The sequence below is a fragment of the Afipia clevelandensis ATCC 49720 genome, from assembly GCF_000336555.1.
GTDB lineage: Bacteria > Pseudomonadota > Alphaproteobacteria > Rhizobiales > Xanthobacteraceae > Afipia > Afipia clevelandensis.
On the sequence record NZ_KB375281.1, the window covers coordinates 3,373,589 to 3,429,430 of the forward strand.

Here is a 55,842-nt window from a genome sequence, read left to right on the forward strand (position 1 = left end):
AAATGCATCCGGCATAGCCGCCGAACAGGCCTGAGAGAATGTTCGCGGTGCCCGCAACGGTCAGCTCACGCTCGAGATTGGCTTCACGTCCGGTCGCGACTTCAAGGCCTGTGGTATTGAACAGCGTGCTGATGGCGGTGACGAAGATCACCGCGATCAGATTGCCGATCAGCCCCGGCGCGGCTTCCCACGGAAAATTCTCGATGTCGCTGAGGTGCCAAGGGGTTGTCAGGCTGGCGCGCGGCGGCGAGCGGAATGTCCAGCCCAGCCCCTGAATCTGCTCAAGCGAAAGGCCCGCGAGCGTGAAGGCGATATGCGCAACCACAATTCCGCCGACCAGAATCGCCGGGAGCGCGAGCGGATTCCGCGAGCGATGCCAGATCAGGTAGATCGCGAGCGCCAGTGCGCCGCCGGCGAGGAGCTGGTAGATGGTCATCGGATCGGCGAGCGACATCAAGGTGTCGAGGCGCACCGGACGATCGGCGATGACGCGCACGCCACCCAAAGCGATCAGAAAGGCGGTCGCGCCGAGAAAGCCGCCGATCACCGGATAGGGAACGTAGCGGATCGCGCGGCCGATCCGGGTGAGACCCATGCTGCACAGGATGACGCCGGTGATGATCGTCGCCATCGACAGCGTCAGCAGCACCGGGCCGAGAAGCTGGGCCGAGGGATTGGCGGCAACGATGTGGTCGATCAGCGAGGCCGCGAGAATGCCGGTCACTGCGGCGGTGGAGGTTTCAGGCGCTCCGACCGCGAACGGGAATGTGCTTCCCAGCGCGATCACCGTGGCGATGATGGCCGTCGCGGTGAACGTCGCCGCGATTCCGTAGGGCAGATATTGCGCCAGCGGGCCGCTGAAGATCAGCACCGAATAGGACAGTCCGAAGGAAATGGTGAGAACCGCAGGCGCGGCGCTGGCGAAAATGTCGGTCAGCCACTGACGCAGTTTCAGGCCTGCATCGGAAACGGGATTGGCGGGAGAGAAGGCCACGCGGGGACATTCCATCAAATGTGCCCGTTCCTCCTAGACGACGGCATCGCGCAGGTAAAAGAGATTTTTATGACAATCACCGGCCGCGCGATCTTCTGCGCGGAATGAGAACGGTTGCGCGGTTCCTCGCCGCTAACCGCTGCCCAGGGAAAAGGCCGCGCGATCGGTCGCGCGGCCTGGCAAGCCGGTGTGGAATCACAAAGGCCGGATCAGCGGCCTTTGAACTTTGCCGGACGCTTTTCGAGGAATGCGCCGACACCTTCCTTGAAATCCTCGCTGCGTCCGGCGATCCGCTGGGAGCTTTGTTCCAGATCGAGCTGTTCCTCGAACGAGTTGTTTTCGCTTTCCCAGTAGAGCTTGCGGATCAGCGACAGCGCCACGGTCGGCCCGTTGGCGAGATCGTGCGCGAGCTTCTTGGTTTCCTCGGCCAACGCTGCATCGTCCACCACGCGATTGACCAGTCCCCATTCCAGCGCCTTCTCGGCGGGGAGCCGTTCACCCAGCAGCGACAGTTCGACGGCGCGGGCCTTGCCGATCAGGCGCGGCAGAATCCATGTCGATCCGCAATCCGGCGCCAGCCCGATGCGACGGAAGGCCTGCAGGAAGTAGGACGAGCGTGCGCAGACGATGATGTCGCCCATCAGCGCGAAGCTCATGCCCGCGCCGGCCGCAGGTCCGTTCACCGAGGTGACGATCGGGCAGTGCAGGTCGCGCAGGCGGCGCAGGAACGGATGAAATGCCGTTTCCAGCGTGGTGCCCGCGCTCTGGCGCTTGCCACTCTGGTTGTTGCGGCCCTGAAGGTTGGCGCCGGTGCAGAACGCCTTGCCCGCGCCGGTGATGACCAGACAGCGAACCTCCGCCCGCTTTTCCTCAAGAGTCTCCATCGCCTCGGACAGGCCCGCGAGCATGTCGACGGAGACCGCGTTCATGACCTCCTGATGATCGAGCACAAGGGTTGCGACCGGGCCGTCGAATTCCAGCCGGCAATGATTGAACTGCATGTCTTCCTCGCTTGATGGATTTGATTGATCGCTCTGTCGGCGACATGCCGCGTGCGTTTTCGCCGCAAACTATTCCGGAAACCGCGTGGGCTGTAAACGCCGCACTCCAGCGGCGAGGCGATGTCGGACCTGCCATGCGTTGCGAACATTTATTTCGCATGGCGAAAGAGCTTCCAAGGCGTTAGGCCGATGTTTGATTTCGTGCGGGCGATTGGCCAATGTCATGGCCAGACAAGACATAACGGGAGTTGAAACGGCATGAGCATTTTCGATCTGAGCGGCCGCGTGGCGGTGGTGACCGGCGGCAATGGCGGTATCGGTCTTGGCATCGCGCAGGCGCTGGTGGATGCCGGCGCCACGGTCTCGATCTGGGGCCGCAACGCGGACAAGAACGCAAAGGCGCTGGCCGCGCTCACCGCGAAGGGCGGCAAGGCTGAAGCGCGGGTCTGCGATGTCACCGATCCGGCTTCGGTGAAGGCCGCGATGAAGGCCACGCTCGATACGTTCGGCCGTGTCGATGGCTGCTTCGCCAATGCCGGCATCGGCGGCCGCCAGTCCTTCATCGACCGCTCGGAAGAAGACTGGCGCAAGATGTTCGCCACCAATCTCGATGGTGTGTTTCATGTCTTCCAGGCCGCCGCGCGGCACATGACCGAACGCGCCGCCGGCGGCGATGCCTTCGGGCGGCTGGTGGCGACCTCGAGCATGGCGTCATTGTTCGGCACCGCACGCAACGAGCACTATGCCGGGACCAAGGCGGCGATCAATGCGCTCGTGCGCGCTCTTGCGGTCGAACTGGCACGTTATGGCGTCACGGCGAATGCGATCCTGCCCGGGTGGATCAAGAGCGACATGACGCAGGGGCTGATGGCCAACGACAAGTTCGTGGACAACGTGATGCCGCGCATTCCGATGCGGCGTTTCGGCGAACCGTCGGACTTCGGCGGCATCGCGGTCTATCTGATGAGCAAAGCGTCGGCCTATCACACCGCCGACATGATCGTGATCGATGGCGGCTATACCGTGTTTTGATCGCGATAAGACCTCATGGTGAGGAGGTGCTTCTTTAGCGCCATCTCGAACCATGAGGCAATGTGGCTGTCATCCTTCGAGACGCGCGCAAGATGCGCGCTCCTCAGGATGAGGAATGCTTATGCTACGGTTCGAGCCGGTTGTTGCGGATTCCGTTCACGATTGGTCGGGGTGGCCGTATTTCTTGCGGAACGCTTCTGCATCGCCGAAATCGGCGAAGCCGATATAGTGCTGGTGGGCCGAGACCGCCTTGCGGGCATGCTTGATCGGGCACCAGTACTGTTCGGTGCGGCCTGCGATCTCGCTGGCATAAGCCATCAACCCGTTGCCATATGAGCAATAGGCGCAGTTGATGGCTTCCAGAATGTTCAGATAGGCGAGGTGATAACGGTCGAAGATGAAATAGTCGCTGCGTTTCACTTTCTCGATCCCGTAGACCGGGAAGCAAATCCACTGATAGATCGTGATGGTGATGTCGAGGATCACGAACGGGACAATCATCGCATAGATCACCGGCGCGGTGATGATGGTCAGCAGGTTCGCATTGAAGATGTATTTGGCTAGCCCCACGCGCAGTTCCCGGTGTGCGCGCAGAATCTCGTCCTCAAAGACGGCGCGGGTGCCTTGCAGTGTGTAGCGCAGCCGGGCCCGGCGGATCGCGAATTCAGCCTCAAGCTCGCCGTTGAGCAGTTTGATCTGCGCAATCAGTCGGTCGATACTCTCGCTCATGAAAAATCTTGCCTGAAAGTGGGAGATAAATCTGCCGGATGAATGTCCGCATCGGCGCCGTCACTCCGGCAGGGGAATGAATTCGTGCTCGTTCGGCACATGGGCGAAACGCCCGGCCTTCCAGTCAGCCTTGGCTTCCTCGATCCGCTCCTTGCTGGAGGAGACAAAATTCCACCAGACATGGCGCGGGCCTTCCAGCGCCGTGCCGCCGAGGAACATCATCCGTGTCGGACGAATGGCCTTGACGGTGATGCGGTCGCCGGGGCGGAAGATCAGCAGCTTCGGGCCTTCGTATTTTTCGTTCGCGATTTCGATCTCGCCATCGACGACATAGATCGCGCGCTCCTCGTGGTCGACGTCGAGCGGCACGCGCATGCCCTCGTCCAGCGCTACCTCGGTATAGAACCATTCCGACACCATCTCGACCGGCGATTTCGCGCCGAACGACGAACCCGCGATGATGCGTGCCCTGAAGCCGGTGTCCTCAACCGTCGGCAGCGTCTCGGCGCCGAAATGCTGAAACGACGGCGCGATCTCTTCCTTGCCGGCAGGCAGTGCAATCCAGCTTTGCAGACCGAGCATCTTCTGGCCATTGGCGCGCTGAACGTCCGGCGTGCGTTCGGAATGGGCGATGCCGCGGCCGGCGGTCATGAGGTTCATCGCGCCGGGCTGGATTTCCTGAATGTTGCCCTCGCTGTCGCGGTGCATGATGCTGCCGTCGAACAGATAGGTGACAGTGGCAAGCCCGATATGCGGATGCGGGCGCACATCCATACCCTTGCCGGCGACGAATTGCACCGGGCCGAAGTGATCGAAGAAGATAAAGGGGCCGACCATCTGCCGCTTGCCATGGGGCAGCGCGCGGCGCACGGCGAAGCCGTCTCCAAGATCGCGGGTGCGGGGCACGATGACAAGGTCGAGCGCGTCGCAGGTCTGCGGATCGCCGAGAATCGGATCGTTCGAGGGCATCCAGCTCATGGCGCGTCTCCCTTCGTTGTTGGGATGTATTACGCGCTCGCCGACGTCTCCGCGAGCGCGCGGACAGGCAGCATCTTACGAACCGCGGATGATGTTGCAACCTGACCCTTTTCGGCAAAGGCCTCGTGATTGGTTTCGATCTTGTCCAGCGCGTAAAGATAATTGACCATCAGTCCATACGACTGCTGCATACCCTTCTCGGAACGGTCACCGAGGAAATTCAACCGTTCGAGCTGGGCGCCGTTGCCGAGATGGAAACGCGCGACAGGATCGAGCGGATGCCCGCGTGAGCCCTTGGCTTCGATGAAATAGTAAGCCGCGAGCGGCAGCATCACGCTCTTGACGCGCTCGGCGGTCTCGGGATCGTCGGCCCAACCCGGCATGTCCAGCGCGTTGAGAGTATCGCGTGCCGATGCGTCAATCAGTGTCGATGCGTCCGACGCCCGTTCGCGCGCAAGCCATGCGGCGAAGCCGGGAACGGGCGAGAGCGTCACGAAGGTCTGCACGTTGGGCAATTCGCGCTTGATCTCTTCCACGACTTGCTTGATCAGGAAATTGCCGAAGGAAATGCCGCCAAGGCCCTTTTGGGTGTTGGAGATCGAATAGAACACCGCGGTGGTCGCTTCGCTCGCCGGGATCGGCGCGCGGCTGAGGTCGAGCACCGGCGCGATCGCCGCCGGGCTGTCCCGCATCAGCGCCACCTCGACGAAGATCAGCGGCTCATCGACCAGTTGCGGATGGAAGAAGCCGTAGCAGCGCCTGTCGCTTGGAGCGAGGCGGCTGCGCAGGTCATCCCAGTTGGTGATGGCATGAACCTGCTCGTAGCGGATGATCTTTTCCAGGATGTTGGCGGGCGTGGTCCAGTCGATCCGTTGCAGCACAAGAAACCCTCTGTTGAACCAGGACGCAAACAGATGCACGAAGTCGTTATCGACATGCTTGAGCGGCGGATGATCCTTGATATGCGCCAGCAGCGCTTCGCGCATCCGCACCAGTGCTGCGGTGCCGCCCGGTGCGAGATTGAGGCGGCGGATCAGTTCCTGCCGGCGCGGCTCGGCGGCCTTCAGGAGTTTTGCGATGGCGTCTGGCGAAGTGCCCTTGTCGCGCACGGCAGCCAGCGCCGCGTTCAACTCGTCCATGTCGGGGCCGAACAGGTCGGCCAGCGCATTGAGAAAGGCGAGTTGATCGGCTTCACTCGCGGCGGAGTAACCCGCAAGCAGCGTATTGGCGAGCGCGACACCGGTGGCTTCGCCACGCCGCGACAGCAGCGTCTCGCCAAGCCCGATCAGCTCGGCCTGCGACATGGCCCGCGCGCCGTTCGACAGGCCGAGCAGGCTGCGCCCCCGCTCGGTCAGCGTGGTGAGAAGATTGCTCAGAGAGGCACGGTCGAGTCCGAGTGTCGCCATCACGTCAGCTTGCTCCTGCGCAGTCCATCACTTCACCGATGATAGACAGCGAATGCGACCGATTCCAGACAGTCCGGTCCCGACTTTCGTTCAGGCAGACCTTCTTTCCGAAGGCCTGATCCGCGGACAGCTTGGCCTCGCTGCGACTCAGAGTCGCGCGAGCGAGGTCACCCGGTCGATGCGGTCGAACTTGTCCAGCGACAGGATGGCGTCGGCGAAGCGGTCGGCGCGGTCCTTGAGCACGGGGCGGGCGAGCTGCAGGAACTTCTGCTGCATCGCGACCGTGTCCGGGAATGACGACGGCTCGCCGGACGGATCGGGGATCAGACGCTCCAGCGTGCCTTCGCCGCTGACAATGGAGACGCGTGCGCCGAACGGATGGCTCTTGCCTTCAAGACGCGCGTCCTGCACCACCTCGATTCGGTCGGCGAGCGCCTCGATGGCCGGATCGCCAAGCCGCTTGTAGTCGTCCCATCCGAACGAACCCTGATCCAGCGCCAGCGCGCCGGTGAAGAACATCGAGAACTGTCCGCCGACGATGCTGCGTGCATGCCGCTTGGTTTCGGCATCGCCGGTCAGGGTGATGCCGTTGCGATGCAGGCCGATCTCGACGCTTTTGATATTTTCCGGCGTGAGATTGTGCTCGCGGCGCATGGCAATCAGCGCATCAATCGCCGCATGGGTGTAGCGGCAACTCGGATATGGCTTCACCCCGATCTTCATGGTCTCGTAGACGCGGCCGAGATCCGCGACGGCCTTGTCGGGATGCGGATTGTCGCTATAGCCGACCAGAAGACCGTGCTTGCCCTCGACGGATTCGGTTGCGCCGATGAATCCCTCGCGCGCCAGCGAGGCGGCGACAACGCCGTTCATGGCAGCCGCGCCGACCTGATAGCGCTTGTTCCACGCGCCGTTCACCAGAAACTGCAGCGAGCCCGCAGCCTGACTGCCGGACACGCCAAAGGCCGCGACGATCTGTTCGGCGGAGAGTCCGTAGAGCTTCGCGGCCGCGGCCGCGGCGCCATAGGTGCCGGCAGTGGCGGTAGGATGGAAGCCCTTGGCATAGTGCGATGTCGGGTCGAGCGCGTTGCCGAGACGGCAGCACACTTCATAACCGGCGACGATGGCGGTCAGCACGTCGCGGCCGCTCGATCCCATGATCTCGCCGACCGCGAAAGCGGCGGGAACGACGGGTGCGCTCGGATGCAGCGAGGAATCCGCATGGGTGTCGTCGAAATCGAGCGAGTGGCCGAGCGCGCCATTCAGCAGAGCCGCGATGGCAGGCGTGTAGGTTTTGGCGTCGCCGCACACGGTGGCTTCGCCCTGGCCGTCGAGGCCGAGGGTCGCCAGCATGCCCAGCAGGGATGGCGTCGATTCCGCTTCGCTGCGCGCGCGCACGGCGCTGCCGAGAAAGTCAAGAGTCAGCGCCTTGGCGCGCTCAAGCACGTCCCCGGGAATGTCCTCATACTTCAGATTTGCGACATAAGCGGCCAGCGTTGCGGTTTCATTCGCCATGGATATTCGTCCGTCCCGGATCGTCTTGTTGCTTTGCGCGCGCAGCTTATGGGGCGTGGCAGCAAAGCGCCAGATGCGATCGGGGCGGGCAGCCATTCCGAATGGCCGGGGCCGGGTCCGGTCAGGTTCTTGATTTGCGGATATAGGGCCAGAGCGCAAAGATGGCGACGATGAGGGTGGCGATGACAGTCGCGACCAGCGTTTGCGCAATGTCGAAGTTCTGGCTGTCACGCGCGACAAACAGCGCAGTGATTGGAGCCGCCAGGATCAGCAGCAGCCGCACGAATAAGGACATGACCGGACTCCCTGTGCTGCCTCTTGCAAGCATCGGACGTCCGATATCGCATTCGGCACGGCGCGCCCTTGATCCGGATCAAGCCGTGACAACGTGTCCCGGCGCGACGCGACCGGGCTTGGATATCGGTCAGATGTTCCGCAGCATGGCGGGGACGATCAGCCGGTGAAACGGCATGATGATCGTCAGATAAATCCGCCCCAGCAGGTTGTTGGTCTTCACCAGCGTGGTTGCGGACACCTCCTGGCCGGGCACGTCGCCACTGACATCGACGACAATGCGGAAGTCGAGATGCCTGTCGTCGAAACCCGCCACCAGCCGCTGCGGCGTTTCACTGATCACGGGAAACGGGCCGATGGACTCTCTGGTGAGGGCTTTCCGGTGTGTGGGACGCTTGAGGCCGAACGGCGTCACCATGATGTTGCGCAGCTTCATCAGCGCGCTGATCCAGCCGCGCTGGCGCAGGAACATCCTCTCCGCCGCCTGACGCGCATTGATCGCATCATCCACAGTAATGCGGAAACAATCGCCGAACTGCGCGCCGGGCAGCAGCGCCTTCATGCTGCTGTCAGGTTCAAAGTCATGGATAGCGATCGCATGGGAGGTCATGGGGCAACCTTGAGCCGGTGGGTCAGGCCGCGAAACCGCAGCACCAGCAGGATGGCATAAAGGCCGGTGCCGATCGACAGGCCGATCCAGACCCCGACTCCGCCGAAATTCAACTGGAACGCGAACGCGCAGGCTGACGTGAAGCCGATGGCCCAGTAGCTGACGGCGGCCAGCAGCAGCGGGATGCGCGTATCGCTCAGGCCGCGCAGCGCGCCGGCGGCCACGGTCTGGATGCCGTCTGCGACAAAGAAGGTCGCGCCGACCAGCATCAGCGTTGCGGCGAGTTCGACGGCGGCGAGTCCCTGCGGACCGTCGCCGAAGAAAAACCGCGCCAGATCGAACCGCACCACGATGACCGCGAGTGTCATTACGCTCATGAAGGCGATGCCAAGAATGATGGCGACGAAACCGGCGCGCCGGATCGCGGAGCGTTCGCCGCGCCCGAAGGCCTGCCCGACCCGCACGGTGGCGGCCATGCCGATGCCGAACGGCACCATGAACAGGATCGCCGCGATCTGCAGCGCGATCTGATGCGCCGCGAGCGCTGTGGTGCTGATCAGGCCCATCAGAAGGCCAGCGGCGGAGAACAGTCCGTATTCCAGCAGGAACGACATCGCGATCGGCGCGCCGATCACCACAAGCTGCTTCATCAGCGGCCAGTCGATCCGCCAGAAATGGCCCAGCACATGAAATTTCCTGAACGGCCGCTGGCACCAGGTGAACCACAACGCAGCGGCGCACATGGCGAAATTCACCGTGGTTGTGGCAACGCCGGCGCCGAGCAGTTCGAGCTTCGGCAGGCCCCAATGGCCGTGAATCAGCGCGTAGCCGAGCAGGCCGTTGGCCGGGATCGCGGCAAGCGTGATCCAGAGGCCGGGTTCGGGACGATTGACCGCGCCCATGAAATTACGGATGGCCATGAAGCACAGCGCGGGCGCCATGCCGGGTGCGAGGCCGAGCAGGTAGCGCTGCGCGAGACGCGCGTTCTCCGGCGATTGGCCGAGTATCAGCAGGATCTGTTCCCCGAACAGCGGCAACAGCATCATCGGAATGCACAGCAGCAACGCGGCCCACAGACCGACGCGCAATGCACGGCGGACGATGCGCGGCTGGCGCGCGCCCAGCGCCTGCGCAGCGAGTGGCGCGACCGCCGACACCAGCCCCATGCCGATCACGAAGGCGACGAAGAACACCGTATGCGCCAGCGACGCCGCGGCGACGGCCCGGTCGCCGAGCCGCCCGATCAGCGCAAGATCGGTGGTCATCATGGCGATTTGCCCCAGTTGCGTCAGCGCGATGGGTAAGGCGAGCCTGATGGTTTCGATGAATTCGGCCGCCACCGGGCCGCGGCCGGCGCTCGTCATGCCGGTTTGGACCGGTTCTGCCTTGTCGAGGGTTGTCATGATGCAGCCATAGCATAGCCGCCGGCCAAATGATGGCCGGTGCTGCATGGCGTGTGGATTCATCGCGCGCCGACGCTGGCGTCCCGATGGGCCTTAGCGGGAGAGGGTCATGTCTCGGGTTTAGGTGCCGCTGGCTGGCTTTTACCGCCAATCTCCCGGAACAGGTTTTCCAGACGATCAAGGTCGCGCAGGTGCAGGTCGCGCTGGGCAAACGGAATCTCGATGCCTTCAGCCCTGAACCGTTTCAGGATGTCGAGCCGGACATCGTTGGCGACACCGGCGTCCACACCGATATTCCCGACATGAAAGAACACGGTGAACTCCAGTGCATCGGCGCCGAAATTGCCGAGGATCGCGAACGGCTCGGGGGTTTTCAGCGCCCGCGGATGGTTCGCGACGATATCCAGCAGGATCGCAATCACCTTGTCGGGATCGGCGTCGTAGGACGTGCCCACCATGACGGAAAGACGCGCCGTGAAGCTGCCGTGCATCCAGTTCACGACCTGGCCGCTGATCAATTCCGCGTTGGGAACGATGACGGAGAGATTGTCGTAGGTGACGATCTCGGTGGAGCGGACGTTGATGCGTTTGACGACGCCCATGCGCGTTCCCACCTCGATGCGGTCGCCGACCTTGATCGGCCGCTCCACCAGGAGGATCAGACCCGACACGAAGTTGTTGATGATGGACTGCAGGCCAAAGCCGATACCGACGGAGAGCGCGCCGGCGACGATCGCGACGTTCTGCAGGTTCAGTCCGACATATGACAGCGCAACGATAACCGCCAGAATGATTCCGAGATAGCCGATGCCGGTGCGGATCGAGGCGCGTACGCCGAGATCGAGATTTGTCTCGGGCAGAAACCGCGCTTCCAGCCATCGCTGCAGCATGCGCGTCGCGAGCATTCCGATGACCAGCACGACGAACGCGCCGAGAATGGCCGACGGCGAGATCGTGAACTTGCCGACCGAGAAGCTGAAGAAGGCGGAGGACATTGATCCGAGAATGTCGTCGGAATGAATGCCCCAGGTCGCAAGCAGCAGAAAAGCCGAAATGCCGACCAGCGCGAGCTGGACGAAGCCGAACAGCAGCGCCGCGATCTGGCGCACCGTCGCGCTGGAGAGGCCGGTCGTGTGCCGCAGGATGCGGCCAATCCGGCCATGGAACGCGAAGGCGGATGCGATGGCCGCGTCGGAGAAGCGGCTGAGGAGCGTGGCGGACATCAGAACGACGACGACCACCAGCATTTCACCCGATGCAAAGCGGCCAAATGCGACGTAGCCGCCGAGCGGCGCGATCAGCGCGGCGGCCGCCACGATCCAGCCGACGGGAATGAGAAGGCGCCACGCCGAACGCTCTGCCTGGGCGGCGCTCTCGGTTTCATCGTCGCTGTTTCCGGCGCCGGCCACGATGCGCAGCGCAATCATGAACAGGAAGGCAATCGCGACAGCAATCACGCCCTGACTGGCGGACGACAGTTCGTCGGGTGCGCCGATCGCGATATTCGTGGCATCAAGCACCAGTCCGGCCGTCACCACGATTCCGATTGAAGCGGCGATTGTCACGAGACCGTCGACCGCGCCATCCTCAAGTCCGATCAGCCGCCAGGACGGCCGCTCCGGCGCCAGCACGGCCTGTGTGAGGTGGGTAAAAAATAAGGCGAAGGTGATTCCGATAAACAGCGCCCGGACGATTGCGCTGATGTCGGACGGCAGAAGGCCGAGCGCCATCAGCGCCTGATACAGCACCAGCAGCGCAATGCCCGGTATCGCGCCTCCGGTTACGGTGATCGCGATGGCAGAGCCGGTCTTGTTCAGGGGGCCGGGATACGCAACCGCGGGATCGCGCGTCGTCCAGCGCGCCAGCCAGCGCCGCCCGGGGGTGAGGAAAAATCCAAGCACCACGATCAAAGCAAGCAGAAATCCTGACGCTGCGCGAAGCGGTTGCGACGCGAGCAGATTGCCCCAGTCACCCACCAGACTGAACAGGCGTTTGGCCGAGGCGGGGACGCTGGCGGCAACGGTCACCCAGAACGACGGATTGATCAGGCTTTCGGACCGTTCGAGCACGGTGTCGGCGAACATCGTCCGGCGATGCTCCGAGATGCGGTCGAGGATTTGCTGGGCCCGGACATTCATCAGCTTGGCTTGCTGGATGACGCTTTGCCGGGCGGCGATCTCGGCCTGCAGTTTGGCGCGTTCGAGCTTGATAGCGTCGGATTGCGGTGTCGGATCCTTCGGGTCCGGCGCGAGCTCCGCCGCGCGCGCGGTCGCGCCCTCGAGCCTCGGCGTGAAGGCCGCGATGAGGTCGCGCGCGGCGCCCTGCGCGGCGGTCGCCTGATCCCGCAGATAGCTCAGTGTCGTATCGGCGATCGAGCGGTTGCGCAGGGCGGTTTCCGCGCGATCGAGCGTTTCCTTCCATGCGTCGAGTTTCGACTGCGCGCCGGGGAACTGCGGCGCGGGCACCTTCGGCAGCGCATCGCCGGGGGCGGCCGCTGGCGGCGTGGCGGCTGGCGGAGTGGCTGCCGGTGTCGCGGCGGGTTTTTGCTCAGGCGCGGACGGGCTTGCCACATCCTCCGCATGTGCGACCGTGACGGCATTCAGCGGCGGGTAGGGGAGTACGGCAAGCGCGACAAGAACCGCTAAGGCGCGAAAAGTCATCATCAAGAAAATGGCCCGTCAACGTGATCGGTGGATGACGTCCAGTATACCCGGAATCAGGCAATCGTCTGTTCGGAGCCGCGAAAATGCAGGGCGCGTGCGGACGGTCAATCGCGCGGGATAACAGCGCGCCTACACGTCCACATTGGCGTCGAGCGAATTGTCCTGGATGAATTCGCGGCGCGGTTCGACAACGTCACCCATCAGCTTGGTGAAGATGTCGTCGGCGGCATCGACTTCCTTGACCTTCACCTGCAGCAGCGAACGGGCGTTGACGTCGAGGGTCGTCTCCCAAAGCTGTTGCGGATTCATTTCGCCGAGGCCTTTGTAGCGCTGATAGGTCACGCCCTTGCGGCCGGCTTCGGTCACCGCCTCGAACAGGCTGACGGGACCGTGGATCGGTGTCTCGGTGTCCTTGCGGCGAAGCACGCTGCTGCGCGGATAGGCCTCCTGCAGCCGTCCGGCATATTCGTCGAGCTTGCGCGCTTCGGCCGACCCGAGCAGCGCGTCATCGATGATCGCGACATCCTTCACGCCGCGCACGGTGCGCTCGAAGAAATAGCCTTCGCCTTCCCGGAAGGCGCCGGTCCAGCCCCGCTCGACTTCATCGGCCAGCGCGTCGAGGCGCTTGGCGATGTAGTCGGCGGCCTGATTGGCGGTGTCGACATTGCCGACCACATGCGGACTGAGCACGCCTGCGATGGCAGCCTGCTCAACCACGGAGCGGTTGTAACGACTGTGCAGGCTGTTCAGAATGCCGCGGATCACGCGGGCATCTTCCACCAGCGCCTGCAGGTCGCGGCCCTTGCGATCCTCGCCGGACGACAGCTTCAGGACGCAGTCATCGAGACCTGTGTCGATCAGGTAATCTTCCATCGCGCGCTCGTCCTTGAGGTACTGCTCGGACTTGCCTCGCGTCACCTTGAACAGCGGCGGTTGCGCGATATAGAGAAAGCCGCCTTCGATCAGGGCCGGCATTTGCCGGAAGAAGAACGTCAGCAGCAGCGTGCGAATATGCGCGCCGTCGACGTCGGCGTCGGTCATGATGATGATCTTGTGATAGCGCAGCTTGGAGATGTCGAAGTCGTCACGGCCGATGCCGGTGCCGAGCGCGGTGATCAGCGTGCCCACCTGTTCGGACGACAGCATCTTGTCGAACCGCGCGCGCTCCACGTTGAGGATTTTTCCGCGCAGCGGCAGGACGGCCTGGAACTCCCGGTTGCGGCCCTGCTTGGCGGAGCCGCCTGCGGAATCGCCCTCGACGATGAACAGTTCGGACTTCGCGGGGTCGCGTTCCTGACAGTCCGCGAGCTTGCCGGGGAGGGAGGCGATATCCAGCGCGCCCTTGCGGCGGGTGAGTTCACGCGCCTTGCGCGCAGCCTCGCGCGCGGCGGCTGCTTCCACCACCTTGCCGACAATTGTCTTGGCCTCGGAGGGATGTTCCTCGAACCACGCCGCGAGCGCCTCGTTGAGCACGTTCTCGACCACGGGCCGCACTTCCGAGGACACCAGCTTGTCCTTGGTCTGCGACGAGAACTTCGGGTCCGGCACCTTCACCGAGAGAACAGCGGTCAGGCCTTCGCGGCAATCGTCGCCGGTCAGCGCGATCTTTTCCTTTTTCGCCATGGCATCGGCATAGCCGGTGACCTGTCGCGTCAGCGCGCCGCGGAAGCCCGCCAGATGGGTACCGCCGTCACGCTGCGGGATGTTGTTGGTGAAGCAGAGCACGTTCTCGTGGTAGCTGTCGTTCCACCACATCGCGACTTCGACACTGATGCCGTTCTGCTCCGCGCGCATCACGATCGGGGTCGGCACCACCGGCTTCTTGTTGCGGTCGAGGTATTTGACGAATTCCTCGACGCCGCCCTCATAGAACAGTTCTTCACGCTTCTCGACGGCATGGCGCATGTCGGACAGCGTGATGTTGACGCCGGAATTAAGGAACGCGAGCTCGCGCAGGCGATGCTCCAGCGTGGCAAAATCGTATTCGATGTTCTTGAAGGTGTCAGAGGAGGCGAGAAACGTGACTTCCGTGCCGCGCTTGCCCTCGGGCGCGTCGCCGACGACTTTGAGCGGCGCAACGGAATCGCCGTGCGCGAACGCGATGTAGTGTTCCTTGCCGGCGCGCCAGATGCGCAGTTCGAGCTTGCTCGACAGCGCGTTGACCACCGAGACGCCGACGCCGTGCAGGCCGCCCGAGACCTTGTAGGAATTCTGGTCGAACTTTCCGCCGGCATGAAGCTGGGTCATGATGACCTCGGCGGCGGAGATGCCTTCGCCCTTGTGGATGTCGGTCGGAATGCCGCGGCCGTCATCGCGCACGGTGACCGAGTTGTCGGGATTGAGGATCACTTCGACGCGCGTGGCATGGCCCGCAAGCGCCTCGTCGATGGCGTTGTCGACGACTTCGTACACCATGTGATGCAGGCCGGAGCCGTCATCGGTGTCGCCGATATACATGCCCGGACGCTTGCGAACGGCGTCGAGACCTTTCAGCACGCGGATCGATTCAGCGCCGTATTCTGCACCCGGATTCGCGACAGGTTCGGCGCTGGTTTGCCGGGCTGGTTCGGTCATGAGAAGCCTTCAGAGATGGATCGGCGGAACGATCGGACAGGGCTGCGAAAAACGCGCCTTCATAAACCGATTTGTGCCACGAAATCAGTTGGGCGCATAGGGCAAAGTAGTGCCCTGCAAGCTATTGAATAGATGGGATTATTCGGCTGTTTTTCAAGGCCCTGAAAAGGCGTTTTCGGGGCTGTGGAAAAGCCTGATTCGCGGCTCGCTTGCGGACCTGTTGAGGGACCGATTTCGCCCCTCGTTCGCGGCTTACGCCCGCCGGGAAATCTGGCCGCCCTCGACATTGAAGACATCGGCCTGCGGCCCGACGCTCGCAAAGGCGGCCGGGTCCGCGCCGGTCATCCAGACCTGCGCGCCGAGCCTCGCGAGTTCATCGAACAGCGCCGCGCGGCGGCCGGGATCGAGATGCGCCACCACTTCATCGAGCAACAGCAGCGGCGTGATGCTGGTCATCTCGGCGACCAGATTGGCATGGGCCAGCACGAGGCCGATCAGCAGAGCCTTCTGCTCGCCGGTGGAGGCATCGCGCGCGGGCATGTTCTTTGGCGCGTAGACCACTTGAAGGTCGGTCAGATGCGGGCCGTTCAGCGTGCGTCCGGCGGTGGCATCTTTCGCGCGGCTTTCGCGCAGCATGTCGCGGTAACGATCCTCGACCGCGGTGGCGGTCTCGGTGAGCAGCGCGTTTTCCATCCAGCCGTCGAGGGAAATGAATGCCGACGGAAAAGCCGACGCACTGCCGCGCGCAGCCAGCATCGCTGAAAGCCGCTGCAAGGTCTGGCCGCGCTGCGCAGCCACGGCGACGGCGAGTTCCGCTGTTTCGCGCTCGATGGCGTCGCACCAGTGGGCGTCGAAGTTGCGGTCTTCCAAAAGGCGATTGCGTGAACGCAGGGAACGGTCCAGCGCCGAGACGCGGCTGGAATGTTCGGAGTCGATCGCGAGCACGAGACGGTCGAAGAAGCGCCGTCGCTCGGAGGCAGCCCCCATGAACAGGCTGTCCATCGCCGGGGTCAGCCACACCAGGCGCAGGTGATCGCCAAACGCTGTTGCGGAGGTCGCCGGCTCGCGGTCGATGCGCACGCGGCGGGAGGATGTTGCGCCGTCAGCGCGCGGTGCGTCGATGCCGGTGCCGAGCGTCGCGAGGCCATACGCGCCTTCCACTTCAGCGGACACCGCCCACGACCCGTCGCCCTGAATGTCGGCGACATCATCCAGCGTTGCCCGGCGCAGACCGCGGCCGGGCGAGAGAAACGAGATGGCCTCGAGGCAGTTGGTTTTCCCGGCGCCGTTGGGGCCGACCAGCACCACGATATTCCCGTGCGTCTCCACGCTCGCCGCGCGATAGCTGCGGAAGTGCGTCAGGCTGAGACGGAGAATGCGGGAGACGGTCATGTAACTGCGAAGGGTCTTTTTCCCTCTCCCCTTGTGGGAGAGGGTGGCGAGGGTCGAAGACCCGAGCCGGGTGAGGGGTTATTCACCGCGATCCGCCAAGTTGGCAAGAATATCTTCAAGCACGGAGGACGGCTTTTGCAGGACGTCATTGTTCCAATAGCGCAGGATTCTGAAGCCCTCAGCAGCTAATGCGGCGTCTCTCGCTGGATCGTTTGCAGATGATGCATGCTGCCTGCCATCGATTTCGATAGCGAGGCGCTTTTCGAAGCAGACAAAATCAAGAATGTAATTTTGGAAGGGAGCCTGTCGGCGAAATTTGAAGTGAGCCAATTGTCGATGACGCAGCAGTCGCCACATCACGGCTTCCGCGTCTGTCGGTTCGCGCCGCATGCGTTTCGCAAAGCTGCGGATGGCTTTTGCGATTGGACGATGATGCGGTTCTTGTGTCATCGAACCCCTCACCCGCCCTCGCTTCGCTCGGGCACCCTCTCCCGCAAGGGGAGAGGGGAAATCCGGCAATCGTGCTCAACCTGAACTACACCCGCATCGGCATCAGGACGTAAAGCGCGCCCTTGTGGTCCTTGTCCTGCACCAGGGTCGGGGAGCCGGGATCGGCGAGGCGCAGCACCGCGACTTCGCCCTCGATCTGCGCGGCGATGTCGAGCAGGTAGCGCGAGTTGAAGCCGATATCGAGCGGATCGGCGGCATACTCGACTTCGAGTTCTTCCGTCGCGCTGCCGGAATCCGGATTGGTCACCGACAGCACCAGCTTGCCGGCGGACAGCGCCAGTTTCACCGCGCGGCCGCGCTCGGAGGAAATCGTGGAGACGCGGTCGACGGCGGCCTCGAAATCCTTCTTGTCGACGATCAGTTCCTTGTCGTTGTTCTGAGGGATCACACGCCCGTAATCGGGGAAGGTGCCGTCGATCAGCTTCGAGGTCAGCACCACGTCGCCGAGGGTGAAGCGGATCTTGCCCTGCGACAGCTCGATCTTGAGTTCCGCTTCGGCGTCCTCGATCAGGCGCTGCACTTCGCCGACGGTCTTGCGCGGCACGATCACGCCCGGCATGCCCTCGGCACTCTTCGGCAGCGGCAGATCGACCTGCGCCAGGCGGTGACCGTCGGTCGCGACCGCGCGCAGCGTCGCCGCCTTCGCGGCGCCTGCGGCATGCAGATAGATGCCGTTGAGATAGTAGCGGGTCTCTTCCGTCGAGATCGCGAACTGGGTGCGGTCGATCAGCCGCTTCATGTCGGCGGCCGTGAGCGTGAAGGCGTGGGTCATGTCGCCGGCGGCGAGATCCGGAAAATCGCTCTCCGGCAGGGTCTGCAGGGTGAAGCGCGAGCGTCCGGCGCGAATGGCCAGCACCGAGCGGTCGCCGTCGCCCTCGAGCACGATTTGCGAGCCATCGGGCAGCTTGCGCACGATGTCATAAAACATGTGCGCCGGAACCGTGGTCGAGCCGCCGGTGGCCGTCTCCGCCGCGAGCGTTTCGGTCACTTCCAGGTCGAGGTCGGTCGCCTTCAGGCTGAGGCGCGACTTGTCGGCGCGGATCAGCACGTTGCCCAGGATCGGGATCGTGTTGCGCCGTTCGACCACGCGATGAACGTGGCTCAGTGATTTGAGGAGTTGCGCACGCTCGACGGTAACCTTCATGACAAATCCGCCCGATCCCGTTCTTTGCTTAAATCAAGTCGATAACTTGATTGGAGATGCCGGGCGGCCGGACAGCGCACCGCGGCGATTGGACCCGCGGACCGGACAAACGAGGATTTCGCCGTACCCCACGGGGCCGGTAAGGTGACGCGAATGCGCTGGAAATTCAAGGCCAAGGCCGCGATCCGGCGGCCTTGTCCCTCGCTATCTCCAGCGATTCCGGGAAAATGCCCTTTAAAGTCTCACTCCTGAAGCTGGCGCTTCAACAGTTCGACCTCGTCGGACAGGGTCATGTCCTTGGAGACCAGCGACTCGATCTTGCGGACGGCATGCAGGACGGTGGTGTGGTCGCGGCCGCCGAACCGGCGCCCGATTTCGGGCAGCGAGCGCAGGGTCAGCGTCTTGGCCAGATACATCGCGACCTGACGCGGACGGACCACATTGGCGGTGCGGCGCGAGGACAGCAGGTCCGAGCGGCTGACGTTGTACTGCCGCGCGACGACACGCTGGATGTCCTCGATCTTGACCCGCTTCGGCTCCATCGGACGGACCAGATCGCGCACTTCGCGCTCGGCCATTTCCAGCGTCACCGCGGTGGCATTGAGCTTGGAATGGGCCAGCAGGCGGTTGATCGCGCCTTCGAGATCGCGGCCGTTATGGGTGATGGTCTTGGCGAGATATTCGAGCACCGGCATCGGCACGTCGAACGTGGCGTGATGGGCCTTGGCGGCAGAGACGCGGGATTTCAGAATTTCCAGCCGCAGCTCTTCGCCGAGCGAGCCCATCTCGACCACAAGACCGCCGGCGAGACGCGAGCGCACGCGGTCGTCGAGGCTTTCCAGATCGGACGGCGGCCGGTCGGCGGCGATCACGACCTGACGGCCCGCGTCGATCAGCGCGTTCAGCGTGTGGCAGAACTCGGACTGGGTCGATTTGCCCTGCAGGAATTGCAGGTCGTCGATCACCAGCACGTCGATGCCGCGCAGTGCCTCCTTAAAGGCCAGCGCCGTCTGCGATTTCAGCGCGGCGACGAAGCCGTACATGAATTTCTCGGCGGTCAGATACAGCACCTTGCGCTCGGGATTCGAGTTCCCGGCCCACGTCACCGCCTGCAGCAGGTGGGTTTTGCCAAGGCCGACCCCGGCATGGATGTAGAGCGGATTGAACATCACGCTGTCGCCGCGTCGGCCTTCGGCCACCTGACGGGCGGCGGCATGGGCGAGGGTATTCGAGCGGCCCATGACAAAGGTCGCAAATGTCAGGCGCGGATCGAGCGGCGAGCCGCCGAGCGCGTCGTGGCTGGCGGACACCGGCGCGGTCGCAGTGTTGCGCAGTTCAGGCGCTGGACGGTTCGCGTGAATGTCGGCGCGAAGGTCGTTCTGGGGCGCCTTGATATCCTTCACCGGCGCGACGCTGCGCAGCGCGGTCCGCACCGAGATGTCGATGCGCTTGATGCCCGGATCTTCAGACTGCCAGCAAGTGAGCACCCGGTCGGAATAGTGCGCTTGAATCCAGCTCTTCAGGAACTTGGTCGGCACCGTCATGTAGACGCAATCGTCATGGATGCGCTCGAGGTCCATGCGCGCAAACCAGCTTGTGTAGAAATCTTCGCCGACCGTGGTCCGCAGCCGTCCCTTGAAGCGCGCCCATTGATCGCGCTCGACGTCTGCGAGTTCAAGATTTGCCGAGGTGGTTTCTGCCGAGATTGTCATTTGAGGTCTGATCTTCTGGTTGCGTGTGGCCGGCGCTCCAGGCGCCGTGAAAATGGATGAAGCTGCCCGCGGACATGCGCTGCTCCCGGCCTCGTCAGACGCTCCGCCAATCGGCGTTCGATCGCCGTGGGGAAGACTGGTCTGGTTCGGTGAGAGTGCGCGTGTCGCGCTAGCGCGTACTGTGATGAATGGGTGGACTACAGGGGACAGCGGCCGCATTCACTGAAACAACATCGCGGATATCCGCTGCAAGGTTGCTCTGCCGGCTCTGGCTGCTGGACATAGAAATTCCCCCTCCTGCCGCGAGTCATTTCGCGGCAAGTTGTTGTCGCCTTGATCTGTTCTGTTCTTTAGTTTCGTCCGATCCGCTGACTGACCGGAACGCCAACCCGTCGTATCGCCTGCCCGTCCAACCCTGTCCCATGGCTTTCAAGGCGTGGCGGATGTTTCCTCTGCGCGCTTTCTCGCTTGTTGTCCGGGACCGGATTAGACCGGACCCGGTGGAGAAATTTTCGCGCAAGGGACCGGCCTCATAAATGAATATGAGTTCGGATCGAACCATCGCTTGGAAAGCATCACTAGCTTGCCGACTGCTACCGACTTGCAAGCCCGCCCAAGGTTCTCAAACCGCGCTGATCAGAAGAGCCGTGGGCGACGTGACGGAATAAGAAATACACGAGGCATCGGCGCTCGCAACGAAATTGATTTCGCTTGGCGTGCTTAACGCGCGCCTCGTGTGCGAAGCGAAACGCGCGCGGCTTGATGACGAAACAGCAAGGTTTTGAATCTGTGCGGAGATTCGAAAAGTCGGACAACTGTCACAAATCGGACGATCGTCGAAACTTCCTTCATAAATAATTTAAGATTCGTCAGGCGCGACCGGCGTTTTTCAAGTGCTGTTGTGCGCTATGCCGATAAGGCCTTCGCCAAACGTGTTTTTTTGTGATCGGCAGAACAGGGTAACCCCGTCGCGGTTTTCGCGATCACGCGCGGACGCACTTGCAATTCTGGAAACATCGGATTCACGGCGGCGCATTGTTCTGGCGCGACGCCGCCGCTGCGTTTCAGGGAGACGCGCGTCGATGAAAGTCAGAAGCGTCAGCGAACAAACGTGCGCTGGAAACAAAAAGCCCGGCGTGAGCCGGGCTTTGATCGATCTGTCTTTTTCGGATCGCGTGTCGCGGGAACTTATTTCGCGAGCTTGGCGATCTGATGCGTCAGACGCGACACCTTCCGGCTCGCGGTGTTCTTGTGAACGATGTTGCGCTGCGCTGCCTTCATCAGTTCGGGTTCGGCCTTCTTCAACGCTTCAAGAGCGGCGGTGTGATCGCCCTTCTTGATCGCTTCCTCGACATTGCGGACCGAACCGCGCATCTGGGTGCGGCGCGACTTGTTGACGATCGTGCGGCGGGCGATCTTGCGCGTCGCTTTCTTGGCAGAAGTGGTATTGGCCATGGTCTCTCGGTTTCTCTCGGTCGGTCGTTCTGCGGCCGGACAATTCCGCCATCAGAGCAATCGGTATCGACCGTTCGGCCGATGCTGGTGAAAATCGGGTGTCGCTGAAAATGTTCTTGTCCGAGAGCCTGCCTAGAAACAACACGCTCTCAAAGAACATCGGCGGCAGGATTGCGCCCGCCGCCAGTTGCGGGTTCTTATAGGGATACTGGCTTGCACCGTCAACGATTTCCGGGCCTGTTTTGGGCCCGAAGGGCGGTTTCAGGCCCTCGCCGGGACCGGCGAAGTGATTGAAATATAGGGGTTGAAGGATGATCCGGGGGTTTTTTCGTCTGATCGGGCTGTTTCTTTTGGTGATCGGCTTCCTGTCGCTGGTTTACGACGGGGCCCGGACCATTGCTGACCAGACCCTGCGGATCACCCGGCTGGGGGAGCTCTGGAACGATATCAATCAGGCCAGCCAGCAGTCCTTTCAGGCCATGGTCGAGGGCGTTTCGCCGCTGCTCTGGAACAGCGTGATGAAGCTGCTGCTCAACCAGCCCGCCTGGGCGGTGCTCGGCATTCTCGGCATCGTGCTGATGCTGTTGTTCCGGCCGAGCAAGCCGCTGATCGGCTACTCGCGCAATTGATGGGCGGCTGTTCGCGCAGCGGATGGATTCCGCAGACTGGATGGCGCGGATTTCAAGGGGCGATGCCGGACACTTGATGAGCCAAAGACGCGTAACGTCCTGACACCGGCGGCGTACAGGCAAATATATAGAGAGACGCGAACCCAAAGGAGCAAGTCATGTTCTTCTCCCGCAAGCCCCTCGATCTGCCGTCTGCTGCCGATGCCCTGCCGGGCCGCGCGGCGCCGCTGCCGACGGCCAGAACCCATTTCGTCAACGGCCATGCGCTGAAGGGGCCTTATCCGGAAGGCCTTGAGACCGCGATCTTCGGTCTTGGCTGTTTCTGGGGCGCCGAGCGCAAGTTCTGGGAAATGGACGGGGTGTACGTCACCGCGGTCGGCTATGCCGGCGGTGTGACGCCGAACCCGACCTATGAGGAAACCTGCTCGGGCCGCACCGGCCACACCGAAGCGGTGCTGGTGGTGTTCGATCCGAAGAAGGTGTCTTACGAGGCACTGCTCAAGACATTCTGGGAAAGCCATGATCCGACCCAGGGCATGCGTCAGGGCAACGACATCGGCACGCAGTACCGCTCGGCGATCTACACGACGAACGACGCGCAGATGAAGGCGGCGCTGGCCTCCAAGGACGCCTACAACAAGGCGCTTAACGCCAAGCGATACGGGTCGATCACCACCGAGATCAAGCCGGCCGGCGAGTTCTATTTCGCCGAGGACTATCATCAGCAGTATCTGGCGAAGAACCCCGCCGGTTACTGCGGTCTCGGAGGAACCGGCGTGTCTTGCCCGATTGGAGTCGGCGTGAGCGCCTGATTCAACCGCGCTTACCCTTTGTTAACCATAAGTGCCGCAAACCGGGCCTGTCCTCATTCAGGGGACAGGCTTGGGGCGTTTTATGCGTGCGTCGCGCTGGTCGCTGATCGCTGTCGTTCTTACTGCGCTCGCGCTGGCGGGCTGCATGCAGACATCTGCGTCCGTGACCACCGGCTATGCCCCGGTCGATGAGCCGTACCGGCTCGATGCCGGCGACAAGCTGCGCATCGTGGTCTATGGCCAGGAAGGTCTCACCAATACCTATGCGGTGGGCGCCAACGGCGCGATCACCATGCCGCTGATCGGCTCGGTCCCCGCGCGCGGTCTTACACCTGCGCAACTCGCCGCGGCGGTCACCGCTCGTCTGAAGAAGGGCTATTTGCGCGAGCCTTATGTCGCGGCGGAGGTCGAGAGCTATCGGCCGTTCTTTATCCTTGGCGAAGTCGCGGCTCCGGGACAGTATCCCTATGTGCCGAACATGACAGCCGAGAGCGCCGTGGCGATTGCCGGCGGCTTCACCCCGCGCGCGCAGCGTAACGCCATCAAGCTGACGCGGGTGGGCGAAGCAGGTGCCGCGCAGGCGGTGGTGCCGCCGGGCACGTTCCTCAAGCCCGGCGATACGGTCACCGTCGGCGAGCGCTGGTTCTAGTTACTTCAGATTTTTGCCGAAGAAAGCAAGGCTGCGCTGCCAGGCCAGGTCCGAGCTCGCCTTGTCGTAGCTGGCGCGCTCGTCACAGCCGAAACCATGCTGCGCGCCGGGATAGATGAACACTTCGACCTCCGGCCGCTTCGCCTTGATGGCTTCAACGTCGGTGAGCGGAATGCCCGTGTCCTTCTCGCCGAAGTGAAGCTGTGTCGGCACCGTCGGCTTGTCGCTGGCAAAGCGCACGATGGCTCCGCCGTAGTAACCGACAGCGGCACTCAGGCCTTTCAGCTTGGTGGCTGCTGCATAGGCGATGCTGCCGCCGAGGCAAAAGCCGATGATGCCGACCGGGCCGACATCCTTGACGGCGTCGATCGCGGCCTGCGTGTCGCGGAGCATCGCCGGCCAGTCGGGATTGGCGACGAACTTGCGCGCCACCGCCACTTCATCGGGGGAGTAGCCGGACTGGAAATCCGGCTCGATGCGGTCGAAGATCGCGGGTGCGAGCGCGACATAGCCCTCGTTCGCCAGACGGTCGCAGATGTTGCGGATGTGCGAATTGACCCCGAAAATCTCCTGGATCACCACAATCGCGCCTTTCGGCTTTGAAGCCGGGTCGGCGCGATAGGCTCCAAGCCTGAAGCCGTCCGATGCGGTCAGCGTTAAGGTCTGTCCCATGTGGACGTCCTTCCGTGTCACTTGAGATCGGGAAACAGGCTGGCGGGCTAGCGCCACATCCAGTTGCGGCTCCAGTCGGCCTTCCAGCCGGTGAGGCGTCCGCCGCGGAACTGCAGGTAGAGCGGATCGTCGCGGAACGACCATCGCGCGCCGACATTGCGGATCACGACAAAGATTTCATTGCCCGGATTGCCGCTGACATAACTCAGCGGCTGTCCGAGCGCCTCCGCCGCATCGTCCGCGCTCATGCCGAACACCAGCGGCGTGTGGTTGGACAGCGTGGTGGTGAACGGGGAGGGCGGCAACTGCCCTGCGCGCACAGGCGTATGCGCAACAGCGAGGGCGACAAGCGTTGTGAAGGCAAGTAGTTTCATGGCCAAAGTGTTCTTCGGTTTGCCTCCCAAGGCAAGTCCAAGGCAGGCCGGAAGGCTGAAGAAAATCCCGGGGAAGGATCAACTTTTGACGAGTTTGCGGATAGGTGCGGGATCGGCGTGGTGGGGTGACCGCATCGAGCCGGCGAAACTCAACGCCGACAAGGGCGATCTCGATTATCTCTGTTTCGAGACCATGGCGGAGGCGACCGTGTCCGCCGCGCAGGTGCGCAAGCGCCGCGATCCGTCATTTCCGGGATATGACACCTATCTCGACGACCGCATGAAGGCGGTGCTGCCGGGCTGTCTCAAGCGCGGCACGAAGATCATCAGCAATCAGGGCTGGATCAATCCGGACGGCGCGGCGCAGCGCATTGTCGAATTGCTGCGCGACCATGGCGCACGCGGGAAGAAGGTCGCCGCCGTTTCCGGCAGTCTCATCACAGGCCGTATCGCGAAGCTCGGCGGCACCATTCTGGAAAATGGCGCGCCGGTGAGTTCCATCGCGCCTGAGATCATTTCGGCAGAAGCCTATCTCGGCGCGGAGCCGATTGTCGAAGCCCTGCGTCACGGCGCGGACATCGTCATCACCGGGCGGGTTGCGGACCCGTCGCTGTTTCTCGCGCCGATGATGCATGAATTCGGCTGGCGCGCGGACGATTATGCCAGGCTCGGCGCAGGCAGCGGCCTCGGGCACCTGCTCGAATGCGGCGCGCAGGTCACCGGCGGTTATTTCGCCGATCCCGGCTTCAAGGATGTGCCGAATCCGTGGGATCTGGCCTTCCCGATTGCCGAGGTTGAGAGCGACGGCAGCGCCGTGATTGCGAAGGTCGCCGGCACCGGCGGTGCGATCAACGCCATGACGGTGAAGGAGCAGATGCTTTACGAGGTGCACGATCCGGCAAACTATATCACGCCGGATGTGGTGGTGGATTTCACCACGGCAGCGCTCGAACAGGTGGGGCCGGACCGCATGCGGGTCAGCGCCATCGGCGGCAAGCCGCGCACACCGACCCTGAAAGTCTCGATGGGCTGTATGGAAGGTTTCATCGGCGAAGACATATTTTTCTATGCCGGTCCCGGCGCGCTGCGTCGCGCACAGCTTGCAAAGACAATTCTGGAAGAGCGGTTTCGCATTGTGAATCTCAAGGCCGACGATCTGCGTGTCGACTTCCTAGGCCTCAACGCCATTCACGGCGAAGCCACGCCGGCAGACGCGCCGGAGCCTTATGAAGTCGCGGTGCGGGTCGCCGCGCGTTGCAGGACACGCGACGAGGCTTTGAAGGTCGGCCGCGAAATCGACGGCATGGCCGTGTCCGGTGTCGGGATGACCGGCAAGCGGGTGCCGCATCAGGATCGCGCGCGAGAAATCATCGGCGTGTGGTCCACCCTGGTGCCGCGCGAAGCCGTGCCGCCTGTCATCACCTGGTATGAGAGCTGACGCCATGCAAGATATTTTGCGGGTTAAACTGGAACGGGTGGCGCATGTGCGCTCCGGCGACAAGGGCAACACCTCGAACATCGCGGTGATCGCCTACAGCGACGAGTTCTATCCTTTGCTGAAGGCGCAATTGACCGCGGAAAAGTTCAAAGCGTTCTATCGCGGCGCGATCAAGGGCGAGGTCACGCGCTTTGAGGCCGACAATCTGGCGGCGTTGAATTTCGTCGCGGAAGGTGCGCTCGGCGGCGGTGTTTCGCGCAGTCTTAGCCTCGACAACTACGGCAAGGCGCTGTCGGCGGCGATTCTCGGTTTTGAGATCGCGGTGCCGGAGACGTATGCGAATCTGCTGCGCGGCGGATAAACTTCGACCCGCATCGAAACAACGAAAGCCCCGGCGTGGCATTCTTGCCGCGAACAGAAAGCTGACAGCGGCAAATGACCCTTGCAATCGAGACGCCTCCCGCGCGCACCGCGATCAATCTTGCCTTGCTGGTGCTGCTGGCGACGCTGTGGGGCGCGGCCTACACGCTGGTCAAGATCGGCGTCGAGACCATTCCGCCGCTGACCCTGATTTCGGCGCGTACACTCATCGCCGGCAGCATCCTGCTGGCGATCATGCGCCTGCGCGGCATCGCCATGCCCCGCGATCCGGCGGTGTGGAAGCGTTTCATGATCCAGGCCTGCCTCAACAGCGTGATCCCTTTCACGCTGATCGCCTATGCGGAGCGGCATGTCGGGGCGGGTCTTGCGACCATCCTGGGCTCGAATGCGCCGATCTTCGCCTTCCTGCTGGCGCTGCTGTTCGTGCGCCATGAACGTCCGACCCCGCGCCAGTCATTCGGCGTGGCGGCAGGTCTTGCCGGTATCTGCCTCGTTGTCGGTGTCGATGCCCTGAACGGATTGGGACAGGACGTTGTCGCGCAGCTTGCGCTGGTGCTCTCCGCCGTGCTGTTCGGTGCCGCAGCGCTGTTCGGGCGAAACTTCAACGGGCTGGATTCGATGGTGCCTGCCGCCGGGTCGATGATCTGCGGCGCGATCATCCTGACGCCGCTCAGTCTGATCGTCGATCGGCCATGGACACTGACCCCGTCGGCAGCGTCCGTCGCGGCGCTGATCGCGCTCGCGGTGTTCTCGACCGCGCTGGCCTTTGTGATCTATTTCCGCCTGATCCAGACCTTGGGATCGGTCGGTACCACCGCCCAAGCCTATCTGCGTGTGCCGCTCGGCGTCGGTCTCGGTGTGGTGTTTCTCGGCGAAACGCTTTCGCCGACGGTCTGGATTGGTCTGGTGTGCGTGGTGGCCGGAATTGCCGCAATGACGATCCCGGCGCGAAAGGCAACGCCGCGCGCGTGATTTCCGCGACGCACAATGTTGTCGCTGCGCTGCGCACGGATCTTATTTTATTTTGACCAATTCTAATTTTGTTGCCAGCGGTTGCAAACGCGACCATGCTCCGCAAGCTCGCTGCCGACCGGTGCGTGGCGGGCAGACCACCTCGATGTGAGTCATCGCCGTAAGCGATGTCGTGCACCGGCGGGGAAACGCAAAAAATGCCGACCATAAGCATTAACGGACGGAACGTGTCCGTCGACGCGGCGAATGATACGCCGCTGCTCTGGGTTATCCGCGAACAATTACAGATGACAGGGACGAAGTTCGGCTGCGGCGCGGGCCTGTGCGGCGCATGCACCGTGCATGTCAACGGCGAAGCCGTGCGCTCATGCCAGACCGCACTCAGCGATGTCGCCGGCAAGAAGATCACCACCATCGAAGGCCTGAGCGCCAAGGGCGATCATCCGCTGCAGAAGGCGTGGATCCTCGAGCAGGTGCCGCAATGCGGTTACTGCCAGTCCGGCCAGATCATGCAGGCGGCCTCGCTGCTGGCCAAGAACACAAATCCAACGAAAGAAGAGGTCGTAGCGCATATGGACGGCAATCTCTGCCGCTGCATGACCTATTCGCGCATTCAGAAGGCGATCATGCGCGCCGCCAACGACATGCGCACCGCCTCGAACGCACCGGCCAATCGGAGCGCCACATGAACAAGCACATCAAGGTCGAATCATCGACAGACCTCAGCCGCCGTTCGTTCATTGTCGGCACGTCCGCCGCGGGCCTCGCGCTCGGCTTTGCTTCCGTTCCGGGATCGTCGGCGCTTGCGGCGCCAGCCCCCGCAGCTTTCGATCCGAGCGTATGGTATTCGATCGCGCCGGACGGTCTCGTCACCGTGACCTGCGGCAAGGCCGATATGGGCCAGCATATTGCGTCTACCATGGCGCAGCTTGTGGCCGAAGAACTCGGCGCGAGCTGGAAGGACATGCGGGTTCAGCTCGCCTCCAACGATCCGAAGTATAACGATCCCGTGCTTGGCGCGCAGATCACCGGCGGCTCGTGGAGTACGATGATGAACTTCGACGCCATGAGCCGCGCGGGTGCCGCCGGCCGCATCGCGTTGACCGAAGCCGCCGCCGCCATGATGGGCGTGCCGGCGAATGAACTCGTGGTCCGCGAGTCCCGCATCTCCCATGCGAAGTCGAAGAAGTCACTCAGCTTCGCGGAGATCGTCAAGAGCGGCAAGGCGACCAAAAAGTTCTCGGCGGATGAGCTGAAAGCACTCAAGCTGAAGACGCCGGATCAGTACACGCTGGTCGGCCAGTCGATCCCGCAGATCGACATTCCCTCGAAGACCAACGGCACGGCGAAGTACGGCATCGACACCTTCCTGCCCGGCATGGTTTACGGCAAGATCGTGATGCCGCCGGTGCGCTATGGCGCGACGGTGAAGTCGGTGGATGACAGCGCGGCCAAGAAGGTGCCGGGCTTCATCAAGGCGGTGACGCTGGAGGACAAGACCGGCACCACCACGGGCTGGGTCGTGGCGGTGGCGAATAATTACGCCAATGCCAAGAAGGCGGCGGACGCGCTCAAGATCACCTATGACAACGGGCCGAATGCCAAGGTGTCCAGCGAGTCGCTGCTCGCCGAAGCCAAGCGCCTGCAGGCTGACAGCGCATCAGGGTTGTTTTTCGTCAAGAACGGCGACACGGCGGAAGCGCTGGGCAAGGCGTCTAAGGTGATGGAGGCGGAGTACACCACCAACATCAACATCCATGCGCCGATGGAGCCGATGAACGCCACAGCCGAGCTGAAAGGCGACATCTGGCATGTCTACACCGGTAACCAGTTCGCCACCCGTTCGGGTGCGATTGCCGCCGGTGCGCTCGGCGTCGATCCGAAGTTCCTTGTCATGCATCAGGCATGGCTGGGTGGCGGCTTCGGCCGGCGGCTCGATGGCGACATGCTAATCCCGGCGGTGCTTGCGGCGAAGGCCGTCGGCAAGCCGGTGAAGGTCATCTATTCGCGCGAAGACGACATGACCATGGACTTCTCGCGTCCCTTGACCTTCCAGAAGATCAAGGCCGGTCTCGACGACAGCGGCAAGCTGGTGGCGTTCAATCATGACGTCGTCAGCGCGTGGCCGACCAAACGCTGGGGCATCCCGGCGTTCCTGTCGCCGGATGTGGAGAAGAAGGGCGCGCTCGATGCCTTCACGGTGAACGGCGCGGACTTCTTCTACACCGTGCCCAACCATAACGTCCGCGCCATCATCAATGAGCTGGCGCAGTCGGCAACACCATCGGGCCAGTTGCGCTCGGTGGCGCCGGGCTGGACCTTCTGGGCGGTGGAAAGCATGCTCGATGAACTCGCGGTCGCGGCGGGCAAGGACCCGGCGCAATTCCGCATCGACATGCTCGACGGCGCGGGCGCCAATGCCGGCGGCGCGCAGCGGCTGCGCAACACGCTGCTGGCTGCGATGGGCCTTTCGGGTTACGGCACCAAGAAGCTGCCCAAGGGTGAAGGCATGGGCGTCGCCTGCGTGTCGTCGCAGGAACGCGCCACCGCGAGCTGGACGGCCTGTGTCGCCCATGTCGCGGTGGACGACAACGGTGAGGTCAAGGTGAAGAAACTCACCGTGGCCACCGATGTCGGCACGCAGGTGAACCCGGACGGCATCCGCGCCCAGGTCGAGGGCGCGGCGCTGTGGGGCATGTCGCTGGCATTGTTCGAGAAGGCCACCATGAAGGATGGCGCGATCGAGCAGAGCAATTTCGACAGCTACACGCCGATGCGGATGAGCCAGGTGCCGGAGGTGGCGATCGCCGTCATTGCCAATGGCGAGCCTGCGACCGGTGTCGGTGAACCCGCGGTGACGGTGGTGGCGCCAGCGCTCGCCAACGCCATTCACAACGCGGTCGGCGCGCGGGTCCGTTCGCTCCCGATCACGGCGGACGCTGTGAAGGCGGGCATGAAGAAGGCCTGATCGCCTCAACCGACAAAGAATGAAAGCCGGAGCATCCATGATGCTCCGGCTTTTTTGTTGGCGCGCGATCCTGCAAATAGCCCTCATACGGAAAAGCGACGCAATTGACCGCGATTGCGCCGCGCGCGATCATGACAAATGGTCGGAAAACTCCAGAACAGGACTCCGGAGCGGCGAGGCAGCCTTGAACGGGCCCTGCTGCCGATCTTGATCTTTGCGCCGTCGGTCACCGTGCTGTGCTGGACGGCGGCGTGGATCTTCCGCGAAGAGTTCATTTTCAAGGCCGTGCTGATCGGGCTGGGCTGTTTTGCCATCGTGATCGGAGCCGTGGCGTGCCTGCTCGTGCTGCTGAAGCGCATTGACCGGGAATGATGCCTGCTAAGGCCTTTTCACCGGAACGCGCCGCCGTGTCATAACGTCCACCACGCGATCCGGCGTCAGCGCGCGGCCAATCGGGCCAAGATGGGCGATCACGCCGACGCTGTAACGAGTTCGCGGCCGTTTCACCGTCGCAGCCTTGAACACCGCACGCGCGACCGTTTCGGCGCTCATCACCCCGAACCCGCGGGGATCGAGAAAATCGTGCATATAGGCCGCCAGCCGCTGCTTGAAAAAGGCATAGGGGCTGCCCGGCCCGGTCTCCGGAATCTGCATCAGCAGCGTCGCCTCGAAGCGTGTGGCGATGGGGCCGGGGAGCACATTGACTACATCTATGCCGAACGGTTCGACTTCCGGGCGCAGCGCATCGGTCAGGGCTTCGAGCGCGAACTTGGTGGCGTGATACGCGCCGCCGCCGATCGAGCTGACACGGCCCGCGACCGAACTGACGTTCACAATGCGGCCGCGCCCGGCGCGGCGCATCGCGGGCAGCACGAGTTGCGTCAGCCGGAATCCACCGAACACATTGGTCTCGAACTGCCTGCGCAGCGCATCCAGCGATATCTCTTCCAGCGGGCCGTACTGGCCATAGCCAGCATTGTTCACCAGAATGCCGGCCGCGCCGAACTCCCGTTCGATGGTTTCAATGGCGGCGCGGCGCGCGGCCTCGTCGGTGACATCGAGCGCCAAAGTGCGGCAGCCGATGGCATGCAGATCGTCCAGCGTCGTTATGTCGCGCGCGGTTGCGACCGTCTCGTATCCCGCTTGGCGAAAGAGTTTTGCCGCCGCATGGCCGACGCCGCTGGAGCAACCCGTTATCAATACCGGCCCGGTCTGTATGGCGCTCTTGGTCATTTGCGGCGGGCGGATTTCGTCTTGCGCTTTGCCGGAGCAGACGCCTTCACGCTTCGGCGCAAAGCCTCGCGGAGGTCTTTAGGCACGCCATGCTTTTTCAGAAGGTCCGCGAAGGCTTCATCCGCAAGCTCCTGCAGCGTCGCCATTCTATCGCGGCCAAGCTGCACCAGCGCCTGATAGGTGTCGTCGTCGAATCCGATGACCTTGCGCATGACAAACCTATGTATGACTGGCGGTCCAAGCTGTCATCATACAAGTTGGTCTTCCGATCCCGGTCAATGCTTCGGGAGAGCAATGGTTCAGCCTCCCTGCGCGCCTGGGTCACGGATTCGTTGCTTGACGGATCGTACAGGCCGCACGAACCGTAGGCGCATACTGGTGTAGCGGGGAGATTATCCGCGATGATGAATGCCAAGACTATTCTGACCGTTACAGGGATCGCCGCGATGTCGGCGCTGGGTGCGGCGCCGTCGGTTGCGCGTGATTATCCGTTCTGCCGAAAGGGCGAAGCCGGTCCGGGCGATTGCCGGTATGACACGCTCGAACAATGTCAGGCCGCGGTGTCCGGTACGTCGTCCTACTGCCAGCCGAATTACTGGCTGCCCACCGCGCGCGATGAGTCCACGCCGCGCGCTCGCCGCCGGTCGCGATAAGGTCCGTGAATTCCGCGCGCAACCGGACGTTTCATCGTTCGGACGAGATGTGCCGGGATGAGACATCCGCGTCATACTTGGCAATGCGGATCAGACTGAATTTTCGCTTAACGCATCCGGCGCCGGAATCCGGATCATCCGGCGGGAGCCGGATATAGCAGCCTGCTTCCAGGCCATCGCAGGTCCTTCCCGTGACATCCGATGTCCGGGAAGGATTTTAACTGTGTCATTTTACGCAAATGAAAGCCCTGCATGCGCCTATGGCTGCGCGAAGCGTAGTGACCGGGACCAGAAAGAACGATGACCTCAAGGTCCGCCAGATTTTTCGGAAACGTCCCAAATGGAATCAAGCTCCGATTCTGGCGCGGCATGCCGGATGGAGGCGATCACAGCCTTCGTCGGAAGCTGCTGATCGGCACTGGCATCGCGCTCATCTGTACGGCGATCCTTGCCATGAGCGTGATCAGCCGCTCCTTTGACGACTATCGCCGTGCCCGCGAGAATCTTCACGAGCTTGAAACCTACCGGCTGATTCTGGACACCGCGAATCTGCTCTCGGCCGAACGCGGGCCGTCGAACAGCGTGCTGGGTGACACCGGCGATGCGCGCGACCTCCTGCGCGAACGGCTGACGTCCTTCCGCGCGCGGTCCGACGCGAGTCTCGAGCAACTGGTGGCCATCGGCGTTCCCGCGGATTTGCTTGCGGCGACGAAGGCACAGCTTCAGAAGGGGCGGCAGGAAGTCGATCGCGTTTCGGCCATCCCGCGCGCCAAGCGGAATCTTGACGATGTGCAATCCGTCATCGAGAGCATGTTCGGCGTGGTCGATATTTTCGAGTCCGTGATCGCCTGGAAGGCCGGCATCCTGACCACCCGGAATCCCGAACTCGCGGCATCCGTGATGACAGGGCGGATGTTCGGCGAGCTGCGCGAGTATGGCGGCCGGATCGCATCACAAATCATGGCGCCGATCGCGGTTAGCCAGCCGCTGCCGCTGAAAAATCTCGTCGACAGCAACCGGACGCGCGGCCGTATCCTCCAGCTCTGGAACCTGACGGGCGAGCGGCAAATCGTCAGCCACAACGATCCGCGGCTGCTGACCGATCTGCGTGATGTCGAGGAGCTGTTTTTCGGCGAAGGGCTGGTCCTGTTCGACAATCTGGTTGCTCAGGGTCGCCTGTCGGGCAACTATTCCATGACGGCGGACGAATTCACCGTTCGCTTTGTCAAGACGCTGAAGCCACTCGAGCGGCTGCGCGGCGATTTCATAGATGTCACCATCGAGCGGCTGACCGAACGCCGCATCGTCGCGCTGACCACCCTCACGCTCACGATTGCGATTACCACAGTCATTCTGGCGATTCTTGCGGGCTTGCTGATCGCGGCCCAGCGCTTTGTCTTCGGGCCGCTGCTGCGCGCACACGATGCGGTGATCGAGCTTGCGGAAGATCGCCCCGGGCCGCCCGAGTCCGAGGCGCACCATGCCGCCGAGATGCGCCGCCTGTTCGAGGCGATTGCCGTTCTTCGCCGCAGTCTTGCCGAACGCGCGTCGCTGACCAAGAAGCTGAAGCATCAGGCGGAGACCGACGGTCTGACCGGACTGATGAATCGTCGTGCGCTCGATATGATCGGCGAGAGCCAGGCCAGCAGCAAGGTCATGGCCGACGGCGCCTGCATGATTCTGATGGACCTCGATCACTTCAAGTCCATCAACGACCGGTATGGACATCTGGAAGGCGACCTTGTGCTGCAGGAAAGCGTGCGGCTGGTTCGTCCGATGCTCGGACCGAATGACATCTTCGCCCGCTTCGGCGGCGAAGAGTTCGTGGTTCTGGTGCCGGGCTGCAATCTCGACGAAGCCAACGCGCTGGCCGCAAGGCTTCGCAATGCGCTCGAAGCGCATAAGTTCGTCCTGTCCGACGGCGCGTCGCTCACGGTGACCGCGAGTTTCGGTGTCGCCAGAGGCAATCTCGGTCAGTTGGCATGGCGGCGGCTGGTCAAGGCCGCGGATGCCGCGCTATATCGCGCCAAGTCCGACGGGCGCAACTGCGTGCGCCAGTCACTCGCCCTGCACCCGACACTGGTGCCGGATCTGCCCGGCGATCTGAGCGCGGATGTGCCGCAGCGAAAAACCACCAGCCTGATCGAGCGGCGTTGACTCAGGCCCAGCGACCTCCGCATCGGTGCGGCGTCATCGCTTGATCCAATCCGGAAGACGCAGTTCCGTTGGGCTATTGGCCAGCCAATGCCAGCTGTTTGGCTCCCTCCATTTTGTGCTTCTGAAACTCTGCCAATAGGCCTTCGTCCGACAGATCGAGCGTCGACGAATGTCTCCAATCGTGATCGGAGACTTCGGCGAGCCGCTCGACCACATGGCGGCTGTCCGTCTCAATCGCAAGTTCGCGCCTGGCGTCAAAACTTCCCGGCGTCAGATTGATTGAGCCGACAATCGCGCGCCGTTCGTCCGCGAGCAGAACTTTGCCATGCAGCTTCAAATGCTTCATGCGGTGAATTTTCGCGCCGACATCTTCCAGGATGCGCAAGCCGCCGACGCCTTCGATCATTTTCTCGGCCTTCATTTTGTGCGACGGACGGGCCATGATGTGAACCGTCACGCCGCGATTGATCGCGCGCACGATGCGTTCAATGATGACTGTGTCCTGATAGCGTTCATTCTGGATAAACAGTGTATGGCTTGCCGCATCGATGAACGCCGCGATCCGTTCGCGCCCGTTGTTAGGGCACCATATCAGATTAGACTTTTCATGTGGTTCAAATGGAAGGCGCATGAAATCCAGATTGAAGCACTTCACCATTTCATCGACTTCGGCCTTCTTTGTCGTCATCACGGCATAGTCGCGCGTCTCGGTGAGATCCCGCGTCTCCCAGTTGAGCGACTCGACAAACCCAACCTCGTCGTCGACCACCATCGATTTCTGATGGGTCAGTGCAAAGCTCGGACAGCTATCGCGCACGTCGATGCCGGCAGCGATCAGCTTTTTTCGTGCGGCCTCGTTGTCGGCCTTGCCGTTGCGCCGCGCCGGGTTCAGCATCACCCTCACATGAACGCCGCGATGGCGTGCCGCGATGACTGCGTTCAGCAAGGTCGGATCGGTGAAAAGAAACATGCGGATGTTGAGCGATTTCACCGCCGCATCGATGGGGTCGACAAGGGCCGCGGCGGCATCGTCGGGAAGTACGATCAGGGAATGTGACATCTTCGGTCCTTCTCACGCTACGTCGGCAAGCGGCGCGCGGGGCGCCGGCTTGTTCTGGATACGATGGAGCTCCGCGTAGACGCCGCCGAGCGCGATCAGCTCGTCGTTCGTTCCTTCTTCGGCAACAATGCCATCCTTCAGGACGATGATTTTATCGGCGTTTCTGATGGTGCTGAGACGATGCGCGATCATGATGACCGTGCGGCCCGCCATCAGCCGCCGCAGGCCCTCGATAACCAGATGCTCGGACTCGGTATCGAGCGCCGCGGTCGGTTCATCCAGAATCATGATCGGCGAATTGCGGATCACGGCCCGCGCGATTCCGATTCGCTGACGCTGTCCGCCGGAAAGCGTATCGCCGCGCTCGCCCACGAGGGAATCATAGCCATTCGGCATACGAGAAATGAACTCGTCCGCATTGGCGACCTTTGCCGCCGCGATGATCTCTTCATCCGTGGCGCCGGGCCGGCCGTAAGCGATGTTCTCGCGAATTGTGCCGCGAAACAGCACCGTTTCCTGAAGGACAAAACCGATCTGCTCCCGCAGCGCCGCCAGCTTCATCTCCCGAATATCCTGACCGTCGATCAGAATGCGTCCGAATGTCGTTTCATAGAAACGAGGGATGAGACTGAGGACCGTCGACTTGCCCGACCCTGTTGGGCCGACAATGCCAACCACCTGTCCCGGGCGAATCTCGAATGAGACATCCCGCAACACGGACGTGTCGTTGTCGTAGCCGAATGCGACGCGGTCAAAGCGAATGCCGCCAAGGACGCGACCGGGATCTCGGGCGTCATCCGACACGCCGATGATGTCATCGGCAGACAGAATATCCTGGATGCGCTCCAGCGCGACGGTCGTCTGGGCGACAGCACTGGTCATACTGGCGAGATCTTTGACCGGTTTAAAGAATTTGGCGAGGTAAGCCAGATAAACCGTCAATGCGCCGGCCGTCATGGTGCCGGCCACGATCAGCGACGTTCCCTTCCAGAGCACAATCGCGGTGCATGCCGCGACGACGACGCTGATCAGCGGCGACAGGACCGATTTCACCTGCCGCGCGCGGAGCGCGGCGCCGACGGTCGCGTGACTCGCGGCCTCCAGTCGGGCCAGCTCCAAATCCTGGCGGCCGAAAGCCTTGATCGCACGAACCGAACCCAGGCCTTGCTGAACGACGGACAGCATCTCGCTTTGCCGGGCGCGAACCGCGCGGGTCACTTCCTTCACGGCTTTTTTCAGACGGAAGATAAAAACCAGCAGGAACGGCGTCACGCCAAGAGCGATCAGCGTAAAATCCCAGTCCAGCCAGAACATGATTCCGACCATGAACACGATGGTGATGAAATCGACGAGGATGTCGAGAGTGGAGGACGATGCGAAACTTTGCAGCGTGTCCACGTCAGTCATGATCGTTGAGATCAGGGAGCCGATTTTCGCGTGGTCGTAATAGCGCAAGGACAGCCGGTGCAGATGCTGATAGATGCGAATCCGGAGGTCGTTCGCCACCCACTGGCCGATGTTCGTCGTGTAGTAGTTGTCGATATAGGTCGCAATCGCTCCGACGATGGCGATGACAAGTGTCGCCACTCCGGCGAATAGCGCCACGCCCATCGCATGCCGCCCAAATCCATAGTCATGAGCCCAGGCAAGCCACGCAGGCAGCTGGTGCTGCCCGAGCGCATCGTCCAGGACGAGTTTGAGGGTCCAGGGGGCCGCAAGGCTTGCAGCGATTTCCACCAGCATCGCAAGGAATACGATGAGCAGCCGTCCCCTGTAGGGGCGTAGCAAATCGATGACGAGACGTATCATTTGCCGAATTCCGGGTTGATATTGATGAAAGTCCGAGGGTTGTGCCGACGCTGGCGGCCTAACGCCCATCCGCCCAACCGGATGCCGGGACACGTACCCCCGGCCTATCGGCCGTTCAAATACCGCTTTGATATGAGGCTATCGGCGGCGGATATGGCTCCCCTCCGGAAACCCGGATGGCCGGTAAACGGCAGCTGGCGCGGCTCGGTCTGAAAACGCCTTGTGCGACAGATCGGCCCATTTGAAGTGCCGCCTCCGGACGGCTACGATTGCCGGATTGATGATGACGTGTGCTCATAAGAACCGGCGATCATGCAGTTCCGGCACCTGCGCTATTTCGTTAAAATTGTCGAAGCGGGCAGCTTTTCCCGTGCCGCCGCGACGATTCATGTGGCTCAACCCGCATTAAGTCAGCAAATTGCGGACCTGGAAGACCGCATGGGCGTGCCGCCGCTCCTGCGGACATCCCGCGGCGTTCGTCCCACCCCTGCCGGGGAAGTGCTTTACCGCGAAGCCTCCTCGATCCTCAAAGAACTTGAGCAATTGCCCGGCCTGCTGGCATCGGACGGTGCGGATGCCGAGGGCAAGGTGAGCCTCGGCTTTGCCATTTCGCTGTCGGTGCCGATGTCCGGCCCCTTTCTGGAGGCGTGCCGTGCCAGGATTCCGAAGGTCACGATAAAATTCGCAGACGGGGACAGCGAGTCCCTCGAACAGAGGATCATCTCCAATCAGCTGGACATGGCGATCGTATTCGAGGATGAACTGGTTCCCACGTTTTCGCGCGTGCCGCTGTTCCGTCAGCGGATGTTTTTGATCAGCAGCGATCATTTCACCGACCTGAACGGACCCGTGTCGCTGAAGGACATTGCCTCATTGCCGCTGGTGCTGCCAAGCGCGCCGAATGCACGACGCATGTTGATCGATCGCTCGTTCGCCAATGACGGAATGGCGCCCAATGTGATCGCCGAGACCGATACACTTTCGAGCGAACTGTCTGCCATTCGCGCAGGGCTCGCCCACTCCATCCTAAATGCCGGCATGATGGGCCAGATCGGCCTCGGCCAGCCTCGGTTGATCGAGCCTCCGATCTGGATGACCTGCTCGATCATATCCTCGAGCGACTTCCCACTGACGCATGCGGGCGAAGCCGTCCGCGACACGTTGGTGCGTTTCGCCTATGAGCGAATCGAGGCGACCAAGCCGCCTGGCGCCGAATGGATCGGGCCAGCCGTGGACTAGTTCTTCCGGAAGTGGTCGGGCTTGAGAAGCGTCTTCTGAGCCGGCTGAAACTCCGCCGCACAGGCCGGCGTGAGATTCGCCCTGTTCTGGCCCAGACAAGCCTCGATCTTCGCGACATTCGGAATATCCGCGCCGCAGAATCTGAACGCATCGCCCATGCAGGCCGATCTCTGATCGGATGTGCCTTGCGCGAAGGCTGCCGCAGGCAAAGCAATGAAAGCAAGACAGGCAGTGATTGCGATCGAGCTGAATTTCATTGTCATGACTGGACCTGTGTTCGAATTGAATTTCAGTTTTGCCGCTACGATCGGTTTAAGGACGCATCGGAGGAAAACTCAAATATCATCTGGATATGGCGATATCGTCGCCAGTTATATGCGCCAACAACGTGATGACTCTTGGCGGTATGCCGGTCATTGCTTCTTCTTGGCGCGCGCGATCGCAGCCCGTATCGGCGCGAAGGGCCCGTATTTGTGCTGCTGCTCGCTGAAGCCGTCAGCATAGGGACCGTAGGGCGTATCGACTGGCTTCTGAAGCAGGTCGGGAAAATCCTTTTCGAGCCCCGCCTTTTTCGGGCGCGGCTGCGATATCAGATAGGCCGCGACATCCCAGGCCTGTTCGACCGTCAGTTGAGGATTTAGATAGTCGGCACCATGCGGCATGTTGAAATGCACGAAATTCGCGGCGGTGATAAGCCGCGCCATTCCTGCGCCGTCGTTGAAACTGTCCGGTCCCCACAGCGGCGGCATCATGTACCCAAGATCGGTCGTTGGAAGACTGCGCCGGATTCCGGAACCGTCGGTGTTGTGACAGGCAAGACAGGACTTCACATAAACCGCGCGGCCGCGAACGGGATCGGCTGCGCGCTTGAGTTCGGGCATCGCGCCCGCGCCCAGCCCCGGCACGATCTGGCCTTGAGCGACACCTGACGAGAGAAATCGAATATAGGCGACGATGGCCTGCATTTCCGGGCTGTCGTTCGGCAACTCGCGCCCGTTCATACTGCGCACCATGCAGGAATTGACCCGATCCACGATGGTAATCTCTGCGCCGCGACGCGCACTGTACTGCGGAAATAATTCGAATAGCCCGAAAATCGGTAATCCGAATTTCTTTGTGCCGGCCTGTAAGTGACAATTGCTGCACGCAAGATTATTTCCGGCAAATCGCTTTGTCTGGTCGGGCACTTCCGGACCGATCAGTGCATATGTCGCGGTGACCAGATCGCGGCCCCGGCGTATCTGGCTGCCGAATGCATCGTTCGGTAGCGCCCCGACTTCGGGCACAGTCCAGAGCGCGGGAGCTTGGGTTTGCGCGGCCGCGAGATTCAGAGGCGCCGTTGCAAGAGCAATTGCCGCCAGCAACGCTATCCGCAATCCAAGCCGTTGGAAATCAAGGAAATGAACGCCAGAGAACCGCATCGCCCCTCGCACAATGGTTGATCGCACGATCATTCACGTCAGCCCGATTGCAAAGGTTCTGCAGAAGAGCTTCCTTTGCAAGCACTTTTGGCGAACCCAAAGATCCCAGCCGAATTATCCGGGCCGGCCCTGCCGGGCAATCACGAACCGGCCGGTCTCCGAACCCCATAACTTTCTCCGATACCCGCATATCAACACCGTATTTGTTTTCCTATCCGGCATCGACGCATATGCCGCCACGTTCAGCGGGGGCGCTGCCAGTTCGACAACCCCATGCCGGTGCTGACGATGGTGTCTTCACTGGCACACAAGCCCGCCATTCTGAGTGGCGGGTGTGACGCGGTTCAAACTTTAAGAAAGATCGAAGGAGCGCCAAGCCGAGAGGCAGCGATTGACGCTGCATGGGCTTGGCTTGGCACATCAAAGGCAAAGAGGAGAGAACTTCCATGTTCACATCGAGAATGGGTATCGTCGTCGGTCTCGCATCGGCAATCGTCATTTCGGTTTGCGCGGCTGCACATGCAACTCCCATCGTTGCACCACTCACCAATCAGGAGTCGCTGACCATTCAGGTCTCCGGCGGGTGCGGTCCGAATGCCTGGCGCGGCCCATGGGGTCATTGCCGCAACACCCCGTATTACGGTCCGCTGCCGGGCGGCTACTATCAGCCCGCACCGCATCCCGTATTCGGCTGCCCGGAAGGCTACTGGCGCGGGCCGTACGGTCACTGCCGCAACACGCCGTTCCACGGCCGCCTGCCAAATGGTCAGTGGCAGTAAGATTCCGTTGATTTGAAGAATCGCGCCGCATTTTGTGATCCTTGGCTGACGCAACCTGCGGCGCGATCTCTCTTCGCAATCCCGATTCAAACGCCAAACGCCTGCACGAGTGATTGAGCATGTCGGATCGAACACGGATCTTTACACAGACTACCAGTCTCGCCAGCCACATCCTGCCGGTATCGGGCACGATGATCGGCGTTTGCGTCACACTGGTCGGCCTTGTGAAGGTTGCCGAGGCAAGATCGGGCGGCACCCATGTCGATGAGTATGCCGCGCTGGCCGCGGTCTCCTTTCTGGCATCGGCCCTCACGTCCTACCTTTCGATCCGCTTCGCAGGGAAAACGAAGCTCTGCGCACGGCTCGAACAAGCCGCGGACATGATCTTCATTCTCGCTCTGATGGCTATCACGCTGGTTGCGACGCTGTTTGCTTATGAAGTGATCTGAATCACGGGAGCTAACCATGATCGTTGACATGCTTCGAGAAAATTTCAAAAGCTGCCATGTCGGCGGGATTGTCACGATCGGACTTGCGACACTCCTGACGGCCTCCGTGGCGTTCGCGGACGGAAAGCCGCCGCTGGCTGCGGATACGCCGCCAGCGGCGACGGCCGATTCAAGTATCTCCGCAACCGTGCAATTCTCATTATCCGCGCTTGATCGCGCGATCGAACGCAAGGTGCCCAGGCAGCTTGCGACCATCGACGATTCAGGGCGAAGCTGCTGGAGCCGGCGCATCCTCGGGCGCATGGTCAACATCGATTGCGAGTATTCCGGCTCCGTGCAACGGACTGGACCGATCTCCCTGCACGCGGAAGAAGGCAGACTGATTGCGGCGATCCCGCTGTTCGGCTCCGTCTCTGGCCAGGGTATCGGACGGTTTGCGCGACTGCTGCACGGCACCGGCGAAGGCCAGCTCACAGTTTATGCGACGGCGCGGCCGCAGCTTCGGCGGGACTGGTCGGTTTCACTCGACATGACCGAAGGCTTCCGCTGGCAGGAACCTCCGACGCTCCAGATATTGGGTTTTCGCATCGATTTGACCCGCTACATCGAGCCGAAGATTCAAGCGCAGGTGTCGCGCGTGCGCCGCGATGCCGCTGCGAGCGTGGCGGCGATGAACATTCGCGGCAAAGCCGAAGCGGCCTGGCAGCAGGCGTTCTCGACCGTGAAAATTCTCGATGCGCCCGCGATCTGGCTGAAGACCACACCACGAACCGTTGCTTTTTCAGGTACGCATGCGCGCGGCGACATTCTCGAAGGCGCGATCGAAATGGCGGGAACGAGCGAGACCTTTGTCGGGCAGCAGCCGTCCGCATCTGTGCCGACGCCGCTTCCGGCACTCGGCAGCGATGTGACCAATCCCGGCGGCTTTTCCGTCATTCTTCCGGTGACGATCAGCTATGACCAGATCAGGGAAAAAATCCAGGCCGTCATGACGGCGCGCGCTCAGACCGGCGGTCCCCAAGTGCAGGATATTTCGGTCTATCCTTCTTCCGGCAAGCTGGTGATGGGATTGCATCTCACATCCGCCGATACCGCGAGCGGTGGCGCATGGATCTATCTGACCGCAACGCCGCAGGTCGATGCGAATACTCAGACCGTCCAGTTCGGAGATCTGGCCGTGGTGCCGGACTCGTCCACGGCCGCAAGCTCACCGCTTGCTGCGCTGTTCAACGATCCAGCTCTTTTGCAGGATCTGCGGCAGCAGGCTGGTCTCGCATTCCAAAGCGAGTGGCAAACCCTTTTGGCTTCTGCCAACGCGCGATTGACCCGGCCCCTCACGGGCGGCTTTCGCAGCGAAGGAAATCTGGCGTCTGCCGGACTCTCGCAAGTCTCGCTCCTTCCCGATGGAATCCGGATCGACCTGCGCGCCAGCGGCCACTTGAAAATTCTCTACGGCATGTGATCGCCGTTTCTCGAGCGTCGGAAGGACATCTGACATGACCCTCAGCGCTAATCTCATATTCCGGATTGTCCTCGGCGCGCTGGCAGTGTGTCAGCTTTTGGCTTTTGCTTGTCAGCAGGCGAAGGCTCAGACATCTTTCTATCAGGCATCCAATGATGAAATTGCAGGACCACCTGGCACTGTGATCAGACAGGAGCCGATGTTCGGTGCTCCGGATGGCGCGGCTGCATATCGCGTTCTCTATCGATCCACCAATCCGGAAGGGCGGCCCATCGCAGTCTCCGGTGTGATTGTTGTTCCGACCGGTCCGGCCCCCGAAGGCGGCCGCCCCATCGTTGCCTGGGCTCATCCCACGACAGGCGTCGTTCCGCGGTGCGCGCCCTCGCTGGCCATGTTTATCTTTCAGCAAATCGCCGGCAGCCGCCAGTTGCTCGACCGCGGCTTCGCGATTGCCGCAACCGACTATCCGGGATTGGGCACTCCCGGCCCGCATCCTTACCTCGTCGGCGACAGCGAGGCGCGGGCCGTGATCGATTCGGTTCGTGCCGCTCGCTCATTTCCCGGCGTCGCCAATGGTGACCGCTATGCCGTGTGGGGTCATTCCCAAGGCGGTCAGGCGTCATTATTCACCGGCCTGATCTCCAGGAGTTATGCCCCTGAGTTGCGTCTTGTCGGTGTGGCTGCCGCTGCGCCCGCGACCGATCTTGCCACACTGATGACAGACGATCTCAACACCACCGGCGGGAGGAATCTGACCGCGATGACAGTATGGTCATGGGATCGCGTGTACGGCGCATCCGTCGACAAGATCGTTTCATCCGCTGCGATGCCAACGGTCAATCGCCTTGCCGGCGAGTGTATCGAATCCGTGTTCGATATCCTGCTGCGCAGCGAAACATCAAAGCCGCTGGCTCAGGATTTTCTCACCGTCGCAAATCCGGCAACTCTCGATCCGTGGCGTTCGCTGCTCGCGAAAAACACCCCCGGCACGTTGCAGCCAACAATTCCCGTCTTCCTTGCGCAAGGCTCGACCGACGGCCTGGTTCGTCCGCAGGTCACACAAGCCTATATGCAGCGACTATGCGAGGCAGGAAGCAAGGTGCGCTTCATGATGATGCCAAACGTCAGCCACGGCTTTGCCGGCCGCGATAGCGCGGACGCCGCAACCGCGTGGATGGCGGACAGGTTTGCTGGAAACGCCGTGCCGAATGACTGCGGCTCCGCCGGTCGTTGACCTGCTTAATGGCTGGCGCGAGATCTTTCTTGTGCCATCATGGTTCGGCGATAGTGGATAAGGTTATCCAGCCGCTGCGCTGCCGATGTCAGTGTCGCAGCATCCGCAGCACTGTCGTCCCCAAGCGATGACTTAGAGATTTCGTCCCCGAGGAGTTCGTCAAACTCTTGCTCGATGTTGATAAGCTCCGCTTCGCTTGTCGCGCCTCTGATGCGCCGGGGCAACTCATACAGCACGCGCCATACAGGATCGGGGGCATTGGACCGGCCAAGACCAAGAAACTTCCACGCCGCCGCGAAGACCGATGCCAGCAAGCCGAAGACAATTGGCGTCAGGTAGATGGCGTCGCCGTATTTGTCCATGAAGCTTTGCTGCGCGTCGTTGTAATAAACGGCTGCGCCGGCATGTACGGGAATGTTCGCATCGGGGTCCGTATCGGGCTCTGCAATGCCGGACAGAACCGAATGCTCAGCCACCAGACTTTCGCGGGCATTCATCAGCGACTGCGTCAGACCGGTTGCGACATCGGCATCGAGCTTGGCATGCGCAACCAGATAGAAGCCCGTTTTGAGTGTTGTCAGGTCGTCATCCGGATTGGGCGGGGAGCCACGCAGCGTCCCCTTGGGTATTGCGAAACTCTCGAAGGCTCCCTCCGCATCGGCAATCGCACCGGCTGAATCGATCGGCACCAATGTCGGCGAGCGACTTGAACCACCGCCAGACAGATTCCTGACATAGTCCAGGTATCGTTTGGTCAAGGGCACCACCATGACCAGCACATCCACGTCCCCGGCCTTCATGGCTCGCTGCGCGTCGGGCGGCGACAGATCCTTGAAGGTTGTGTGTCCGTCCAGGCCGTATTCACGACTGAGCGCCTTCACAAGGCGATGGTTGATCTCGCCGCCGACCACGCCGATGGATCGACCCTTGAGTTGCTCGATCCCGGTTATGGGAGAACCGGGCGCGGCGACAATCATCACCGTCGCCTCAGCGATCACAGCGATGGCTCTTGCGTCCGAGAGATCGCCAACATCGGCCCTTACAACCGCAAGATCAACCTTGCCGGCGGCGAAGGCCTTTGTTGCGTCCTGCACGTTGCCGAATTTGACGATGTTGAGCCTGACGGGCGCGTTCGATTTCACGAAGCGATTTGCGATCAGCGACGCGCCCTTGGCGATCTCGCCGTCGATTGATCCGACGCCGACGCTCAGCGTCGTTGGTTTGGTATAGAGCCTGTAAGCAAACAGGACTGCGCCCAATACAAGACATGTAGCGCCGGCAACCATGACGATCCGGAGCCAAAGCGGAAGCCTGGGGGCAGATAGCCTCATTACAAGCACCAAAGAATGTCGCTGATAGATAGTTTTGGTGCTGTACCGCCGCCGGTCAACTCGCTTTTCGTCTCAGCGCCTTAAGATAGTCGGCAACCAACCCGATATCGTTCGCCGGGACGGCGCAGGCCACATAACCGTCCGGCCGCACCAGCCAGACACCGGACGTATCCGGAGGCGGGAGCACCGATGGCTCGACCAGATCGCCAAAGTCCTCAACAAGCCCGCTCACAGCTTTGCTGGAGGCTGCCAGCAGCGTGAACCGCGGTGTCTGTCCCGCGCCAAAGGACGTCTGTCCCGACACCGGCGTCATGCGGGCGCCGACGGCAGGACCATCGAGTCCGTGAGCCGCCGGTCCATTGAGCGGGCTTTTCTCGTAACCGACGGACACCTCCGTCATCTCGTTGACCATCGCAGCGCGCACCGGGGCAAGCCCCAGTAAAAAATGTCCGACCAGATTACGCACGATCTGCGCGGCCTGATTTCGCAAGGTTGCAAGCGCTGTAAACCGTCCAGCATTTGCCAGAACGTGTTCGCCGATTGCGCTGCGTTCGACGCTGTAGCTATCGAGCAAACTCTCGTCGCAAGCGCCACGCCAGACCATCGCCAGCTTCCAGGCAAGATTAAAGGCATCTTGCATGCCGGTATTCATGCCCTGACCGCCTGCAGGGCTGTGAACATGCGCGGCATCACCGGCAAGAAAGACGCAGCCCGATCGATAGTCGGCCACTTTGCGTTCGTTAATGCGGAACGACGAGAGCCAGACCGGATCGGAAGCGACAAGCCCGCCGGGACCTCGCTGAACGAGAACGCCCTGCACATCGCTCAGGTCGGGATCTCGTGGGTGTTCACCGGTCGACATGGGGAGATCGGCGACGATGCGATAGCGACCGGACGATATCGGAAATACCGCCAGCACACCTTTTTCATGCCAGTAGGTGGCTATCTCGGATGCCGGAAACGGAAACGCCTTGAGATGAATATCGGCAAGGATCCAGTCGCTCGGCAACGTATCGCCGACAAATGGCATGCCAAGACCATGACGCGTCGCGCTGTGGGCGCCGTCACAACCGATCATCCATGGCACGTCGAGATTTTCGTCCTCCCCTGCGGCGCTGCGCAAAGTGGCGCAGACCGACGCAGAGCCGGGCGCAAAGCGGATCAATTCCAAGCCGCGTTCCACCTGGACGCCCAGCCGATTCAGATGTGCCTCAAGAAGACGCTCGGTCTCCGATTGAGGCAACATGAGCGCATAAGGATAGGGGCTATTCACTTCCGCGAAACTGACATGCGCAAGGAGTTTGTTGGCAGCGATGATATTTGCAGCGTCAACTTTATGACCGGCCGCAATGAACTGTCTCGTGCAACCGGCGCGGTCCAGCAACTCGAGCGTCCGGCTCCATAACACAAGCGCCTTTGACTTGTCGGAGCGCGCTGCCGCCTTGTCGATGATCCGTACCGGCACTCCATAGCGCGCGAGTTCGGCAGCCATGGTGAGTCCAACCGGGCCAGCACCAACAATCAAAACTTTTGAAGTCATAGCGGTTCGGGTTCCTGACGGGCTTGGTTCGTCGCGTGAGATTTACCGTGGCCAACGATTGTTGTGACAATCAGAACGGTCCGCGCTGCTGGATGGATTGCATGACGGCTTCCAGCTGCTTGTCCCGCGCGGCGTAGGCAGCGCGCAGACATGCGGTGTTGGAGCCGCATGCATCACGCTGCCTGAGAAAGATGCGTTGATCGTCCTGGATCGTGCCGCGTTGTCCCATTGCGACAAGCGAGGTCGTCACCCCGTAAAGGGTCGCAACCCGTGCTTCGCTCTGACCCAACCCGTAGTCCGAGCAGATCGTTCTCTCGGTCGGCGAACTCGCCTTCTTGCAATCCAGTGGTGAATAGTCCGCTGCATCGGCCGAGCTGAAGGCCGCGCCGAAGATGAGCAGCGCGGCTGAAACGCCGATGACACTCCTTGAAAAATTCATGGCACATACCCTCATGGCGAAGCCGCTATTGAAGACTGCCCTTGGCGACCGCCATCGCCGAACGCGGTTCCGGCTCGCGTCCGGGTGGCAAAGAATAATTGCCGTGGCGGGACAATTGTCTGACACCGGCGGCAAATCAAATACGGCTTCGATATGCGGGTATCGGTGACCGCTATAGCGACTGGATTTCAGCCATACGGCTGGCTGCGCATTTGCCCGCAGCGGTGGCCGACCACGCGACTATCCGGCGGCTCGATCGGGCTTCTGCCCCTTTTTAAGCCCATGTAACGCCGATCCGTGGCAAGACAAAAAGCCGAGGCCGTGCAATAGTCTAATGATTATTTTGCGGCTTTGCGGTTCGGCCTATCATGCAGTACAGACAACTTCGCTATTTCGTAAAAATCGTGGAAGCCGGCAGCTTTTCCCGCGCAGCAAGCACCATCCACGTAGCGCAGCCGGCGCTCAGCCAGCAGGTGGCTGAACTCGAAGAAGAAATGGGAATCAAGCTGCTCCACCGCACCCCGCGCGGCGTGCAGCCGACCCCCGCGGGGGAAATCCTGTTCGAGAAAGCCTCATCGATCCTGCGCCGCCTCGATGAACTTCCCGGGCTCCTGAAATCGAGCGCTGGTGACATCACTGGAACCGTCAGCGTCGGGATTGTGGCATCGCTCGCGGAGATTCTGATGGGGCCCATCGTCGAGCATATCAAGTCTGCGTTTCCCAATGTCATGCTGAAATGTACGGACGGCGACAGCGAAACCTTGAGCGCGCGTGTGCTCGCTCACAAGCTCGATCTTGCGGTCATCTTCGAGCACGAATTCGTGCCAGCTTTTTTGCGACTGCCGATCTTTACACAAAGGTTCTATCTGGTGGGCAAGCCGCTTCCAGGCAAAGCCAGATCGTCCATTTCAATCAAGGACATTGGGAAATTGCCGCTCGTTCTGCCCGGCGACAATAGCGAGCGCAGACGTTTGATCGATGAAGCCTTTGCCGCGCTGGACATCACTCCGAATGTCATCGCTGAAGCCGACAATCTCTCGAGCGAGCTGTCCGCAGTGCGGACCGGCATCGGTCATACGATTCTGAATGTCGGAGAATTCTCCAAGGTGGGGTTTGAGGCTTTCGCAAAGCCCCTCATCATCGAGCCGCCTATAACAATGACCTGTTCCATTATCTCGTCGGGCGATTCCACCCTGACCAATGCAGGAAGCTCCGCTCGCTCGTCGATCGCTTCGCTCATTAGCTCGTTTATAAAGGACGGTAAAAGGCCCGGCGCCGCTCTTATCAAGCATTGAGCCACAGCGACCAGCGCGGAATCGAGTAATAGCTGATGATCGAGCCAGACAGGATCATTCGGAAGATTGGCTGGCGCCTGCTTCCTCTTCTGATGCTGCTCTTCTTTTTCAACTTCCTCAATCGCGTCAATATCGGGTTCGCTGCCCTCGATATGAATAAATCGCTTGGGCTGCAGCCCGTCGTATTCGGCTGGGGCGCAGGCATTTTTTTTCTGAGTTACGCGATGTGCCAGATTCCGAGCAGCTTGCTGCTGCAGCGGTTTCGCGTGCGCCTGTGGATCGTCAGCATTGCGGTTGCGTGGGGGCTTGCCTCGGCGGGAATGGCCTTCGTCACGGGTTCAAAAGGCTTTATCGTATTGAGATTGTTGCTGGGCATCGCGGAAGCAGGCTTCTTTCCAGGCTTCATCTACTATCTCAGTTGCTGGTTTCCACGCGACGCCCGCGCGCGCTTCAACGCAATCTTCCTGGTTGCCGCGCCGCTGGCAAGCATGCTGGGCAACCCGCTCTCCGGCCTCATTCTCAGCGCTGGCGAGACGATGGGAATTCCGGCGTGGCGATGGTTGTTTATCCTGGAGGGATTGCCGTCGATTGTTCTGGGCATCATTGCGTTTTTCTGGCTGTCGGACAGTCACGCACAGGCAACATGGCTGGCTCCTGGCGAGCGGCGATGGCTGGCGGATACAATCGCCGCCGAACATACAAACACAGCGAAGCTGATCGGAAGTGTCTTTGATGTCCGGGTGGCACTGCTCTCCATCGTCTCTTTCTGCTTCATCATGGGAATCTATGGCGTCGGCCTGTGGTTGCCCCAGATCGTGAGCGGTTTCGGGACAACGCCTCTCCAGACCGGGCTGCTGTCGGCGCTTCCATACGCGGCGTCGATCGGGGGCATGCTGTTCTGGAGCGCGCGATCGGACGCGCGTCGCGAACGCCGAAACCATATCGCGGCGGCGGCCATTCTTTCCGGTGCAAGCCTCATTGCAGCCTCGCAATTTCATTCGCCCGTTTTGTCACTGCTGGCGCTCAGCATCGCTGCCGCATCGATTTTCGCAGCGAATGCCGTATTGTGGACGTTACCGTCGAACTTCTTGGCCGGCAGCGCCGCTGCAATCGGGATCGCGATCATCAACTCGATCGGAAATCTGGGCGGCTTTACCGGGCCATATCTCGTGGGCTGGGTAAAAGCACATACAGGAGGCTTTGGTCCTGCTCTTGTATCGTTGGGCGCCATCAGTGCAGTTGGCGGCCTCCTCATTCTCATTGCGCCGTGGGTTTTTCGGCGATTGAAAGTAGCCGGTTTCGAATAGCGACGGTAACAGCGAGGTGGAGTAGCCCGGCTAATCCGTCGCAGATACAGGCATTTCTCCAGCTATATCGCGCGCGAATAGGTGGATATCGAAGTCATATTGGTACTCCCAGATCTGGTTGGATAAACGTCCTGCGTCAATTCAACCGGAAGGAATACAAAATGTTCGATATGCTCAATTCACGAAGGACTTTCATGCGCGTCACTGCGGCCGCAGCTCTTGCCATTGCCGTAGCTGCTCCGATCGCAAGCGCTCATGCCGAGCAAGGCAATATGGATCGCGCGCTCATGTCGTTGCAGGACGCCCTTCAATCATTGCGTCAGGCGACCCCGAACAAGGGCGGCCACAAGGAAGCGGCCTCGCAACTGATCGAACAGGCGATTATGCAGGTCAATGAGGGAATTCGCTTCGCCAATCAGCATGGTGGCGGCGGTCGTTAAAATTCTGCACGGATGCGAGCTGCCGACGGTTACGTCGGCGGCTGCGTCGTCACACTTAAAAAACTCGAGGTTCTCATGAGAACATTGCTCGCGAGTATTATTTTGGTCGCGCTGACAGCGGTGTCCCACGCGACAGAGGCCTCATACAAATGTGACGACGGATCGTCGCTGAAGGCTGATTTTAGCGCGCCTGGTCCGACGGGGTCGGTGCAACTCGCCATATCGGGTCAGAAGCCAATCACACTCCCACAAGTCCAGTCTGCGGATGGCGGCCGATATGCCGCACAAGGGATCGAATTCTGGATCAAGGGAGCGGCCGGGCGATTAACGCGAGCGGGAAAGATTACGGAGTGCCGCTCACGGTAGTGCATTTCCGCAACTATCGTTTCTCAGTTCCCGGCGCGGTTTGAATATCCCGACAAGAACATGGCGCGAAGGGACAGTCGTTCTTGCTCGGGATGCATCGCCTGCGATCCGGCGACCACGACATGAGATACAACCGGAGGCTGGCGCACCCGACACGATTCGAACGTGTGACCTTTGCCTTCGGAGGGCAACGCTCTATCCAGCTGAGCTACGGGTGCGGCGCATTCCATTTAGCCGATTGGGCCGGTGCGGGCAACGGTTGGCGACGGATTTCCAGCCAGGGCGTGCGAGGCGAGGTGCATGAACCGGCGCAACAAGCCGAGGAACCGGGGCTCCCGCCTCAGCTCTCAATCGCGAATTGCAGCCCGGCGTGGTCGGTCAGCCGCTTGATCAGGCGGTCACCCAATGCCGCGCCCGGCGTCCAGATGCCGCCCGGGACATCGGTTGCCTCTCGCACAAGACATACGGCGCTTTCACCGATCATCTTGGAGGTCGAGCCGTAGCCCGGATCGCGGTCGCCCTTGACCGAGGCACGGATCTGTCTGCCGTCGGGCGTGAGGCCGACAAACAGAATGTCGTACATGCCGGTTTCGCGCTCTTCCTTTGAAGGGCCTTCGCCTGGCTTCGGCCCGCCGGGGCCGCCCATCGCGGAATTGGCGCCGACAATGGCCTTGGCCATTGCTTCGCCCTTCTCGCCGGGGCCGGCCAGCATCATCTCGTCGTAGACGAACTCCTTGCCGTAGGGGAAACCCATCAGCATGTTGGAGCGATGGACGTTGCGGGTGTTGATGGTCGCCATCACGAACGGCGCGACCCACATGCCGAGATCGTCATCGTGCAGCGGCTTGTTGCCCGGCGGCTGCTTCGGCCCCTCGAAGCCCGGCGTCAGCGCGAACGGGTTCTTCAGCAGCGGCACGATGCTGAGATCCTTTGCCGCCGCGGCATAAGTGGCTTTCAGGCTCGCGGCAGTGCCGCCGGAGAATGTGCCCTTCATCTTGCGCACACGGCCCTTCACCAGCGGGCAAGCCGCGCCGAACTGCGTCTTCGCAGCGTTCTGCAGGAAGAACACGCCGAGTTCGAAGGGAATGGAATCGAAGCCGCAGGAAAACAGGATGCGTGCGCCGCTCGCCTGCGCGGCAGCATGATGCGCGTCGATCATCTGGCGCATCCAGGCGGGTTCGCCGCACAGATCCAGATAATCGGTGCCGGACGCCGCGCAAGCCGCGACAAGTTCGGAGCCATAAAGCTGATAGGGGCCGACAGTGGTGAGAATGGCCCTGGCCTGTTCGACCATCGCCTTGAGCGAGCCAGGATCGCTGGCATCGGCCTCGATCAGCGGCGTGTCCTTCGGCGCGCCGATTTCGTCACGCACGGTGGCGAGCTTGTCCCGACTGCGGCCTGCCATCGCCCATGTCAGGCCGCTTCCGGGGCCGTATTGGGCTGCGAGATATTCGGCGACGAGTTTTCCGGTGAAGCCGCTGGCGCCATAAACAACGATATCGAATTTTGGTTGGGTCATCGCAACGTCCTCTTCTCGTCCTTCGCGTGTGTCTCGCTCACGCCAGCAATTTTCGCAGTTCCGCTTTCGCCACCTTTTCAAGCGTCGAGCGCGGCATGTCGTCCACCAGCCGCACTTCGCGCGGCACCTTGAAATCGGCCAGCGCATTCTTGCAGGCGTGCAGGATATCGTCATGCAGCGTCGGAGGCGCACCGGCCAGGCCAGCGGCCGGAATGACAAACACCACCGGCACTTCATCCAGCATCGGATGCTTCTTCGCGACCACAGCGGCCTCGCGCACACCCGCCACCGTAATCACAACTTGCTCGATCTCGGAGGCGGCGACATTCTCGCCGCCGACCTTGAGCATGTCCTTGGCGCGGTCGCCGAAGCGGATAAATCCGTTCTCCAGAATCTTCACCCGGTCGCCGGTGATGAAATAACCGTGCTCGTCGAAGCTGTCGCGCGTCGCGGCCTCGTTGTGCAGATATTCCTTGAACAGCGAGAGTCCGGGCGTGCCGCGGATCAGAAGATCGCCGGTTTCGCCGACAGTCACCGGCGCGCCGTTCTCGCCGACCACGCGAATGTCGTATTCGGGCGCAGGGCGCCCGATGGCCAGCGGAATGTTCGGCTGGTTCGGTTCGCCGACAATGCCGTGGGTGATGGTTTCGGTCATGCCCCACCAGCCGATGGTCTTCACGCCGAATAGCTTGTCGGTGGGCGGCTCGCAGATCGCGCTGCCCCACAGCCGGAAGTGATGCTGTTTCGGCGCTTCGCGCTCCATCAGCGCCTTGACGCAGAACGGCACCAGCGAGGTCCATGTGCAGCGATGCTCCAGCGCCGTGGACCAGAACCGGCTCGCAGAGAAGCGCGGCTGGATCACGGCGGTGCAGCCGGCCCAGAGCGAAGCCAGCATGGAATAGGCCAGCGCATTGGTGTGGAACAGCGGCAGATAGACCTGATGAATATCCTCGGGCCGCAGGTCCTGATGCACCGCGTTGACCTTCGCGCCCCACAGCGCGTTGGCGTGAGTCCACAGCACCGCCTTCGGCCGCGATGTGGTGCCGGAGGTGTATTGCACGCTGCACGACGCATAAGGATCGGCGGGGCGGCGCGGGCGATCTGCGCTGTCGGCGAACAGCGCTTCAAACGATTCTGCTCTTGGCGGCCTGTATCCTTGCGCGGGCGGTGTCCCTGCATCATGAGATGTCACGGCCAGCCAGCGCAGGCTGCGGCAGTTGTTTGCGATCAGTTCGGCATAAGCGGGCTGAGTGATCGCGGCGACAGCGCCGCAATGGCCGGCGAAATATTCCATTTCGGCCGGCGCGGAGCGGGTGTTGGTGGTGACGGCAATGGCGCCGAGTTCGACGCAAGCGAACCACGCCAGCAACATCTCGATGCAGTTGTCGAGGTGAAGCAGCACGCATTCGCCGGGCTTGATGCCACGCGCATGAAGACCCGCGGCCAGCGCGCCGACGCGCTCATGAAACTCGCCATAGGTCCATGGCCGTGCCGGTGCATCGAAGGGCGCCCAGATCAGGAAGGGGTGATCGCGCCGCGTCTCGGCGCGCAGGCGCAGCAGCCACGGCACATCGAGGCCGGCGAAGGGGCCGACATGGTCCGGTAATAATGAGCCGTGTGCGCTGCTGGTCCTGGGCATGTTGCCTCCCGTCCCGTCTTGATTGCGGGCTCTGCCTTCCTCTCCGCCAGAAGAAGCACATTTTCCAAGGGAAAGTCGAGTGCGGATGACGGGTGCCGGCGGCCTTGCCTCGCGGTTGACGCAAGTCAAGGCGTTCGCTGCCTGTAAGGGGTGTGATTTGCGAACGGAGGGTTCGCATCATGTCGCTGTTTGAGAAAGCCTGGTCCCCCTATGTCGCGGGCGTCATTATCGGTCTGTTACAAATTCCAGCGTTTCTGTTGATCGAAACCGCCTTGGGCGCGTCGTCATCCTATGTCACGGTTGGCGGGGCATTGGCCGGTCTTGTGGATCCGGGCCTGCTGAAGATCGACTACGTGGCCCGGCATGTGGCGCTCACGCCAAAGAACGTTTGGCAGGTCGCTCTTGTGGTCGGAATTGCCATCGGCGCGCTGGTCTCCATGACATTGTCGGGTGCCCGGCGGCACGCGATCTCGCCGGTATGGCGCCGGGCTCTCGGATCGCGTTCGCCGGTGACGCGCTATGTCGTCGCGTTTGTTGGCGGATTTCTGATGCTTTTCGGCGCGAGAATCGCCGATGGCTGCACCAGCGGACACGGCCTGTCGGGCATGGCGCAGTTGTCGGTGGGCTCGACCGTTGCCGTTGCCGCGATGTTTGCGGGCGGGATTATCACCGCCCTGCTTTTGCTTCGCCGCGTTTGATCGAAAGGACACAAGATGTCGTCTGTAACTTTCGCAATTGTCACCGGTGTGTTGATGGGCGTCGCTTTTGGCTTCGTACTGGAGAAATCCCGCGTGTTCGAGCCAGGCATGATCGTTGGACAGATGCAGTTGCGCAATTTCATCATGCTGAAGGTGTTTCTAACGGCGGTCGCCACCGGCGCTGTGGCTCTTGCAGCCTTGCACGGATTCGGACTTGTTAAGCTGCAGCCGAAAGCCGCCCTCTATGCAGCTGACGTGGTCGGAGGCCTGATTCTGGGCGCCGGTATAGCGTTGGCCGGTGCATGCCCCGGAACCGCCCTTGCCCAGATTGGCACCGGTTATCGTGATGCGATCTTCACGTTGGCAGGAGGTTTGTTCGGCGCGATTGCGTTTTCCTATGCACAGCCCTGGCTGGCAAAGGTTCTGATTGGGACTGGCCCCAAGCTGATTTTTACCGACCTTGTAGGCGTTCCGTACTGGCAAGGCGCCGTTGCCTTGGCTGCCATGATTGCGGTGGTGCTTTATCTCATGGAAAAAGCGCGATCGTGGCGGAACGATCTTGGCGAGGATGTCGACGGTAATTTCCCCGTCCTGGCGACACCACGCAAACGTCTCGCGCCTGCTGAATAAGGAACACCGCAGTGCTCAGGACGCCGCTGATAGTACTACGCGCAGGCCGTCCTTCGGCTTGGGGATTGGCCACATCTGCCATGAGGGCACATAGCCCGGCGCGAGGCTGACCTTGAGATTTTGCAGGAAATGGAATGTGAAGCATTTGGCCTGCATGTAGGCGAAGTGCAGTCCGATGCACATATGCGCGCCGCCGCTGAACGGAATGAATGCGAAGCGATGGCGTGCGCGCTGGGCTTCGTCGGTGAAGCGCAGCGGATCGAATGTCTCGGGATCGGGCCAATGCTCGCTCATATGGTGCGTGAAAAGCGGGTTCATGCCGACCATCGTGCCCGCGGGAATATCATAGCCCTTGAACGTGAAGTCGCGCGTTGCCCGGCGTGGGATCGACGGCACCGGTGGCTTCATCCGCATCGCTTCCTTGAAGGCCATTTCGGTGAGCGGCATGGCGTCGAGCTTTTCAAACGGCAGCGGCGCGCCGGGCGCGATCCCGAGTGAAATTACTTCATCGCGCAGCCGTGTCTGCCATTCCGGATGCGCCGCGAGCATCGACACGAACGACGTCAGCGATGACGTCAGCGTATCGTGCGCGGCCATGATTAGGAAGCTCATGTGATCGACAATATCCTGCGTCGAGAGCAGGGCGCCGTCTTCATGGGTGGCGTGGCACAGTTGGGAGAACAGATCGTCTCCGCTGTTCTCGCGGCGGAGCGGAATCTGCTGTGAGAAATAAGCGACAATGCGCTGGCGTCCCTTGACGCCGCGCGCCATCTGCGTCCCGGGCCAGGGCTGCCGGATCACGGCGACCGAGGCCGCGATCATGTCGACAAAGGAG

53 protein-coding genes and 1 tRNA gene (2 of these 54 only partly in view) are annotated in these 55,842 nt (G+C 61.7%); 23 read left to right on the plus strand and 31 right to left on the minus strand.

Going from position 1 to position 55,842, the window contains the following annotated elements; all coding sequences use genetic code 11:
* A protein-coding gene (locus HMPREF9696_RS16150) for an SLC26A/SulP transporter family protein (RefSeq protein ID WP_002714109.1) crosses the window boundary here: on the minus strand, positions 1-1,009 show its start. 1,217 nt of this gene lie to the left of the window's left edge; only the first 1,009 of its 2,226 coding nucleotides appear in the window; the start codon lies at positions 1,007-1,009; its stop codon lies off the left edge, out of view.
* A 194-nt stretch (positions 1,010-1,203) separates the two neighbouring features.
* The gene (locus HMPREF9696_RS16155) at positions 1,204-1,995 is read right to left on the minus strand and encodes an enoyl-CoA hydratase/isomerase (RefSeq protein WP_002714110.1); all 792 of its coding nucleotides are present in this window, start codon (positions 1,993-1,995) and stop codon (positions 1,204-1,206) included.
* A 258-nt stretch (positions 1,996-2,253) separates the two neighbouring features.
* Here HMPREF9696_RS16155 and HMPREF9696_RS16160 point away from each other — a divergent pair, with 258 nt between their 5' ends.
* The gene (locus tag HMPREF9696_RS16160; RefSeq protein WP_002714111.1) at positions 2,254-3,027 is read left to right on the plus strand and encodes an SDR family NAD(P)-dependent oxidoreductase; all 774 of its coding nucleotides are present in this window, start codon (positions 2,254-2,256) and stop codon (positions 3,025-3,027) included.
* A gap of 156 nt (positions 3,028-3,183) precedes the next feature.
* On the opposite strand, the gene HMPREF9696_RS16165 is transcribed toward HMPREF9696_RS16160, so the two are convergent.
* From HMPREF9696_RS16165 to rpsT, 14 genes are all read right to left on the minus strand, one after another.
* Positions 3,184-3,756: a hypothetical protein gene (locus HMPREF9696_RS16165; RefSeq protein WP_002714112.1), complete on the minus strand. Its 573-nt coding sequence runs from the start codon at positions 3,754-3,756 to the stop codon at positions 3,184-3,186.
* Positions 3,757-3,816: 60 nt separating this feature from the next.
* Entirely contained in the window at positions 3,817-4,734 is a 918-nt protein-coding gene (locus tag HMPREF9696_RS16170) for a pirin family protein (RefSeq protein ID WP_002714113.1), read from the minus strand.
* A gap of 29 nt (positions 4,735-4,763) precedes the next feature.
* The gene (locus tag HMPREF9696_RS16175; protein WP_002714114.1) at positions 4,764-6,140 is read right to left on the minus strand and encodes a malonyl-CoA decarboxylase; all 1,377 of its coding nucleotides are present in this window, start codon (positions 6,138-6,140) and stop codon (positions 4,764-4,766) included.
* Between the two features lie 147 nt (positions 6,141-6,287).
* Positions 6,288-7,655, minus strand: coding sequence for an MmgE/PrpD family protein (locus HMPREF9696_RS16180; RefSeq protein WP_002714115.1), 1,368 nt, complete (start codon positions 7,653-7,655; stop codon positions 6,288-6,290).
* Positions 7,656-7,776: 121 nt separating this feature from the next.
* Positions 7,777-7,950, minus strand: a complete 174-nt coding sequence (locus tag HMPREF9696_RS21845; protein ID WP_002714116.1) for a hypothetical protein — start codon at positions 7,948-7,950, stop codon at positions 7,777-7,779.
* A gap of 129 nt (positions 7,951-8,079) precedes the next feature.
* The gene (locus tag HMPREF9696_RS16185; protein WP_002714117.1) at positions 8,080-8,559 is read right to left on the minus strand and encodes a DUF2867 domain-containing protein; all 480 of its coding nucleotides are present in this window, start codon (positions 8,557-8,559) and stop codon (positions 8,080-8,082) included.
* Positions 8,556-9,962 carry an MATE family efflux transporter gene (locus tag HMPREF9696_RS16190; RefSeq protein ID WP_002714118.1) on the minus strand — a complete coding sequence of 469 codons (1,407 nt, stop codon included), beginning with the start codon at positions 9,960-9,962 and terminating at the stop codon, positions 8,556-8,558. The genes HMPREF9696_RS16185 and HMPREF9696_RS16190 overlap by 4 nt, the downstream gene beginning before the upstream one ends.
* Before the next feature lie 107 nt (positions 9,963-10,069).
* Positions 10,070-12,625, minus strand: a complete 2,556-nt coding sequence (locus HMPREF9696_RS16195; RefSeq protein ID WP_002714119.1) for a DUF3772 domain-containing protein — start codon at positions 12,623-12,625, stop codon at positions 10,070-10,072.
* Between the two features lie 129 nt (positions 12,626-12,754).
* On the minus strand, positions 12,755-15,199 hold the full coding sequence (gene gyrB / locus HMPREF9696_RS16200; protein WP_002714120.1) for a DNA topoisomerase (ATP-hydrolyzing) subunit B: 2,445 nt from the start codon (positions 15,197-15,199) through the stop codon (positions 12,755-12,757).
* A gap of 252 nt (positions 15,200-15,451) precedes the next feature.
* The gene (gene recF / locus HMPREF9696_RS16205; protein WP_002714121.1) at positions 15,452-16,591 is read right to left on the minus strand and encodes a DNA replication/repair protein RecF; all 1,140 of its coding nucleotides are present in this window, start codon (positions 16,589-16,591) and stop codon (positions 15,452-15,454) included.
* A gap of 78 nt (positions 16,592-16,669) precedes the next feature.
* Positions 16,670-17,041 (minus strand): endonuclease domain-containing protein, encoded by a 372-nt coding sequence (locus tag HMPREF9696_RS16210; RefSeq protein WP_040301528.1) that lies wholly within the window; start codon positions 17,039-17,041, stop codon positions 16,670-16,672.
* A gap of 85 nt (positions 17,042-17,126) precedes the next feature.
* Positions 17,127-18,245 carry a DNA polymerase III subunit beta gene (dnaN, locus tag HMPREF9696_RS16215; RefSeq protein ID WP_002714122.1) on the minus strand — a complete coding sequence of 373 codons (1,119 nt, stop codon included), beginning with the start codon at positions 18,243-18,245 and terminating at the stop codon, positions 17,127-17,129.
* Between the two features lie 242 nt (positions 18,246-18,487).
* Positions 18,488-19,957, minus strand: coding sequence for a chromosomal replication initiator protein DnaA (gene dnaA, locus HMPREF9696_RS16220; RefSeq protein WP_002714123.1), 1,470 nt, complete (start codon positions 19,955-19,957; stop codon positions 18,488-18,490).
* Positions 19,958-21,145: 1,188 nt separating this feature from the next.
* Complete coding sequence (gene rpsT, locus HMPREF9696_RS16225; RefSeq protein ID WP_002714124.1) at positions 21,146-21,412, minus strand: 30S ribosomal protein S20; 267 nt, start codon at positions 21,410-21,412, stop codon at positions 21,146-21,148.
* 311 nt (positions 21,413-21,723) lie between these two features.
* Here rpsT and HMPREF9696_RS16230 point away from each other — a divergent pair, with 311 nt between their 5' ends.
* From HMPREF9696_RS16230 to HMPREF9696_RS16240, 3 genes are all read left to right on the plus strand, one after another.
* Positions 21,724-22,041, plus strand: coding sequence for a hypothetical protein (locus HMPREF9696_RS16230; protein ID WP_002714125.1), 318 nt, complete (start codon positions 21,724-21,726; stop codon positions 22,039-22,041).
* Between the two features lie 158 nt (positions 22,042-22,199).
* Positions 22,200-22,853 carry a peptide-methionine (S)-S-oxide reductase MsrA gene (gene msrA / locus HMPREF9696_RS16235; protein WP_002714126.1) on the plus strand — a complete coding sequence of 218 codons (654 nt, stop codon included), beginning with the start codon at positions 22,200-22,202 and terminating at the stop codon, positions 22,851-22,853.
* Positions 22,854-22,935: 82 nt separating this feature from the next.
* A complete protein-coding gene (locus tag HMPREF9696_RS16240; RefSeq protein WP_002714127.1) occupies positions 22,936-23,502 on the plus strand; it encodes a polysaccharide biosynthesis/export family protein in 567 nt (188 codons plus the stop codon).
* Here HMPREF9696_RS16240 and HMPREF9696_RS16245 read toward each other — a convergent pair whose 3' ends face one another.
* Positions 23,503-24,174: a dienelactone hydrolase family protein gene (locus HMPREF9696_RS16245; protein WP_002714128.1), complete on the minus strand. Its 672-nt coding sequence runs from the start codon at positions 24,172-24,174 to the stop codon at positions 23,503-23,505.
* Positions 24,175-24,221: 47 nt separating this feature from the next.
* Positions 24,222-24,548 carry a hypothetical protein gene (locus tag HMPREF9696_RS16250; protein ID WP_002714129.1) on the minus strand — a complete coding sequence of 109 codons (327 nt, stop codon included), beginning with the start codon at positions 24,546-24,548 and terminating at the stop codon, positions 24,222-24,224.
* On the opposite strand from HMPREF9696_RS16250, the gene HMPREF9696_RS16255 reads away from it, so the two are divergent.
* The 6 genes from HMPREF9696_RS16255 (at position 24,547) to HMPREF9696_RS16280 (ending at position 30,679) form a co-directional block, all read left to right on the plus strand.
* Positions 24,547-25,986, plus strand: coding sequence for an acyclic terpene utilization AtuA family protein (locus tag HMPREF9696_RS16255; protein ID WP_245259236.1), 1,440 nt, complete (start codon positions 24,547-24,549; stop codon positions 25,984-25,986). The genes HMPREF9696_RS16250 and HMPREF9696_RS16255 overlap by 2 nt on opposite strands.
* A 4-nt stretch (positions 25,987-25,990) precedes the next feature.
* A complete protein-coding gene (locus tag HMPREF9696_RS16260) occupies positions 25,991-26,347 on the plus strand; it encodes an AtuA-related protein (RefSeq protein WP_002714131.1) in 357 nt (118 codons plus the stop codon).
* Positions 26,348-26,421: 74 nt separating this feature from the next.
* Positions 26,422-27,339, plus strand: a complete 918-nt coding sequence (locus tag HMPREF9696_RS16265; protein WP_002714132.1) for a DMT family transporter — start codon at positions 26,422-26,424, stop codon at positions 27,337-27,339.
* Positions 27,340-27,536: 197 nt separating this feature from the next.
* Positions 27,537-28,028: a (2Fe-2S)-binding protein gene (locus HMPREF9696_RS16270; RefSeq protein ID WP_002714133.1), complete on the plus strand. Its 492-nt coding sequence runs from the start codon at positions 27,537-27,539 to the stop codon at positions 28,026-28,028.
* Positions 28,025-30,307, plus strand: coding sequence for a xanthine dehydrogenase family protein molybdopterin-binding subunit (locus tag HMPREF9696_RS16275; RefSeq protein WP_002714134.1), 2,283 nt, complete (start codon positions 28,025-28,027; stop codon positions 30,305-30,307). Before HMPREF9696_RS16270 ends, HMPREF9696_RS16275 begins: the two co-directional genes overlap by 4 nt.
* A gap of 138 nt (positions 30,308-30,445) precedes the next feature.
* Entirely contained in the window at positions 30,446-30,679 is a 234-nt protein-coding gene (locus HMPREF9696_RS16280) for a hypothetical protein (protein WP_002714135.1), read from the plus strand.
* A gap of 6 nt (positions 30,680-30,685) precedes the next feature.
* Here the strand turns inward: HMPREF9696_RS16280 and HMPREF9696_RS16285 are convergent, their stop codons facing one another.
* Positions 30,686-31,540, minus strand: a complete 855-nt coding sequence (locus HMPREF9696_RS16285; protein ID WP_002714136.1) for an SDR family NAD(P)-dependent oxidoreductase — start codon at positions 31,538-31,540, stop codon at positions 30,686-30,688.
* A complete protein-coding gene (locus tag HMPREF9696_RS16290; RefSeq protein ID WP_002714137.1) occupies positions 31,537-31,752 on the minus strand; it encodes a hypothetical protein in 216 nt (71 codons plus the stop codon). The genes HMPREF9696_RS16285 and HMPREF9696_RS16290 overlap by 4 nt, the downstream gene beginning before the upstream one ends.
* Positions 31,753-31,941: 189 nt before the next feature.
* On the opposite strand from HMPREF9696_RS16290, the gene HMPREF9696_RS16295 reads away from it, so the two are divergent.
* On the plus strand, positions 31,942-32,193 hold the full coding sequence (locus HMPREF9696_RS16295; protein ID WP_002714138.1) for a DUF3551 domain-containing protein: 252 nt from the start codon (positions 31,942-31,944) through the stop codon (positions 32,191-32,193).
* 369 nt (positions 32,194-32,562) lie between these two features.
* Positions 32,563-34,350: a GGDEF domain-containing protein gene (locus HMPREF9696_RS16300; protein WP_040301531.1), complete on the plus strand. Its 1,788-nt coding sequence runs from the start codon at positions 32,563-32,565 to the stop codon at positions 34,348-34,350.
* A 73-nt stretch (positions 34,351-34,423) separates the two neighbouring features.
* On the opposite strand, the gene HMPREF9696_RS16305 is transcribed toward HMPREF9696_RS16300, so the two are convergent.
* Positions 34,424-35,410, minus strand: coding sequence for a phospholipase D-like domain-containing protein (locus tag HMPREF9696_RS16305; RefSeq protein WP_002714140.1), 987 nt, complete (start codon positions 35,408-35,410; stop codon positions 34,424-34,426).
* A 12-nt stretch (positions 35,411-35,422) separates the two neighbouring features.
* The gene (locus HMPREF9696_RS16310) at positions 35,423-37,219 is read right to left on the minus strand and encodes an ABC transporter ATP-binding protein (protein WP_002714141.1); all 1,797 of its coding nucleotides are present in this window, start codon (positions 37,217-37,219) and stop codon (positions 35,423-35,425) included.
* Between the two features lie 312 nt (positions 37,220-37,531).
* On the opposite strand from HMPREF9696_RS16310, the gene HMPREF9696_RS16315 reads away from it, so the two are divergent.
* On the plus strand, positions 37,532-38,458 hold the full coding sequence (locus tag HMPREF9696_RS16315; protein WP_002714142.1) for a LysR substrate-binding domain-containing protein: 927 nt from the start codon (positions 37,532-37,534) through the stop codon (positions 38,456-38,458).
* Here HMPREF9696_RS16315 and HMPREF9696_RS16320 read toward each other — a convergent pair.
* Together HMPREF9696_RS16320 and HMPREF9696_RS22185 are read right to left on the minus strand one after the other, a co-directional pair.
* The gene (locus tag HMPREF9696_RS16320) at positions 38,455-38,721 is read right to left on the minus strand and encodes a hypothetical protein (RefSeq protein WP_002714143.1); all 267 of its coding nucleotides are present in this window, start codon (positions 38,719-38,721) and stop codon (positions 38,455-38,457) included. The two genes, HMPREF9696_RS16315 and HMPREF9696_RS16320, sit on opposite strands and share 4 nt — an antisense overlap.
* 150 nt (positions 38,722-38,871) lie before the next feature.
* Entirely contained in the window at positions 38,872-39,912 is a 1,041-nt protein-coding gene (locus HMPREF9696_RS22185; RefSeq protein ID WP_347335774.1) for a c-type cytochrome, read from the minus strand.
* Between the two features lie 413 nt (positions 39,913-40,325).
* Between HMPREF9696_RS22185 and HMPREF9696_RS16330 the strand changes: the two genes are divergently transcribed.
* The 4 genes from HMPREF9696_RS16330 to HMPREF9696_RS16345 all read left to right on the plus strand — a co-directional run bounded on the left by HMPREF9696_RS16330 (position 40,326) and on the right by HMPREF9696_RS16345 (position 43,803).
* A complete protein-coding gene (locus HMPREF9696_RS16330) occupies positions 40,326-40,658 on the plus strand; it encodes a GCG_CRPN prefix-to-repeats domain-containing protein (RefSeq protein WP_002714145.1) in 333 nt (110 codons plus the stop codon).
* Positions 40,659-40,777: 119 nt separating this feature from the next.
* Positions 40,778-41,107 carry a hypothetical protein gene (locus tag HMPREF9696_RS16335; RefSeq protein ID WP_002714146.1) on the plus strand — a complete coding sequence of 110 codons (330 nt, stop codon included), beginning with the start codon at positions 40,778-40,780 and terminating at the stop codon, positions 41,105-41,107.
* Positions 41,108-41,123: 16 nt separating this feature from the next.
* A complete protein-coding gene (locus HMPREF9696_RS16340) occupies positions 41,124-42,569 on the plus strand; it encodes a DUF4403 family protein (protein WP_002714147.1) in 1,446 nt (481 codons plus the stop codon).
* A gap of 199 nt (positions 42,570-42,768) precedes the next feature.
* Entirely contained in the window at positions 42,769-43,803 is a 1,035-nt protein-coding gene (locus tag HMPREF9696_RS16345; protein WP_245259238.1) for an alpha/beta fold hydrolase, read from the plus strand.
* A gap of 5 nt (positions 43,804-43,808) precedes the next feature.
* Here HMPREF9696_RS16345 and HMPREF9696_RS16350 read toward each other — a convergent pair whose 3' ends face one another.
* The 3 genes from HMPREF9696_RS16350 to HMPREF9696_RS16360 all read right to left on the minus strand — a co-directional run bounded on the left by HMPREF9696_RS16350 (position 43,809) and on the right by HMPREF9696_RS16360 (position 47,113).
* Positions 43,809-45,089, minus strand: coding sequence for a TAXI family TRAP transporter solute-binding subunit (locus tag HMPREF9696_RS16350; RefSeq protein WP_002714149.1), 1,281 nt, complete (start codon positions 45,087-45,089; stop codon positions 43,809-43,811).
* 100 nt (positions 45,090-45,189) lie between these two features.
* Positions 45,190-46,674, minus strand: coding sequence for an FAD-dependent monooxygenase (locus HMPREF9696_RS16355; protein ID WP_040301536.1), 1,485 nt, complete (start codon positions 46,672-46,674; stop codon positions 45,190-45,192).
* Positions 46,675-46,744: 70 nt separating this feature from the next.
* Complete coding sequence (locus HMPREF9696_RS16360; RefSeq protein WP_002714151.1) at positions 46,745-47,113, minus strand: lysozyme inhibitor LprI family protein; 369 nt, start codon at positions 47,111-47,113, stop codon at positions 46,745-46,747.
* Positions 47,114-47,481: 368 nt separating this feature from the next.
* Between HMPREF9696_RS16360 and HMPREF9696_RS16365 the strand changes: the two genes are divergently transcribed.
* From HMPREF9696_RS16365 to HMPREF9696_RS16380, 4 genes are all read left to right on the plus strand, one after another.
* On the plus strand, positions 47,482-48,408 hold the full coding sequence (locus tag HMPREF9696_RS16365; RefSeq protein WP_002714152.1) for a LysR family transcriptional regulator: 927 nt from the start codon (positions 47,482-47,484) through the stop codon (positions 48,406-48,408).
* Positions 48,409-48,443: 35 nt separating this feature from the next.
* Complete coding sequence (locus tag HMPREF9696_RS16370; protein WP_002714153.1) at positions 48,444-49,715, plus strand: MFS transporter; 1,272 nt, start codon at positions 48,444-48,446, stop codon at positions 49,713-49,715.
* A 161-nt stretch (positions 49,716-49,876) separates the two neighbouring features.
* Positions 49,877-50,155: a twin-arginine translocation signal domain-containing protein gene (locus HMPREF9696_RS16375; RefSeq protein ID WP_051053254.1), complete on the plus strand. Its 279-nt coding sequence runs from the start codon at positions 49,877-49,879 to the stop codon at positions 50,153-50,155.
* Between the two features lie 75 nt (positions 50,156-50,230).
* On the plus strand, positions 50,231-50,521 hold the full coding sequence (locus tag HMPREF9696_RS16380; protein WP_040302116.1) for an MliC family protein: 291 nt from the start codon (positions 50,231-50,233) through the stop codon (positions 50,519-50,521).
* A gap of 141 nt (positions 50,522-50,662) precedes the next feature.
* On the opposite strand, the gene HMPREF9696_RS16385 is transcribed toward HMPREF9696_RS16380, so the two are convergent.
* The 3 genes from HMPREF9696_RS16385 to HMPREF9696_RS16395 all read right to left on the minus strand — a co-directional run bounded on the left by HMPREF9696_RS16385 (position 50,663) and on the right by HMPREF9696_RS16395 (position 53,679).
* A tRNA-Arg gene (locus HMPREF9696_RS16385) sits at positions 50,663-50,739 on the minus strand.
* A gap of 122 nt (positions 50,740-50,861) precedes the next feature.
* Positions 50,862-52,040: a saccharopine dehydrogenase family protein gene (locus HMPREF9696_RS16390; protein ID WP_002714155.1), complete on the minus strand. Its 1,179-nt coding sequence runs from the start codon at positions 52,038-52,040 to the stop codon at positions 50,862-50,864.
* Between the two features lie 37 nt (positions 52,041-52,077).
* Positions 52,078-53,679 (minus strand): AMP-binding protein, encoded by a 1,602-nt coding sequence (locus tag HMPREF9696_RS16395; RefSeq protein ID WP_002714156.1) that lies wholly within the window; start codon positions 53,677-53,679, stop codon positions 52,078-52,080.
* Between the two features lie 179 nt (positions 53,680-53,858).
* On the opposite strand from HMPREF9696_RS16395, the gene HMPREF9696_RS16400 reads away from it, so the two are divergent.
* Positions 53,859-54,377 carry a YeeE/YedE thiosulfate transporter family protein gene (locus HMPREF9696_RS16400; RefSeq protein WP_002714157.1) on the plus strand — a complete coding sequence of 173 codons (519 nt, stop codon included), beginning with the start codon at positions 53,859-53,861 and terminating at the stop codon, positions 54,375-54,377.
* Positions 54,378-54,392: 15 nt separating this feature from the next.
* The gene (locus HMPREF9696_RS16405; protein WP_002714158.1) at positions 54,393-55,007 is read left to right on the plus strand and encodes a YeeE/YedE thiosulfate transporter family protein; all 615 of its coding nucleotides are present in this window, start codon (positions 54,393-54,395) and stop codon (positions 55,005-55,007) included.
* A 15-nt stretch (positions 55,008-55,022) separates the two neighbouring features.
* Here the strand turns inward: HMPREF9696_RS16405 and HMPREF9696_RS16410 are convergent, their stop codons facing one another.
* Positions 55,023-55,842: the 3' portion of a cytochrome P450 gene (locus tag HMPREF9696_RS16410; RefSeq protein ID WP_002714159.1), read on the minus strand. The gene runs 563 nt beyond the window's last position; 820 of the gene's 1,383 nt are visible here — the last part of the coding sequence; its start codon lies beyond the right edge, outside the window; the stop codon is at positions 55,023-55,025.

Bases quoted from the DNA above. Each gene is read 5' to 3' on its own strand.
- HMPREF9696_RS16155 (WP_002714110.1), bottom strand. From the start codon at position 1,995: ATGCAGTTCAATCATTGCCGGCTGGAATTCGACGGCCCGGTCGCAACC.
- HMPREF9696_RS16160 (WP_002714111.1), top strand. From the start codon at position 2,254: ATGAGCATTTTCGATCTGAGCGGCCGCGTGGCGGTGGTGACCGGCGGC.
- HMPREF9696_RS16165 (WP_002714112.1), bottom strand. From the start codon at position 3,756: ATGAGCGAGAGTATCGACCGACTGATTGCGCAGATCAAACTGCTCAAC.
- HMPREF9696_RS16170 (WP_002714113.1), bottom strand. From the start codon at position 4,734: ATGAGCTGGATGCCCTCGAACGATCCGATTCTCGGCGATCCGCAGACC.
- HMPREF9696_RS16175 (WP_002714114.1), bottom strand. From the start codon at position 6,140: ATGGCGACACTCGGACTCGACCGTGCCTCTCTGAGCAATCTTCTCACC.
- HMPREF9696_RS16180 (WP_002714115.1), bottom strand. From the start codon at position 7,655: ATGGCGAATGAAACCGCAACGCTGGCCGCTTATGTCGCAAATCTGAAG.
- HMPREF9696_RS21845 (WP_002714116.1), bottom strand. From the start codon at position 7,950: ATGTCCTTATTCGTGCGGCTGCTGCTGATCCTGGCGGCTCCAATCACT.
- HMPREF9696_RS16185 (WP_002714117.1), bottom strand. From the start codon at position 8,559: ATGACCTCCCATGCGATCGCTATCCATGACTTTGAACCTGACAGCAGC.
- HMPREF9696_RS16190 (WP_002714118.1), bottom strand. From the start codon at position 9,962: ATGACAACCCTCGACAAGGCAGAACCGGTCCAAACCGGCATGACGAGC.
- HMPREF9696_RS16195 (WP_002714119.1), bottom strand. From the start codon at position 12,625: ATGATGACTTTTCGCGCCTTAGCGGTTCTTGTCGCGCTTGCCGTACTC.
- gyrB (WP_002714120.1), bottom strand. From the start codon at position 15,199: ATGACCGAACCAGCCCGGCAAACCAGCGCCGAACCTGTCGCGAATCCG.
- recF (WP_002714121.1), bottom strand. From the start codon at position 16,591: ATGACCGTCTCCCGCATTCTCCGTCTCAGCCTGACGCACTTCCGCAGC.
- HMPREF9696_RS16210 (WP_040301528.1), bottom strand. From the start codon at position 17,041: ATGACACAAGAACCGCATCATCGTCCAATCGCAAAAGCCATCCGCAGC.
- dnaN (WP_002714122.1), bottom strand. From the start codon at position 18,245: ATGAAGGTTACCGTCGAGCGTGCGCAACTCCTCAAATCACTGAGCCAC.
- dnaA (WP_002714123.1), bottom strand. From the start codon at position 19,957: ATGACAATCTCGGCAGAAACCACCTCGGCAAATCTTGAACTCGCAGAC.
- rpsT (WP_002714124.1), bottom strand. From the start codon at position 21,412: ATGGCCAATACCACTTCTGCCAAGAAAGCGACGCGCAAGATCGCCCGC.
- HMPREF9696_RS16230 (WP_002714125.1), top strand. From the start codon at position 21,724: ATGATCCGGGGGTTTTTTCGTCTGATCGGGCTGTTTCTTTTGGTGATC.
- msrA (WP_002714126.1), top strand. From the start codon at position 22,200: ATGTTCTTCTCCCGCAAGCCCCTCGATCTGCCGTCTGCTGCCGATGCC.
- HMPREF9696_RS16240 (WP_002714127.1), top strand. From the start codon at position 22,936: ATGCGTGCGTCGCGCTGGTCGCTGATCGCTGTCGTTCTTACTGCGCTC.
- HMPREF9696_RS16245 (WP_002714128.1), bottom strand. From the start codon at position 24,174: ATGGGACAGACCTTAACGCTGACCGCATCGGACGGCTTCAGGCTTGGA.
- HMPREF9696_RS16255 (WP_245259236.1), top strand. From the start codon at position 24,547: ATGGCCAAAGTGTTCTTCGGTTTGCCTCCCAAGGCAAGTCCAAGGCAG.
- HMPREF9696_RS16250 (WP_002714129.1), bottom strand. From the start codon at position 24,548: ATGAAACTACTTGCCTTCACAACGCTTGTCGCCCTCGCTGTTGCGCAT.
- HMPREF9696_RS16260 (WP_002714131.1), top strand. From the start codon at position 25,991: ATGCAAGATATTTTGCGGGTTAAACTGGAACGGGTGGCGCATGTGCGC.
- HMPREF9696_RS16265 (WP_002714132.1), top strand. From the start codon at position 26,422: ATGACCCTTGCAATCGAGACGCCTCCCGCGCGCACCGCGATCAATCTT.
- HMPREF9696_RS16270 (WP_002714133.1), top strand. From the start codon at position 27,537: ATGCCGACCATAAGCATTAACGGACGGAACGTGTCCGTCGACGCGGCG.
- HMPREF9696_RS16275 (WP_002714134.1), top strand. From the start codon at position 28,025: ATGAACAAGCACATCAAGGTCGAATCATCGACAGACCTCAGCCGCCGT.
- HMPREF9696_RS16280 (WP_002714135.1), top strand. From the start codon at position 30,446: ATGGTCGGAAAACTCCAGAACAGGACTCCGGAGCGGCGAGGCAGCCTT.
- HMPREF9696_RS16285 (WP_002714136.1), bottom strand. From the start codon at position 31,540: ATGACCAAGAGCGCCATACAGACCGGGCCGGTATTGATAACGGGTTGC.
- HMPREF9696_RS16290 (WP_002714137.1), bottom strand. From the start codon at position 31,752: ATGCGCAAGGTCATCGGATTCGACGACGACACCTATCAGGCGCTGGTG.
- HMPREF9696_RS16295 (WP_002714138.1), top strand. From the start codon at position 31,942: ATGATGAATGCCAAGACTATTCTGACCGTTACAGGGATCGCCGCGATG.
- HMPREF9696_RS16300 (WP_040301531.1), top strand. From the start codon at position 32,563: ATGCCGGATGGAGGCGATCACAGCCTTCGTCGGAAGCTGCTGATCGGC.
- HMPREF9696_RS16305 (WP_002714140.1), bottom strand. From the start codon at position 35,410: ATGTCACATTCCCTGATCGTACTTCCCGACGATGCCGCCGCGGCCCTT.
- HMPREF9696_RS16310 (WP_002714141.1), bottom strand. From the start codon at position 37,219: ATGATACGTCTCGTCATCGATTTGCTACGCCCCTACAGGGGACGGCTG.
- HMPREF9696_RS16315 (WP_002714142.1), top strand. From the start codon at position 37,532: ATGCAGTTCCGGCACCTGCGCTATTTCGTTAAAATTGTCGAAGCGGGC.
- HMPREF9696_RS16320 (WP_002714143.1), bottom strand. From the start codon at position 38,721: ATGACAATGAAATTCAGCTCGATCGCAATCACTGCCTGTCTTGCTTTC.
- HMPREF9696_RS22185 (WP_347335774.1), bottom strand. From the start codon at position 39,912: ATGATCGTGCGATCAACCATTGTGCGAGGGGCGATGCGGTTCTCTGGC.
- HMPREF9696_RS16330 (WP_002714145.1), top strand. From the start codon at position 40,326: ATGTTCACATCGAGAATGGGTATCGTCGTCGGTCTCGCATCGGCAATC.
- HMPREF9696_RS16335 (WP_002714146.1), top strand. From the start codon at position 40,778: ATGTCGGATCGAACACGGATCTTTACACAGACTACCAGTCTCGCCAGC.
- HMPREF9696_RS16340 (WP_002714147.1), top strand. From the start codon at position 41,124: ATGATCGTTGACATGCTTCGAGAAAATTTCAAAAGCTGCCATGTCGGC.
- HMPREF9696_RS16345 (WP_245259238.1), top strand. From the start codon at position 42,769: ATGTTCGGTGCTCCGGATGGCGCGGCTGCATATCGCGTTCTCTATCGA.
- HMPREF9696_RS16350 (WP_002714149.1), bottom strand. From the start codon at position 45,089: ATGGTTGCCGGCGCTACATGTCTTGTATTGGGCGCAGTCCTGTTTGCT.
- HMPREF9696_RS16355 (WP_040301536.1), bottom strand. From the start codon at position 46,674: ATGACTTCAAAAGTTTTGATTGTTGGTGCTGGCCCGGTTGGACTCACC.
- HMPREF9696_RS16360 (WP_002714151.1), bottom strand. From the start codon at position 47,113: ATGAATTTTTCAAGGAGTGTCATCGGCGTTTCAGCCGCGCTGCTCATC.
- HMPREF9696_RS16365 (WP_002714152.1), top strand. From the start codon at position 47,482: ATGCAGTACAGACAACTTCGCTATTTCGTAAAAATCGTGGAAGCCGGC.
- HMPREF9696_RS16370 (WP_002714153.1), top strand. From the start codon at position 48,444: ATGATCGAGCCAGACAGGATCATTCGGAAGATTGGCTGGCGCCTGCTT.
- HMPREF9696_RS16375 (WP_051053254.1), top strand. From the start codon at position 49,877: ATGTTCGATATGCTCAATTCACGAAGGACTTTCATGCGCGTCACTGCG.
- HMPREF9696_RS16380 (WP_040302116.1), top strand. From the start codon at position 50,231: ATGAGAACATTGCTCGCGAGTATTATTTTGGTCGCGCTGACAGCGGTG.
- HMPREF9696_RS16390 (WP_002714155.1), bottom strand. From the start codon at position 52,040: ATGACCCAACCAAAATTCGATATCGTTGTTTATGGCGCCAGCGGCTTC.
- HMPREF9696_RS16395 (WP_002714156.1), bottom strand. From the start codon at position 53,679: ATGCCCAGGACCAGCAGCGCACACGGCTCATTATTACCGGACCATGTC.
- HMPREF9696_RS16400 (WP_002714157.1), top strand. From the start codon at position 53,859: ATGTCGCTGTTTGAGAAAGCCTGGTCCCCCTATGTCGCGGGCGTCATT.
- HMPREF9696_RS16405 (WP_002714158.1), top strand. From the start codon at position 54,393: ATGTCGTCTGTAACTTTCGCAATTGTCACCGGTGTGTTGATGGGCGTC.